This is a genomic window from Salipiger bermudensis (assembly GCF_017309175.1).
GTDB classification, from domain to species: Bacteria; Pseudomonadota; Alphaproteobacteria; order Rhodobacterales; family Rhodobacteraceae; genus Salipiger; species Salipiger bermudensis.
In genome coordinates this window covers 282,124-338,835 of record NZ_JAEKJV010000003.1, presented here as the reverse complement: position 1 = coordinate 338,835, position 56,712 = coordinate 282,124, and the positions used below count along the sequence as shown (strand labels likewise).

The 56,712-nt window shown below is 66.2% G+C and carries 49 protein-coding genes (1 of these 49 only partly in view); 13 read left to right on the top strand and 36 right to left on the bottom strand.

From position 1 onward, the window contains the following. Positions 1-13: 13 nt before the first annotated feature. Complete coding sequence (locus JF542_RS06380) at positions 14-2,863, bottom strand: S8 family serine peptidase (protein WP_207075165.1); 2,850 nt, start codon at positions 2,861-2,863, stop codon at positions 14-16. Positions 2,864-3,553: 690 nt separating this feature from the next. Between JF542_RS06380 and JF542_RS06375 the strand changes: the two genes are divergently transcribed. Next, positions 3,554-3,820, top strand: coding sequence for a hypothetical protein (locus JF542_RS06375; protein ID WP_007802585.1), 267 nt, complete (start codon positions 3,554-3,556; stop codon positions 3,818-3,820). A 120-nt stretch (positions 3,821-3,940) separates the two neighbouring features. Here the strand turns inward: JF542_RS06375 and JF542_RS06370 are convergent, their stop codons facing one another. The 7 genes from JF542_RS06370 to glgX all read right to left on the bottom strand — a co-directional run bounded on the left by JF542_RS06370 (position 3,941) and on the right by glgX (position 15,594). Next, entirely contained in the window at positions 3,941-4,624 is a 684-nt protein-coding gene (locus JF542_RS06370) for a sugar transferase (protein WP_040545707.1), read from the bottom strand. A gap of 586 nt (positions 4,625-5,210) precedes the next feature. Continuing rightward, on the bottom strand, positions 5,211-7,085 hold the full coding sequence (locus JF542_RS06365) for an Ig domain-containing protein (RefSeq protein ID WP_242533637.1): 1,875 nt from the start codon (positions 7,083-7,085) through the stop codon (positions 5,211-5,213). 120 nt (positions 7,086-7,205) lie between these two features. Then, the gene (locus JF542_RS06360) at positions 7,206-8,420 is read right to left on the bottom strand and encodes a polysaccharide biosynthesis/export family protein (RefSeq protein ID WP_007802590.1); all 1,215 of its coding nucleotides are present in this window, start codon (positions 8,418-8,420) and stop codon (positions 7,206-7,208) included. 169 nt (positions 8,421-8,589) lie between these two features. Beyond that, positions 8,590-9,963 (bottom strand): phosphomannomutase, encoded by a 1,374-nt coding sequence (locus JF542_RS06355; protein ID WP_207075163.1) that lies wholly within the window; start codon positions 9,961-9,963, stop codon positions 8,590-8,592. Between the two features lie 41 nt (positions 9,964-10,004). Then, a complete protein-coding gene (locus JF542_RS06350; protein ID WP_207075162.1) occupies positions 10,005-11,438 on the bottom strand; it encodes a mannose-1-phosphate guanylyltransferase/mannose-6-phosphate isomerase in 1,434 nt (477 codons plus the stop codon). A 232-nt stretch (positions 11,439-11,670) separates the two neighbouring features. Next, positions 11,671-13,338, bottom strand: a complete 1,668-nt coding sequence (locus JF542_RS06345) for a BCCT family transporter (RefSeq protein ID WP_207075161.1) — start codon at positions 13,336-13,338, stop codon at positions 11,671-11,673. 171 nt (positions 13,339-13,509) lie between these two features. Then, positions 13,510-15,594: a glycogen debranching protein GlgX gene (gene glgX, locus JF542_RS06340; RefSeq protein ID WP_207075160.1), complete on the bottom strand. Its 2,085-nt coding sequence runs from the start codon at positions 15,592-15,594 to the stop codon at positions 13,510-13,512. A 375-nt stretch (positions 15,595-15,969) separates the two neighbouring features. Between glgX and JF542_RS06335 the strand changes: the two genes are divergently transcribed. After that, positions 15,970-16,662, top strand: coding sequence for a hypothetical protein (locus tag JF542_RS06335; RefSeq protein ID WP_242533609.1), 693 nt, complete (start codon positions 15,970-15,972; stop codon positions 16,660-16,662). Between the two features lie 175 nt (positions 16,663-16,837). Here the strand turns inward: JF542_RS06335 and JF542_RS06330 are convergent, their stop codons facing one another. Both JF542_RS06330 and JF542_RS06325 read right to left on the bottom strand, forming a co-directional pair. Then, positions 16,838-19,123 (bottom strand): outer membrane protein assembly factor BamB family protein, encoded by a 2,286-nt coding sequence (locus JF542_RS06330; protein ID WP_207075159.1) that lies wholly within the window; start codon positions 19,121-19,123, stop codon positions 16,838-16,840. Next, the gene (locus tag JF542_RS06325; protein WP_224886079.1) at positions 19,120-19,461 is read right to left on the bottom strand and encodes a hypothetical protein; all 342 of its coding nucleotides are present in this window, start codon (positions 19,459-19,461) and stop codon (positions 19,120-19,122) included. The genes JF542_RS06330 and JF542_RS06325 overlap by 4 nt, the downstream gene beginning before the upstream one ends. A gap of 199 nt (positions 19,462-19,660) precedes the next feature. Here JF542_RS06325 and JF542_RS06320 point away from each other — a divergent pair, with 199 nt between their 5' ends. After that, positions 19,661-20,602 carry a YihY/virulence factor BrkB family protein gene (locus JF542_RS06320; protein WP_207075158.1) on the top strand — a complete coding sequence of 314 codons (942 nt, stop codon included), beginning with the start codon at positions 19,661-19,663 and terminating at the stop codon, positions 20,600-20,602. Between the two features lie 4 nt (positions 20,603-20,606). Here the strand turns inward: JF542_RS06320 and JF542_RS06315 are convergent, their stop codons facing one another. The 7 genes from JF542_RS06315 to JF542_RS06285 form a co-directional block, all read right to left on the bottom strand. Next, a complete protein-coding gene (locus JF542_RS06315; protein WP_207075157.1) occupies positions 20,607-21,719 on the bottom strand; it encodes an NAD(P)/FAD-dependent oxidoreductase in 1,113 nt (370 codons plus the stop codon). Positions 21,720-21,864: 145 nt separating this feature from the next. After that, the gene (locus tag JF542_RS06310) at positions 21,865-23,070 is read right to left on the bottom strand and encodes a glycosyltransferase 87 family protein (RefSeq protein ID WP_207075156.1); all 1,206 of its coding nucleotides are present in this window, start codon (positions 23,068-23,070) and stop codon (positions 21,865-21,867) included. Positions 23,071-23,242: 172 nt separating this feature from the next. Continuing rightward, positions 23,243-25,447, bottom strand: a complete 2,205-nt coding sequence (locus JF542_RS06305) for an NADP-dependent isocitrate dehydrogenase (RefSeq protein WP_207075155.1) — start codon at positions 25,445-25,447, stop codon at positions 23,243-23,245. Positions 25,448-25,725: 278 nt separating this feature from the next. Then, the gene (locus JF542_RS06300) at positions 25,726-26,520 is read right to left on the bottom strand and encodes an ABC transporter permease (RefSeq protein WP_207075154.1); all 795 of its coding nucleotides are present in this window, start codon (positions 26,518-26,520) and stop codon (positions 25,726-25,728) included. Continuing rightward, positions 26,517-27,239 carry an ABC transporter ATP-binding protein gene (locus JF542_RS06295; protein ID WP_207075153.1) on the bottom strand — a complete coding sequence of 241 codons (723 nt, stop codon included), beginning with the start codon at positions 27,237-27,239 and terminating at the stop codon, positions 26,517-26,519. The genes JF542_RS06300 and JF542_RS06295 overlap by 4 nt, the downstream gene beginning before the upstream one ends. Before the next feature lie 46 nt (positions 27,240-27,285). After that, a complete protein-coding gene (locus JF542_RS06290) occupies positions 27,286-28,089 on the bottom strand; it encodes an ABC transporter permease (protein WP_007802615.1) in 804 nt (267 codons plus the stop codon). A 249-nt stretch (positions 28,090-28,338) separates the two neighbouring features. Next, positions 28,339-28,542 carry a hypothetical protein gene (locus JF542_RS06285; RefSeq protein WP_007802616.1) on the bottom strand — a complete coding sequence of 68 codons (204 nt, stop codon included), beginning with the start codon at positions 28,540-28,542 and terminating at the stop codon, positions 28,339-28,341. A gap of 177 nt (positions 28,543-28,719) precedes the next feature. Between JF542_RS06285 and JF542_RS06280 the strand changes: the two genes are divergently transcribed. From JF542_RS06280 to JF542_RS06270, 3 genes are all read left to right on the top strand, one after another. Next, the gene (locus JF542_RS06280) at positions 28,720-30,306 is read left to right on the top strand and encodes a sensor histidine kinase (RefSeq protein ID WP_207075152.1); all 1,587 of its coding nucleotides are present in this window, start codon (positions 28,720-28,722) and stop codon (positions 30,304-30,306) included. Positions 30,307-30,315: 9 nt separating this feature from the next. After that, positions 30,316-30,996 (top strand): response regulator transcription factor, encoded by a 681-nt coding sequence (locus JF542_RS06275; protein ID WP_207075151.1) that lies wholly within the window; start codon positions 30,316-30,318, stop codon positions 30,994-30,996. A gap of 75 nt (positions 30,997-31,071) precedes the next feature. Then, complete coding sequence (locus tag JF542_RS06270; protein WP_007802621.1) at positions 31,072-31,545, top strand: acyl-CoA thioesterase; 474 nt, start codon at positions 31,072-31,074, stop codon at positions 31,543-31,545. A gap of 78 nt (positions 31,546-31,623) precedes the next feature. Here the strand turns inward: JF542_RS06270 and JF542_RS06265 are convergent, their stop codons facing one another. Then, positions 31,624-32,628, bottom strand: coding sequence for a quinoprotein relay system zinc metallohydrolase 2 (locus tag JF542_RS06265; protein ID WP_207075150.1), 1,005 nt, complete (start codon positions 32,626-32,628; stop codon positions 31,624-31,626). 124 nt (positions 32,629-32,752) lie between these two features. Between JF542_RS06265 and JF542_RS06260 the strand changes: the two genes are divergently transcribed. Next, entirely contained in the window at positions 32,753-33,565 is an 813-nt protein-coding gene (locus tag JF542_RS06260) for a quinoprotein dehydrogenase-associated SoxYZ-like carrier (RefSeq protein WP_207075149.1), read from the top strand. A 129-nt stretch (positions 33,566-33,694) separates the two neighbouring features. On the opposite strand, the gene JF542_RS06255 is transcribed toward JF542_RS06260, so the two are convergent. The 17 genes from JF542_RS06255 to JF542_RS06175 all read right to left on the bottom strand — a co-directional run bounded on the left by JF542_RS06255 (position 33,695) and on the right by JF542_RS06175 (position 51,032). Then, positions 33,695-34,048, bottom strand: coding sequence for a hypothetical protein (locus JF542_RS06255; RefSeq protein WP_207075148.1), 354 nt, complete (start codon positions 34,046-34,048; stop codon positions 33,695-33,697). Beyond that, positions 34,045-34,713 carry a hypothetical protein gene (locus tag JF542_RS06250; RefSeq protein ID WP_207075147.1) on the bottom strand — a complete coding sequence of 223 codons (669 nt, stop codon included), beginning with the start codon at positions 34,711-34,713 and terminating at the stop codon, positions 34,045-34,047. Before JF542_RS06250 ends, JF542_RS06255 begins: the two co-directional genes overlap by 4 nt. 177 nt (positions 34,714-34,890) lie before the next feature. Next, positions 34,891-37,140 (bottom strand): hybrid sensor histidine kinase/response regulator, encoded by a 2,250-nt coding sequence (locus JF542_RS06245; RefSeq protein WP_207075146.1) that lies wholly within the window; start codon positions 37,138-37,140, stop codon positions 34,891-34,893. Then, positions 37,137-38,294, bottom strand: a complete 1,158-nt coding sequence (locus tag JF542_RS06240) for an FIST N-terminal domain-containing protein (RefSeq protein ID WP_207075145.1) — start codon at positions 38,292-38,294, stop codon at positions 37,137-37,139. The genes JF542_RS06245 and JF542_RS06240 overlap by 4 nt, the downstream gene beginning before the upstream one ends. 3 nt (positions 38,295-38,297) lie before the next feature. Next, on the bottom strand, positions 38,298-39,023 hold the full coding sequence (locus tag JF542_RS06235) for a LuxR C-terminal-related transcriptional regulator (protein ID WP_207075144.1): 726 nt from the start codon (positions 39,021-39,023) through the stop codon (positions 38,298-38,300). 115 nt (positions 39,024-39,138) lie between these two features. Then, the gene (gene gfa / locus JF542_RS06230) at positions 39,139-39,765 is read right to left on the bottom strand and encodes an S-(hydroxymethyl)glutathione synthase (protein WP_207075143.1); all 627 of its coding nucleotides are present in this window, start codon (positions 39,763-39,765) and stop codon (positions 39,139-39,141) included. Between the two features lie 248 nt (positions 39,766-40,013). Continuing rightward, the gene (locus tag JF542_RS24380; protein WP_007802640.1) at positions 40,014-40,679 is read right to left on the bottom strand and encodes a DUF58 domain-containing protein; all 666 of its coding nucleotides are present in this window, start codon (positions 40,677-40,679) and stop codon (positions 40,014-40,016) included. Positions 40,680-41,224: 545 nt separating this feature from the next. Beyond that, entirely contained in the window at positions 41,225-42,376 is a 1,152-nt protein-coding gene (gene repC, locus JF542_RS06220) for a plasmid replication protein RepC (RefSeq protein WP_207075142.1), read from the bottom strand. 181 nt (positions 42,377-42,557) lie between these two features. Beyond that, on the bottom strand, positions 42,558-43,538 hold the full coding sequence (gene repB, locus JF542_RS06215) for a plasmid partitioning protein RepB (RefSeq protein WP_207075141.1): 981 nt from the start codon (positions 43,536-43,538) through the stop codon (positions 42,558-42,560). Continuing rightward, entirely contained in the window at positions 43,538-44,713 is a 1,176-nt protein-coding gene (gene repA, locus JF542_RS06210; RefSeq protein ID WP_007802647.1) for a plasmid partitioning protein RepA, read from the bottom strand. The genes repB and repA overlap by 1 nt, the downstream gene beginning before the upstream one ends. A 389-nt stretch (positions 44,714-45,102) precedes the next feature. Next, complete coding sequence (gene pqqE / locus JF542_RS06205) at positions 45,103-46,212, bottom strand: pyrroloquinoline quinone biosynthesis protein PqqE (protein ID WP_207075140.1); 1,110 nt, start codon at positions 46,210-46,212, stop codon at positions 45,103-45,105. A 94-nt stretch (positions 46,213-46,306) separates the two neighbouring features. Next, positions 46,307-46,582 carry a pyrroloquinoline quinone biosynthesis peptide chaperone PqqD gene (gene pqqD / locus JF542_RS06200; RefSeq protein WP_007802651.1) on the bottom strand — a complete coding sequence of 92 codons (276 nt, stop codon included), beginning with the start codon at positions 46,580-46,582 and terminating at the stop codon, positions 46,307-46,309. Further along, positions 46,579-47,328, bottom strand: coding sequence for a pyrroloquinoline-quinone synthase PqqC (gene pqqC / locus JF542_RS06195; RefSeq protein ID WP_207075139.1), 750 nt, complete (start codon positions 47,326-47,328; stop codon positions 46,579-46,581). Before pqqC ends, pqqD begins: the two co-directional genes overlap by 4 nt. Continuing rightward, complete coding sequence (gene pqqB, locus JF542_RS06190; RefSeq protein WP_207075138.1) at positions 47,325-48,221, bottom strand: pyrroloquinoline quinone biosynthesis protein PqqB; 897 nt, start codon at positions 48,219-48,221, stop codon at positions 47,325-47,327. The genes pqqC and pqqB overlap by 4 nt, the downstream gene beginning before the upstream one ends. Before the next feature lie 23 nt (positions 48,222-48,244). Next, complete coding sequence (pqqA, locus tag JF542_RS06185) at positions 48,245-48,337, bottom strand: pyrroloquinoline quinone precursor peptide PqqA (RefSeq protein WP_007802657.1); 93 nt, start codon at positions 48,335-48,337, stop codon at positions 48,245-48,247. A gap of 386 nt (positions 48,338-48,723) precedes the next feature. Further along, entirely contained in the window at positions 48,724-50,034 is a 1,311-nt protein-coding gene (locus JF542_RS06180; protein ID WP_207075137.1) for an aspartate aminotransferase family protein, read from the bottom strand. Next, positions 50,031-51,032 carry a phosphotransferase enzyme family protein gene (locus JF542_RS06175; RefSeq protein WP_207075136.1) on the bottom strand — a complete coding sequence of 334 codons (1,002 nt, stop codon included), beginning with the start codon at positions 51,030-51,032 and terminating at the stop codon, positions 50,031-50,033. Before JF542_RS06175 ends, JF542_RS06180 begins: the two co-directional genes overlap by 4 nt. A 186-nt stretch (positions 51,033-51,218) precedes the next feature. Here JF542_RS06175 and fabG point away from each other — a divergent pair, with 186 nt between their 5' ends. Next, entirely contained in the window at positions 51,219-51,998 is a 780-nt protein-coding gene (gene fabG / locus JF542_RS06170; RefSeq protein ID WP_007802663.1) for a 3-oxoacyl-ACP reductase FabG, read from the top strand. Further along, positions 51,998-52,666, top strand: a complete 669-nt coding sequence (locus JF542_RS06165; RefSeq protein WP_007802667.1) for a cysteine hydrolase family protein — start codon at positions 51,998-52,000, stop codon at positions 52,664-52,666. Before fabG ends, JF542_RS06165 begins: the two co-directional genes overlap by 1 nt. Before the next feature lie 21 nt (positions 52,667-52,687). Here the strand turns inward: JF542_RS06165 and JF542_RS06160 are convergent, their stop codons facing one another. Then, on the bottom strand, positions 52,688-53,302 hold the full coding sequence (locus JF542_RS06160; RefSeq protein ID WP_207075135.1) for a hypothetical protein: 615 nt from the start codon (positions 53,300-53,302) through the stop codon (positions 52,688-52,690). A gap of 157 nt (positions 53,303-53,459) precedes the next feature. Between JF542_RS06160 and JF542_RS06155 the strand changes: the two genes are divergently transcribed. From JF542_RS06155 to JF542_RS06140, 4 genes are all read left to right on the top strand, one after another. After that, entirely contained in the window at positions 53,460-54,587 is a 1,128-nt protein-coding gene (locus JF542_RS06155; protein WP_007802671.1) for an S-(hydroxymethyl)glutathione dehydrogenase/class III alcohol dehydrogenase, read from the top strand. After that, a complete protein-coding gene (fghA, locus tag JF542_RS06150) occupies positions 54,587-55,411 on the top strand; it encodes an S-formylglutathione hydrolase (protein ID WP_007802673.1) in 825 nt (274 codons plus the stop codon). Before JF542_RS06155 ends, fghA begins: the two co-directional genes overlap by 1 nt. A 28-nt stretch (positions 55,412-55,439) precedes the next feature. Then, positions 55,440-55,823 (top strand): c-type cytochrome, encoded by a 384-nt coding sequence (locus tag JF542_RS06145; RefSeq protein WP_207075134.1) that lies wholly within the window; start codon positions 55,440-55,442, stop codon positions 55,821-55,823. A gap of 149 nt (positions 55,824-55,972) precedes the next feature. Beyond that, positions 55,973-56,712, top strand: partial view of a methanol/ethanol family PQQ-dependent dehydrogenase gene (locus JF542_RS06140; protein ID WP_007802677.1) — the start only. It continues 1,063 nt past the right edge of the window; the window shows 740 of its 1,803 coding nt (coding positions 1-740); its start codon is at positions 55,973-55,975; its stop codon lies beyond the right edge, outside the window.

Sequence of the window (56,712 nt, the reverse complement as noted above, 5' to 3'; positions counted from 1 at the left end):
ATAGGGCCTTGGATCAGGAGAGAAGGAAGCCCGAGCCGCTGCCGAAATCCTGCTCTTCGATGGTCAGACCGGTGACATCGTCACCAAGGATCTTCGCGATCCGGTAGACCTGGTCACCGGTTTCGGCCTGAAGGAAGAAGGTGCCTTTCTTCTCGAACAGCGACAGCTCGACGCTGCCCGCGCCCTGCAGCCCCTCCACCACGATCCTGTCGCCTTCCTCGGCATTGAAATCGCGGATCACGTCCATCGAGGCATTGTCGGCCAGATCGAACACGAACGTATCCGCCCCGTCGCCGCCAAGCATCACGTCGCGCCCTGCTCCGCCGACCAGCAGATCGTTGCCATCGTCGCCACGCAGAACGTCGTTGCCCTCGCCTCCGTAGAGGGAGTCGTCCCCGACGCTGCCGATGAGCCGGTCACGATCGGCACCGCCGAAGATCCGGTCGTTTCCGTCGCCGCCGTTGATGATGTCTTCGCCACCACCACCGTAGACGATATCGTCGCCGCCACCGGCAACCAGCTTGTCGTCGCCGGCTCCACCGTGAATCCGGTCAGCACCGCCGCGGCCAAAGATCGTGTCGTTGCCGCCCAGACCCGACATGTCGTCACTTCCGTAATGTCCGCGCATCTGGTCGTCTCCGACTGTCCCGGTCTCAGTGCGGTCATATTCAGTACCGGTCTCCGGCGTGTCGTCCACCGGGGCCTCGGGCGTGTCCTCGACGGGCTCTTCCGGCGTTTCCTCGACCGCTTCCTCGGTCGGCACCTCGGGTTCGGGCGCGGTGACGGGATCCGGCTCGGGCACCGCCTCTACCGGCGCCTCGACCACGACCTCGTCTGGTGTCTCGACGACCACCGGCACGTCGCTCTCGCCATAGATGACGATCAACTGGGACACCGAGTAGGTGACGTCTTGGAAGGCGAAGAACTCGACATTCTTGACATGGCTCAGCGCGTTCTCATCGCCCTGCCGCATCAAGAAGGTGTAAGGATCGGCGAAGGCGCCCTCGATCTCGGTCGACAAGGCCGCGATCCGCAGCGTGTCGACGCCAGCGCCACCGTCGATCGTGTCGTTACCCGAGGAGTAATGCAGCGAGTCGTCGCCGCGGCCGCCGGACAGGAGATTGTCCCCATCGGTGCCGACAAGCGTATCGTCGCCATCCCCGCCGAAGGCGTTCTCGATTGAGTCTGGCACGCCGATCTTGAGCTTCACGCCAGCAATCTCGCTCGCGCTGGCCCCGCTCAGATCGATCAGGCTGTCACTGGTGACCGCCGCAGCGTTGATCGCATCGATGCCGCCATCCTTGTCCCAGAGCACCTGCCGATCCGACAGATCGGCGCCTTCATAGAGCGTCCCGAACTCATCGTTATAGACGTAGACATCGTCGGCCAGGCCATCGGTCTCGCCATGCAACGTCAACGTGACGTTGTTCAGGCTCCCGGTCATGGCGCTGCCATCGATATCGACGGAGTCGGGATCGCGGTTGTAGATATCGACGGTCCAGGTGCCCTTGCCCATCTCGCCCATGCTGGCGACCGACGAGAACTCGAAGTTCCGCAGCGTGCCGATGAAGTCGCGATCCTCGATCGAATAGACCAGTTGCACGGTCGTGCCGTCGGGGCTGGTCAGATAAACATCGAGATCACCGGTAAAGCGCCAGGTCAGCCCCATCGCGAGCTCGACATGCTCGACCTCGATGTCTTCGGTCACCTCGATATCGTAGGAAATATGATCGTTGCTCCCGGCCTTCAGCACGGCATCGCTCTTGCCCTTCACCTCGACGGTATCGAGGCCCTCGAGCGTCTTCTGCGTGGTCCACGTCTCGGCAAGGCGCACGGCATCATGCACGTTGAGAAAACCGAAGCCCGTGGAGTCGCTGAAGTGCTGGCCACCGCCGTTGAAATCATCGGCGCCGTTGGTGATCCAGCCGTTGCCGACCGACAGCTCGTCGGTCAAGCCGTCGCGCCGCGCCGAAAGCGACAGGATCTTCTGGATGTCGCGATAGCCGAGGTCCGGGTTCGCCTCGAGCATCAGCGCGATGGTGGCTGACACCGCCGGAGCGGCAAACGAGGTGCCCGACACGTAGGAATAGCCGTTCGGCGCCGTGCTGAGGACATTCTCGGCCGGAGCCGAGATCAGCACGTTCGCGCCAAGGCTGGTCTTGTCCCAGGCATCGCCCTCTGCAGTCACACCGCCCACCGCGATGGTGTAGGGCGAGTTCTGGAAGTTGTGATAGTTCGACGATCCGTAGGTTCCACCGTTGCCGGCCGAGAACACGATGCTCGTGCCCAGCCCGTCGCGTCCGGTTTCGACCACATGCCTGAGCGTCGCTTCCATCTCGGCACCCTCTTCACCGAGCCAGAACCGGTCGGAGAAATTGCTCGCGAAGCTCCAGCTGTTGTTGACGACGTCGAGCGCGACCGATGCGCGAAGCGCCTGCAGCACGTTCTCGACGGCGTTGCTGCTGCCGTAATCGATGCCGAACCCGACCAGCGTCACACCAGGCGCAATCCCCACGGAGCCGGTGCCATTGCCGCCCTCGGCCGCGATGACACCCGCCACCGTTGTCCCGTGCCGGTCGGTGATATCCCGCGACCGCAGGGACAGGTCGCCGCTTTCAAGCGCGAAATTGTAGTCCAGGCTGGTGTCGTAGGCTCCCAGATCCTCGTGCGTGTAATCGATCTGCGAGTCGATCACGCCGACCTTCACACCCTCACCAGTATAGTCTTCCCAGACAGACGCGACGTCCACTTTGACGTCGGATTTGCCCGATCCTTCAAGATACCAGGTCTCTCCAACCCGTTCGTCAGAGAGAAACTCATCCGCAATTCCCGCCCCCAGAATCTTGGCCTGCAGTGTCTGCATGTTCAACTTTCCTTTGGTCGTAGCTTGTGCCGCGAGTGCCGCGGGTTTTCGTTCCCAGGGGCCAAAATCATGGGGAATGCGGACGAATTTCGGGCACGGTCGGGCGTTTTGCGGGACATTTCTGAGTGGCATTGAGACAAAGTTTAGTCTCGCCGGACGTGAGTTTGCCTGAAACTAGATCGCCGCCATTCACCCAAGGGTTGATCACCTGTCACCTCAAAGGAGACCAGCGTGAACAAGGGCTTAGCGCGATGGCTGATCTGCGACGTTGCGCCGCGATGCGGCTGCAGAGTGGCGTGCTGCATGGCGGCATGAGGGCGATATTGCGGCGGCGCTCTTTGCAGCGTCCAGATCCGGCGCCGCGCACGAAAAGATCGCGCCGGAGCCAATCGTGGCCGCCGAACGGCGCGGGTTCGCATCGCAGGCGCGGTGCGAATCTCATGATCATGCTGAAAGCAGCGCGACAGGCTGGCGAGAGTTGCAGCCGCTCACGATCCCGTGAGGGTTGATCCGTGCAGCGGGGAATCTCTAAAGCAATAGAAATCTTAAGAAATGGTAATCACGTTTCACCTTCAGAAACTTTTATGCGACAAAAACGCCTATTTCCCGCGATTTCGGCAAATATTGTTCTCCGATCAGAAACGCTTGCGGTATTGTTCTCGGACCGCCCATTGGAATTGGGAGAGCAGAATGGACGCGGACAATCAATACAATGCGCCGGCAGGCGAATATGAGAGCTGTCGCAGCATGCGCGCTTCGGAGCTTCCGGTTCGCAGCGGCGAGGCGATCTTGGCGGCGATGTGCGCCATACCGGTCGCCTTCCTAGTGGCCGCCCTCACCAGTCTTCACTTCAAGCTCGAGCTTGCCCCCGCGCTGGCGCTCTACACCCTGGTCGGCAGTGTGGTCATGTTCGGTCTTCTCGCCTACAGGCTGTGGCGCGCAGGCCCCCGGCGCTGATGCGAGCGTCGCAGCGCTCCGACGCGCGGGCCACCCGTCCGAATACGAAAAACGCCGAGGCAAGCCTCGGCGTTTTCATCAGATCCAATCAGTACGGACCGTTACGGTCCGTACTGCGCTTTACATTCCGGTCTTGCCGAGCACTGCACCGACCGTGAGGAACAGGATGCGTACATCGCCCATGAGCGAAACACCGTTGTGATAGGCCACATCGAGTTGAACGCGCTCCTCATAGGAGACGTCGTTCCGGCCGGAGACCTGCCACAGGCCGGTGATGCCCGGACGCATGGCAAGGTAGGCCCATGCGGCACCGCCATAGCGCTGGAGTTCGGGTTCGGTCACCGGGCGCGGGCCGATCAGGCTCATCTCGCCGCGCAGCACGTTCCAGATCTGCGGCAGCTCATCCAGCGAACTGCGGCGCAGGAACGCACCAAGCCGCGTGACGCGGGGATCGTTGCGCAGCTTGCGGTCGCGCTCCCACTCGGCGCGGGCGGCGGGATCGTTGCGGAGCAGCTCCTCGAGACGCTCCTGTGCGTCCGGCACCATGGTGCGGATCTTCCAGCAACGGAACTGGGTCCCATTGCGGCCGACGCGCTTGTGACCGAAGAAGCCTGGACCACCCTCGGCCCGGACGGCAATGTAAAGAACCGCGATGACCGGCAGCAGAATGGGCAGCATCAGAATGGAGAGGACGATGTCGAAAGCGCGCTTGGTAAAGCTTCCGTTGCGGGCCGACCGAAGATCGTTCGACCTGTCCGACCCTGCGGTGACGATGTCGTTCACATTGGTAGAAGTGTTAGACATTGAGACATCCTTAAAAGAAGAGCGCGGCGCCTAGAAAGCAGAGGGGCACCGATCGAAAACTATGGCCTGACGACGTCGAGCGCCGACCTTAAACATGATTTAGAACTACGCCATTCTGCAGCTGCAAACAAATCTGCATCCTTGCAGACGTCAGCAGCGCGAACGTGCGCCATTCGAAAAAAATCCTTCATATTCAACCCGTTACAAACGCGTCAGCAAACTCTTGTGCGATCAGAAGAAGAAAAAACTTTCTGCACCGCAGTAAAACGCGCCCCAAAAACGTCTCATCTGCACAATCATTAGTCAAGCAGGCTCACGCCATTATGTCCAAATTATGTCTACAGCGGCCCCATTTCGGGCCGCTGTTTCCGAACTGTCATGTCACCGCTCAAGCGGGCAGAGAATTCGATTCGATCCGACTCAGCCTGAGGTAGATAGATCCGCGTTTTTCCCCGACTCACCCGTCGGACCGCGCCCCGTCGAGGCGCCGTGCAGCCCTCGGTCGTTTCGCGCCAACGCGGTGGCTCCCCGTCATACGCGAAGCGCCGCCAGATGGCGGCGCCCGTAGCGTCGAAAAGACGGTCGCTCAGAGCAACGACAGAAGGGCCGCGCCCGCGTCACGGCCGTTCTGTTGCATGCCGTGTGCGGTGTAGTGCGGGTCATCCGCGCCGCTGAGCTCGCTTCCGGTCTCCGGCACCACCACTCGAAAGCGGTCGATCGCCCACGCCGCGTCGCCGCTATCCTGATCGAGACGCAGCTGCGCCGCCCGCATCGCCGCCCCGCGTCCGTCATAGGGGGCAGGCTCGTAGTGCTGACCGACGCTCCACATCACCATCGGCACATCGGCGATATCGGACCGCAGATCGCTGACGAACTGGCGCATCTGGTCCATCCACTGACCCGAGACGCTGTAATCGCCTCCAAACAGGTCGTTCGCCCCCTGGCTCCACACCATGCCGACAATCTCATGCGCCGGCCCCAATGCATCGAGCGCGGCCTTCATGGCGAGGAGCTCGGACCACATCCGGCTGCCGGTGGTGGCCACGGCCGAGGATTTGCGCCAGTCCTCGGTGTTCATGAAACCCGACCCCGGGTCGCCGAGCGCCATCACGAGAAGCGGCCGCCCGCGCGCCGCCGACCAGCCGACCAGCGCACCGGCCACCGCATGGACGGGCGACATCCGCCGCGCCTCGACCGCCGCCACCGGCTCGATGCAGGGTTGCGGCACGTGGCGAACGCTGTCGGTGGTCGGATAATTGCCGGTCGCGCGCAGGCAGGGCATGTACCAGATGCGCGGATCGAAGGGGGTCTCGCGCGCCGAGGTCGGGATCTCGTCGCCGAAGCGCTCGGACGTAGCATTGGCGCTGTTGCTGTCTCCGCCGACGATGATCACGTCGCAGGCCACGAGATTGGGATCGACGGTGGACAGGTCGTAGGCGGCGATCGCCCCAACCGAGCCGTCGTAATCGGTGCTGGGTTGCAGATCGAGGCGCGTTGCCGCACTCGTCATGTCCGCGGCCGGGATGACCTCGTGATCCATGTAGGATGCGGTCAGCTGGCGACTCGGCGTCAGGCCCGGTGCAGCGAACCGCGCCCTCAGGCTGCCGGCGGAGACCTCGTGGTCGAAACGGATGAAATGCGCGTGCCCCGGTGTCAGCGCCGCCGCCAGGGACAATCGCGCGGCCTGTCCCGCCGTACCGCCCGCCACCGGGCTGCGCAGGCGCCCGTTCGCGATCTCCCAGTTGCCCTGCAAATCGATATGCGCCGCGTCGACGAGGCTCGACTGAGCCGTGGTGAAAAGGTTCGGCGGTGCCACCAGCCCCACCGGCCCTGCCCCTGCCGACACCGAGATCGCAAACGCCGCGAGGCTCACGCTCGCGCCCGCCGCATCGGTGACCCCGACGACCAGACCCGAGCGGGTCTCGACCTCGGTCGGCGTGCCAGCGATCGCGCCGCTCGATGGGTCAAACAGCAGGCCCGCCGGCAATTGCCCGGAGACCAGCGCGAAACTGTAGGGCGCGGTGCCGCCGCTCACGGCGGGAGAGAAGCTGTAGGCAACACCGACCGTTGCCGCGCTCGCAGGTGTCCCGGTCAGTGCCAGCGGATCCGAAGGATCCTGCGGATCTTGCGGGTCCGCTGGCTCCGGAGCCATCAGCGGCTGCACGCTGCGCCGGGCCACCATCTCGCCATGCATCAGCACCGAGATATTGTCGGCCACACCAGCCCAGACATTGTAGACATAGCTGCGCCCTTCCTCGAGCACCTCGAGCGTCTCGGGGTCGAGGTCGACATCACCTTCGGCAGTCCGCTGGATCAGCGGGGCCTGCACGTAGTCCTCTGCCACGGTGACCGTGACGAACTGCCCCGGTGCGAGGCCGCTGACCCGGACCCGAAGCGTTTCTCCACAAAAATAGGCCAGCCGCCTGCTCAGCCCGCGCTGCGCCGCCTGTGCATCGATCATCTGTATCACGCAAAACCTCCACGGTGGATTCCGCATGAGGCTAGGGCACACAGGATTAACCAGGCCCGACGGCTCCGAACGTTGCCACGGCCATGCTCATGGCGCGGCGCGGGGCATGTCTCAGTTCGCGACCTCGTCCTCGAGGGGGCGGATCGCGACCAACAGCGTGTCACCGGGCAGGATCGGCGTGGACATGGAGATTTCTCCCTCGGTGCCGGTGTCGCTGCGGCGGCTCTGGATCTCGAAATCCAGCCCGACGATCTGCGACGCCACCACGGCGGCGGCACTGCCGCTGCTGAGGATACTCACCTGTTCCACGGCCTCGCTGTAGGAGATCGTCTGCAATGCAATCTGCTCGCGGGCGTCATTCACCCCGTCGAGCGCATCCTGCCGCTGCGTGGCGAGATACTGCACCCGTTCGCGCTGCGCAGAAGCGATGGCACGGGTCGCGTTGATCTTCGCGGCCTCGAGTTCGAGAACCTTGCTGCGCGCATCGGCCTCGCGCTGCTCCGCCGCCGAGAGGTTCGACGCGGTCTGCAGGCCGCGTTCGGAAAGCTGGCGCGCCGCCGCGAGCGCATCCGCGGTGCTGGCGACGATCTCGTCCTGAACGGAGATCCGCGCGTCGAAGTTCTCGCGCTGGTTCTCGATCGTGGCGATCTCGCTCTCCCAGAATTCCAGAAGCGTGCGCGTGCGCTCGCGCAGCGCGTCGAGCTGAGCCTGACGCTCCGAGACCATACCCTCGAAGTTCACAAGCCCCGGCGCCGGAACCCCCTGCATCAGGGCGGAGTCGACCGACACCGGCGCATCGCCTTCGGCCAGACGGGCCTGATGATAGGCCAGATCCGCAACCGCTCGGGCGAGATTGAGGTTCGCGACTTTCATGTCGTTCTCGACCATCGAACGCAGACGCAGAATCTCGGTTCGGGTCAGCCCCTGCACCTGACTGCCGCCGGCCATGGCGAGGGCGGAAGAGACGGTCATCCCGGGAAAGAACTCGACCATGCCGGGGTTGAGCACGTCACCAGCGACGATCACCGGGGCGTAGGAGACGAGCATCAGGCTCACGTCGGGATCGACGAAAAACCCCTGAGCGACAAGCTCCGCCTCGACCATGGACTCGGCCTCATCGAGGGTCAGGTCGGCGACGGTGATCCCGCCGACATCTACGAGCCGGATCTGACCGTTGGCATCGACGACCGCGCTGACTTCCTCTTCCTCGCCGGACCGGCGCACCTCGACCACGTCGCCCGGCGCCAGCCGGTATTCCTGTGCCCCCGCGACAGAGGCAAACGCCACGATACCGAGAAAGCTGAGCAGTCGGAGCCCGATACACATGGTTTCAATTCCTTCCGTTACAATCGGCCGAAGTGTTGCCGCACATGGCGTCAGAAACAACTCAATTATTGCCTCGCTGCCGCGGAAGTCGCGCCTTTGTGGCGCACCGGCCCGACCGGTGACGTGCCCACCGCGGCCATACGTGGCGACGGCAAGTCTGCCGAACAGATCAGCCGAGAACCGCCCGGTGCAACGCGGCCAGCCCCTCGGTCATCAGCGCCTCCGCTCCGGCCTTGTCCGATGCCTCGACATACAACCGCAGCTCCGGTGCGTTTCCCGAGGGGCGCACATGCACGATGCGGCTATCGGTCAGTGTCATCCGGACACCGTCGGTCAGGTCCGTGCCCGCCTCATCACCTCCAAGCTCGGCCAGGAACGATGCGCGCGCCTCGGCGCTGTCTGCGAGCCGCGCCACGAAGGGTTGCGAGCGCTCCTGTGGCACCTCCTGCAGCCGGTCGGCCATGGTCACCACCGGCGGCTCCTGCGCCACCCGCGCCGAGACCGTGCCGTCTCCGGCTGCGATCAGCGTCATGATCAGCGGCAACATGCAGTCGCGCGTGACGAGCGGCGCCAGCGGACCCGCCGGGCCCTGCGCCTCGAAGCCGAGCAGGAAGCCCCCGTTGGCCTCGTAGCCCACCACCTTGCCGCCGGCCTCTTCCATGCCGGCGATCACGAAGGGCGAGCCGATCCGGGTCAGCCGCACCGCGCCGAAGCTCTTCTTCTGCACGCCAGAGTTGGACGAGATCGGCGTCACCACCGTCTCGGCCCCCAGCATCTCGGCGGTAATCTGCCCCATCACGTCGCCCGGCACGATGGTGCCGGTTTCGTCCGACAAGAGCGGCCGGTCGCTGTCGCCATCGGTCGAGACCAGCGCGTCGAGCCCGTCGGCCTTGACCCACGCCGCGATCTGCGCACGCGTGTCTGGATCGACCGCCTCGGTATCGACGGGAATGAAGGTCTCCGAGCGACCATACTCGACCACCTCGGCACCAAGCCCGTGCAGGATGGCGGCAAGATCGTCGCGTCCCACGGCGGAATGGGCGTAGAGCCCGATCTTGCGCCCCTTGAGCGCGCGCGCGCCACAGGCCTCGATATAACGTTCGACGAAGCGCGCGGCGGCGCCCTCGTCCTGCGCCATTTCGCTCTCGGCTTTGCCTGCCGCGCGCCCGAGCGCGCCGTTGATCGCCGCCTCGTCGGTCTTGGTGATCTCGCCGGTCCGCGAGTAGAACTTGAGACCGTTGCGATCCGCCGGGATGTGGCTGCCGGTCACCATGATCGCCCCGGCGCCGACCTCCTGTGCCGCCAGCGCCAGCGCCGGCGTCGGAAGCGCCCTGCAATCGATGACGCGGATGCCCTCGGCCCGCGCCGCCGCCGCGATATCCGCCGCGATGCGCGGGGAGGACGGGCGCAGATCGCGCCCGAGGCACAACCCGTTGCCGATGTCACAGGCCGCGATGAAGGCCCGCACGTGGTCTGCGACCAGCTCGGGCGTCAGCTCTGTCACCAGGCCGCGCAGGCCGCTGGTGCCGAATTTCGGTGCCATTGTCTCTGGTCCCTCAGTCAGTTGCGCAAGGCGGACGGCGCTCAGCCCTTCGCCCCCTGCCCCCGCGAATAGACATCCTCGTAGCGCACGATGTCGTCCTCGCCCACATAGGAACCAGTCTGCACCTCGATCAGCACCATCGGCACCTTGCCGGGGTTCTCCATCCGGTGTTTCGCGCCGAGCGGAATGTAGATCGACTCGTTCTCGGTCACCAGTTTGACGGTGTCGTCGCAGGCCACCCTGGCCGTCCCCTCGACCACGATCCAGTGCTCGGAACGGTGGAAATGGCTCTGCAGCGACAGCGAGGCGCCGGGATGCACGACGATGCGCTTCACCTGGAAGCGCGAGCCGACCACGAGGCTTTCGAACCAGCCCCAGGGACGGCGATCCTTGGGGAACTCCACCGCCTGCTTGGCGCCCTTCTTCTTCAGCGCGTTGACCGCAAGCTTGACGTCCTGCGCCCGATCCTTGGGGGCGACGAGCACCGCGTCGTTCATCGCCACCGCGACGATGTCCTTCAGCCCGATCCCGACCACCTCGACCGTCTCACTTTCCGAACGCAGCAGCGAGTCTTCGCAGTCGATGGCGGTAGCGGTGCCGTGGGTCACATTGCCGCTCTCGTCCGGCCCGGCCTCGCGCCAGATCGCGTCCCAGCCGCCCAGATCCGACCAGCCGGCATCGAAGGGCACAACCTCGAGGCCTGCGGCCTTTTCCATCACCGCGTAGTCGATCGAGATGTCCTCGGCCCGCGACCACGGCTCCGCCGCGAGCCTCAGGAAGCCAAGATCGACCTGCGCCTCGTTGACCGCCGCGGTCACTGGCGCAACAAGCTGGCTGGCATGGGTATCGAACGCCGCGAGGATGTCCTTGACCCGGAACAGGAAGATGCCGGCATTCCAGAGGAACTCACCGCTGGCAAGCATCTCGGCCGCCGTCGCGGCATCCGGTTTCTCGACAAAGCGCTTGAGCGGCACGGTGTCACCGCCGCACCCGTCCAGTTCGAGATAGCCATAGCCGGTCTCGGGCCGGTCGGGGCGGATGCCGAACAGCACCAGCTTGCCCGCCTCGAGCGCTTTCAGCCCGGTCTCGACCGCGGCGCGGAAGGCGGCGGTATCAGCGACCTCGTGATCTGCCGGCGCCACCAGCATTGCGGCGTCGGGATCCTTGGCATGCAGATACAGCGCCGTCGCAAGCACAGCCGGCGCGGTGTTGCGCCCCTCGGGCTCGATCAGGATCGCACCCGGATCGATGCCGACGGCGGCGAGTTGTTCGGTCACGATGAAGCGGAAATCCGAGTTGGTCACGGCGATGGGTTTGTCGAAGCAGGCCGCCCCGCTCAGCCGCATCGCGGTCTTCTGAAACAGGCTCTCTTCCTCGAGAAGGCTGGCAAACTGCTTTGGAAAGCTCTTCCGCGACACCGGCCAGAGGCGTGTGCCGGAACCACCACAGAGAATGACGGGGGTGATCTTTGTCATAGAGAACCAACTTCTCCTTCAAGTGCCGCGAACCGCTTCGCTTTTGCCCGGACGGTAACCCAGAGGTCCTCGAGTTGCCAGAAGCAGTCATTGGGCGTTGCAATTTTGCCGGTCGGCTGTGCCTCTACGCTCGCCTCGGCCTGCCCGGACCAAAAACGCCCCCACGGCGTTCCGCGGGGGCGTCAGTCTCGGGCGGGTCAGCCGTCCTCAGCCAAGAGACCGGTAATCCGGTCTACTCCGCCGGGTTGACCTGACCTCCCGGAACGCCGTCCTCGCGCCCCCGGTCGCGCTCGACATAGGCATCGTGGATGTCGCCGGGCATGTTGTGCTCGGCCTCGCGGTCGCTGCGATAGCGCTGGCGATGGCGGTGCATCATCAGGTTGTCCCAGCGCAGCGCCCGTACCAGCGCCCAGGCGATCAGGAACAGCACCACGGCGAAGGGGAAGCCCGCCACCACCGCGGCCGCCTGCAACGCCTCGAGCCCGCCTGCCAGCAGCAGCACGGAGGCCACGGCGCCTTCGGCCACGGCCCAGAAAATGCGCTGGATCTTCGGCGGATTGGGGTCGCCGCCGGCTGTCAGCATGTCGATCACGAAGCTGCCCGAATCCGACGAGGTCACGAACCACATCACGATCAGCACGGTGGTGAACAGCGCCGTCAGGCTCGAGAGCGGGAAATACTCCAGCAGCACGAACATGGTGTTGGCATAGTTCTCCTGTGTCGCCTCGACCAGCGCCTGATCACCGCCAAGAGAGATCGAGATCGCGGTGCCACCGAAAGCGGTGAACCAGAAGAACATAATCGTGCAGGGCAGCAGCATCACGCCGAGCATGAACTCGCGCACCGTGCCGCCGCGGCTGATGCGGGCGATGAACACGCCAACGAACGGCGCCCAGCTCACCCACCAGGCCCAGTAGAAGATCGTCCAGCTGTCCTGCCAGGTGCTGCCCTCGTTGCCGCCGACCCAGCCTTCGTTCCAGGTTCCGAGCTGGATGAGACGGCTCAGGTAGTAGCCGTAATTGTCGACGAACGTGTCGAAGATGAACAGCGTCGGGCCGACGATCAGCATGAAGGCCAGCAGGATGATGGTCAGAACGATGTTGATGTTCGACAGCCGCTTGATGCCGCCGTCGAGGCCGGCCACCACCGAGATCGTCGCCATCAGCGTGATCGCGGCGATGATCATGATCTGCACGCCGGCATTGTTGGGCACGCCGAAGACCTGCTCGAGCCCGGCATTCACCTGCGTCGCACCAAGGCCCAGCGAGGTGACGATGCCGAACATGGTGCCGAACACGGCAACGATGTCGACCACGTCACCCCAGAAGCCATAGACCTTGTCGCCGATCAGCGGGTAGAGCGTCGAGCGGATCGACAGCGGCAGGCCCTTGCGGAAATGGTAGTAGGCCAGCGCGAGGCCTACTACGGCGTAGATCGCCCAGGCGTGGAAGCCCCAGTGCATGAAGCTGAGCGCCATTGCCTCCTGCGCGGCGGCGACGCTCTGCGCCTCTTCCACCGGCGGAGCGAGAAAGTGGTACATTGGCTCGGCCACACCCCAGTAGATCAGCCCGATGCCGATCCCGGCGCTGAACAGCATCGCGGTCCAGGAAAAGATCGAATACTCCGGGTCTTCGTCCATGCTGCCGAGGCGCACGTCCCCGAACGGCCCGATGGCCATGATGACGACGAAGAGCAGGAGAGCGTTCACCAGCAGGATCATCGCCCAGCCGAGATAGCGGGCCAGAATGCTCTGAAGTCCAGTGAAGATGGTGTTGGCGAGGTCGTTGAACAGGACGCCAAAGAGAATGAAGCCGACGATTAGGCCGGCGGAAACGATGAAGACGGGCCGGTGAACCTTTGGAAAGATCCAGAAGGATTCTTGCGGTCTCATTTGCTTCATGCGGGGCTCCCTATCGGTGTTCTCGTTACCGACGGAACGCCCCGCACTGCGAAAGGTTCACAACGCAGTGAGCTTATTCTCCGAGATGGAACCGGCGGGCCCCTGCCGAGAGGGGTGATCCGCTGCGCCCGGTTCCCGCCGAAGCCGGCAGGCGCAGCGGTCAAAGGCAGGTCAGGCGCCGCCGGAGAGATCCTTCAGGACCGCCACCGCCTGTGTCTCGACGGTGAACTGCGCCTCCATCGTCTCGGCGCAGGCCACCGGCTCGCGCGACGTGTCGAGGATGAGCTGCCAGTCGCCATCCTCGGGCAGCGTGAAGGTGCAGGCATCGCCGCCATTGATCAGCACGAGAAGGTCCGAACAGTCTTCCTGATGGTGGCGCATGCCGACCGCGAAGAGCCCGCCATCCTGCCAGTCGTCGCCCGACATGTCGCGGCCCTCGGGATGGATCCAGATCGTCTCGGTGGCCTCTGGGCGCGGCCAGAACCCGTAGGGCGCGAGATGCGCGCGCCAGTCCCGGCGCAGCGCGGTCAAAGCGGCGACCGCCTCGATCAGGCCGGGGCGCGCGCCCTCCCAGTCGATCCAGGTGGTCTCGTTGTCCTGGCAATAGGCGTTGTTGTTGCCGTCTTGGGTCTGGCCAAGTTCGTCGCCGGCAAGGATCATCGGCACGCCATGCGACAGCAATGTGGTTGCCAGCAGGCCCTTCACCCGCGCCTCGCGGGCGGCGTTGATGCCCGCGTCCTCGGTTTCCCCCTCGTGGCCCATATTGTCCGAGAGGTTGTGGCCGTGACCGTCACGGTTGCCCTCGCCATTGGCCTCGTTGTGCTTGTCGTTGTACGACACCGTGTCCCAAAGGGTGAAACCGTCATGGGCGGCGACGAAGTTCACCGACGAGGTTGCGGGCCGCAGCGAATGGTCGAACTGCACCGGGCTGCCCATCAGCCGCTCCGACAGACCCGGGAGGAGCCCCGGATCGCGGCGCCAGAAGGCGCGCACGTCGTCGCGGAACTTGTCGTTCCACTCGCGGAAGGGCCACGGGAACCCGCCGACCTGATAGCCGCCATCGCCCACGTCCCACGGCTCGGCGATGAGCTTGACCTGGCTCAGCACCGGATCCTGCCGGATGGCGTTGAAGAAGGCGCCCTCGCGCTCGAACCCGTCGGGCTCGCGCGCCAGAGTCGACGCCAGGTCGAAGCGGAAGCCGTCCACGTGGAAAGCCTCGACCCAGTAGCGCAAGCTGTCCATCACCAACCGCAGCACCATCGGGTGTGAGACGTTGAGCGTGTTGCCGGTGCCGGTGGTATCAAAGCCGTGGCGGCGATCCACGGGCGAGAGCAGGTAATAGCTGGCGTTGTCGATGCCCTTGAAGGACAGCATCGGACCAAGCTCGTTGCCCTCGGCGGTGTGGTTGTAGACCACGTCGAGGATCACCTCGATGCCGGCGGCGTGGAAGCGCTTGACCGCCGCGCGCACCTCGCGCACGTCCTCGGAGGCGAGGTAATTGCGGTTCGGCGCGAAGAAGCCCAGCGTATTGTAGCCCCAGTAGTTGCGCAGCCCCTGCTCGACGAGGTGGCGGTCCTGCACCATGGCGTGGATCGGCAGAAGCTCGATCGTGGTCACGCCGATCTTCTGCAGGTGCTCGATCACCGGCTCCGAGGCGAGGCCGCGAAAGGTACCGCGATCGGCCTGCACCACGCCCGGATGGCGCATGGTGAGGCCCTTCACATGCGCCTCGTAGATCACCGTATCCTGCCAGCGCACGCGCGGCTGCTGGTCCGCCTCCCAGTCGAAGACCGGGTCTGCGACCACCGCCTTGGGCATGAAGGGGGCACTGTCACGGGTGTCGAGTTCGAGATCCGAGCCGCCCACCGGGTAGCCGTAGAGCGCATCGTCCCACTCGAGCGTGCCGCGCATCGCCATGGCATAGGGATCGAGCAGCAGCTTGTGCGGGTTGAAGCGATGGCCGTCCTTGGGCTTATGCGGTCCGTGCACGCGGTAGCCATAGGCCTGCCCCGGCGTCACGCCCGGGCAATAGCCAAAGAAGATCCCGCCCTCGGCGCGCGGCAGCTCAAGCCGCGCGAGCTCTTCGTTCCCCTCGGTGTCGAAGAGGCAGAGCTCGACCGCGTCGGCGTGCTGCGAGAACAGCGCAAAGTTGGTGCCCTCGCCGTCAAAACGGGCGCCGAGCTGATCGGGGCGGGAGCGGGCGGGATCGACGCTGGCTTCGCGCGGATCGATCGTCTCGTTGTGCGAGTGAAGCATGGCAGGTTCCGGGATCATGGGGAGGGGAGAGGCGGAGAGATAAGCGAGCGGGCGGCAGGCACGACGTGCGAAAGGCGATGTGGCATTCGCGTGGGCATCCTCTCGGGGTCGCTCGGGTGTCTTTGGGGTCTGCGCGGTCGTGTTGTCCGGCGGCAACTGAAAGGGGGAGACTCGCAGGCCGGACATCCGCTGACCACCAGCCTAACCTCTTCGAGCCGTTCTGGTTCCCAACTTTCTTCGGACGCGTGTCGAATTCCGGGCGGCCGATATGTTTGGCACCGCGCCAGAGCCCGCATCGGTCGAAATCCGCCAGCGCCCGTCGCGTCTTCGAACGGCCCGCTTGCACCCGCTTTCGCCTGCGCCTAATTCCCGGCCATGACTTCGAAAATCTTCGTCATGGACATGCGCGACGACGGCACCTGCCGTCTCTCCCTGAGCTTCCGGGGAGACCGCGGCACCGGCATCAGCCGCCTCTCCTGCGACCTGTCGCGGGACGACCTCTTGCAGCTCGCGGTCTTTGCCGAGGCCAGCGGATTGCGCGACGCGCTCGGCGAGTCCGAGCCCTCCGAGCTCGAACTCGAGGGGCTTACCGTGGCCGACGATCCCAAGCGCGGCGAACTGACGATGATCCGCCAGCAGGGCTACTCCGAGCAATCCGCCAAGGTCGGCCGGGCGGTGTTTCAGGCCGAGATGGCGGGCGTGGTGGAGGTCTGCCTGACCCGCGCCGAAGAGTCCAAGCACGGCGAGACGCTGCGCGCGCTGCTGTCCGAGCTCACCCCACCCGAGCCGCTGCTCGCCGGGCTGAGCCCGGATGTGGCGGAGATGACGCTCTACCGGCTGCGCGAGATCACCCTGATGCTGCTGGCAGCCAGGGCGGCAGAGCGCGGCTCGTCTCTGGGCCGGCTCCTGCGGGCCAAGAAGAGCCGCGAGCGCGCCGAGACCGAGATCACCGCCTACCTCTCGGCGCTGACAGGCAACCTGCTGCCCCGCCAGGTGCGCCGCGCCCGCGAGGCGCGGCTGGGCCTGCGGGTGATCGACAATCCGGGGAAAATGTCGGAGCGGAGCTAGACCCTCGGCGTTGTTCTCCGGCGCGCTTCTGTACGTGCCGGATGAATAGTGCCTCGCGTCGTCACGCGGCGGCCTGCGGCCTCGTTCCGCGCAGGCAACGCGCTCGACGGTCGAACCGCATTGCCAGCGATAGAGGCGCACCTTTCGGCGCGCCTCTCGCGTCTCGTCAGTGTGATCACTCCACAGGCAGGCGGTAGACCGAGACCATGTCGCCCACCAAGGGCTTGAGGATGGAGTTCCCGCCCGACACGAAGGCGACGTATTGCGCGCCGTCATGTTCGTAGATCGCCGGGTTAGACACCGAGGGCGCCTCGGTGAGGTCTTCCCAGAGTTCCTCGCCGGTCTGCAGATCGTAGGCGCGGACCTTGGCATCCATGGTGGCGCCGATGAAGATCAGCCCCGAGGCGGTCACTGCGGGTCCGCCGATGGTGGGCGAACCCCACATCTCCGGCATGTAGAAGCCATAGCGCTGCGACGAGCCGAACGGTTTGCGCCAGACGATCTCGCCGGTGCTCATGTCGATGGCCGCCAGCTCGCCAAAGGGCGGCTTCCAGCAGGGCATGCCCCAGCGGTTCAGCGCGGTCTTGAGCGACATGCCGTAGGGCGCGCCGGTCTGCGGGTGGAAGCCGCTTTCGCCCGGGCCGGCCTCGCCGTTGATGCGGTCGTATTCCTCGCGCTCGTAGAGCTGGATGTACTGCACCACGTGGCTGAGATTGACCACCGCGAGCTGGCGCTCCGGGTCGAAGCCCACGCCGCCCCACTGCACCACGCCGGCCGAGTTCGGATAGGCCCCTGCCCCGGCGCCCTCGGTGGTGGGCGGCTGGTACATGCCGGCATATTGCATCTCGTCCCAGAGCGCCGAGCACTCGCCGAAGGAGGCGATATCGGCGAGGGGCCAGACGTCGGGCAGCGTCGACTGGTCGATCAGCGGCGCTGGCACGGTCGGGAAGGGCTGGGTCGGGGGATAGCGCTCGCCCTCGATGTCGCCGGCGGGGACCGCGCGTTCCTCGATCGGCCAGATATCCTCGCCGGTCTCGCGGTTGACCACGAAGAGGAAGCCCATCTTGGTGGCCTGCATCAGGGCCGGGATCTCCTCGCCGTCGACGGTGATGTCCATCAGCGTGGGCGCCGAGTTGATGTCATAGTCCCAGATGTCGTGATGCACCCATTGCCGCGACCAGATCACCTCGCCGGTCTCGATGTCGAGCGCCGTGGTCGAGGTGGCATAGGGGATATCCTCGGTGCGGTTGCCGCCCCAGTAGTTGGGCGACGGCGAGGCCACCGGCAGGTAGACGATGCCGCGCTCCTCGTCGGCGCTCATCGCGGTCCAGACATTGGCGGTGCCGGTGCGTTCGCGGATCTCTTCGGGGATGGTGTCGAAGGTCCATTCCAGCTCGCCCGTCTGCGCGTTGACCGAGAACACCGAGCCCGGAGGCGCCTCGGCCCAGTCCCAGTCATTGCCGGCCCAGCCGATGATGACGTGATCGTCGACGATGGTGGGTGGCTGCAGCAGGGACAGCGGCCAGCGGTCGTTGACGGTGTTCCACTGGTTCACATCGAGCACGCCGCCATCGGCAAAGTCCTCGCAAAGCGCGCCGTCATCGGCGTCGAGCGCGAAGAGCTGCGCGTCCATGGTGCCGAGATAGACGATGCGCTGGCAGGCCTCGCCCTCGACCGGCTCGGCGGCCTCCCAGTAGGCCACACCGCGGTTCTTCAGCGCCGGCTGGGTCAGGGCCTCGAGGGTCGACTGGCTGTCGAAGCTCCAGACCTCTTCGCCGGTGGCAGGATCAACCGCGAGCACGCGGTAGAACGGCGTCCCGATATAGAGCAGGTCGTTGGCGTAGATCGGCGTCGCCGACCAGACCGTCGCCGGCAGATCGCCGGAGCCGTCCGAGACGTCGCCGGTCTCGAGCCGCCAGGCGAGCTCCAGCTCGCCGACATTCTCGGGCGTGATCTGCTCGAGCGGCGAGTACTTGGCGCCCGAAACCTGACCGTGGAAGCTCGGCCAGCCGGGCCCGGAGGCCGGCACCTTCGCATCCGAAGAGGGCCGGGCCTGCGCGGTCTCGCTCTCGGGCTCGGCAGGGGTATCCTCCGACGCAGCCTCCGCGCTGTCGGCTGGGGGCTCTTCCGACGCTGACGCATCGTCTTCAGCCGTGCCCGGCTCGGCGGCGGGCGCATCGGCCGCAGGTGTCGCACCGTTGGTCTCGGCGGTGTCAGGCTCGGCCGCGTCGCGGGCTGGCGCGGCGTCACCCTCAGCACCCGCCTCCGCGGGTTCGGCGGGCGCATCGTCCGCGTCGGCGGTGGCCTCTGGCTCCGGCGCGGCCTCTTCGGGCGCGGGCACACCGGTCTCCGGCGCCGCGGCCTCGGGTTCAGCGGTCGGACCAGGGGTATCTTCCTGCTGAGCGAAAACGGGTACGGCAAGCAGGGTCAGGATGGCGGTGGATCGCAACAGACGGTTCATGCGACATCTCCTTCCGGTCCGGAAACGGCGGCCAGCCAGCCCACGGCGCAAAGCCCAAGCGCGGCCAGCATGATCCACTGGTGCAGCAACCATGCGGCGAAGGCGGTGAGAACGATGCCAAGCGCCAGAAGCAGCATCAGCACGAACCGGGCGCCGCGGCTGCGGGCACGCACCATCAGCGCGCCACCGAGAAGAATGCAAAGCGCTCCGAAGGCGGCCGCGAGCGGCCCCCAGACTCCGGTAACGCCGGTGAGCGGGGCGAAATAGCCGTAGAGACCGCAGCCGATGGCAACGATCGCAAAGACCATTATGACCGTGAGGCCATGGCGATATGACATGAGTGGCTCCTGTTCATGTGTCAGGGGCGATGCGCCGGGGAGCAGCACGCCGCCACACGCATGAGGAGTAGGGCGACACACGGCGCTGACAAATAATTGAGAGCCTTTCGTGAGAATTGCCCGTGACGGCAGATCGGCGGGAACTCGCTGGCGTGACGGCGGGTTCATCTCCAATAGCCTTTGCCGACCGGAGCCAGTCATGCCCGCAGAGACCTCTTTCGCCTCCCGCCCCGCCGAACTCGGCCGGGCCAGCTGGAAGGCCGCCGCCCTGCGCGTGAAGGACGGGATCGGCGAGGACCGGCTCAGCCTGATCGCCGCCGGGGTCGCCTTCTTCGGGCTTCTGGCCATCTTCCCGGCGATCACGGCGCTGATGGCCGTGGCCGGGCTGTTCCTGACCCCGGCCGACGTGACCGACCAGATCCAGCAGATCTCGGCCATGCTGCCGGACCGCGCCGCCGAGATCGTCATCGATCAGGCCAAGAGCGTTGCCGGGTCGGACCAGGGTGGGCTCGGTCTCGCGGCTCTGCTGGGCCTCGGGCTGGCGCTCTACTCGGCCTCCGCCGGGGTGGGCAACCTCGTGGCCGGGCTCAACGTCGCCTACGGCGAGCGCGAGAGCCGGGGCTTCGTCAAGCTGAAGCTCACAACCATGGCGCTGACCTTCCTCTTGATCGTCGGCCTTGTGCTGGCCTTTGCCGGGGTGCTGATTCTGCCCGGCGTCCTCGCGGTGATCCCCCTGGGTGGCACGGCGGAATTGCTCGTCTCGGGCCTGCGCTGGGTTCTGCTGCTGGGCTTCACGGTGCTCGCCGTGGCGCTGATCTATCACTTCGGCCCCGACCGCCGCCCGGCGCGCTGGCGCTGGGTCACGCCTGGGGCCGCCATCGCCTGCCTGCTGTGGATCGTCACCTCGGTGGGCTTCTCGATCTACGCGGAGAATTTCGGCAGCTATCAGGAAACCTTCGGATCGCTCGCCGGGGTGGTCATCCTGCTGTTCTGGCTCTGGATTTCGGCCTTCGTGGTGCTGCTTGGCGGCAAGATCAACGCCGAGCTCGAGCATCAGACCCGCGCCGATACAACGCGCGGTCCGCGCCTTCCGATGGGCGAGCGCGGCGCCGTCGTCGCCGACACCACGCCCGAGGGCTGAGGCCTCAGCGCGCCAGCTGCCCCGCCACCCGCTCGGCAATCGCCAGCGACGCGGTCAGCCCCGGGCTTTCGATACCGAAGAGATTCACGAGCCCCGCCACTCCGTGCACCTCCGACCCGTCGATGCGGAAATCTGCCGCCGGCTCACCAGGGCCCGAGAGCTTGGGTCGGATGCCGCAATAGGTCGGCGCGAGCGCGCCTGCCGGCAGCGCCGGCCAGTACCTGCGGATCTCGGTCTCGAAATGCCCCGCGCGCGCGCCATTGACCCGATAGTCGACGCCGTCGATCCACTCCACATCCGGCCCGAACCGCATGCCGCCGCCCAGATCGAGCGTCAGGTGCACGCCGAGACCGCCGGGCTCGGGCACCGGGTAGATCAGCCGCGAAAACGCCGCCCGCCCGGGGAGCGCGAAATAATTGCCGCGTGCGTAGAGGGTCGTGGGGACGTGAGCCGCGCCAAGACCTTCGATGCGCGCCGCAAGCTCGGAGGCATGAAGCCCGGCGGCATTCACGAAATGCGCGCAGCCCATGGTGAAGCACTCGCCGCTGGCGACATCCTCGCTGGTCACCTCGAACCCGTCAGCCGTCGCCCGCACCCCGGCAACCCGCGTCCCGAGGCTCAGGAGGGCGCCGGCCTGTTCCGCCTGCCCCAGCAGCGACAACATCAGCGCGTGGCTGTCCACGATCCCCGTGGAGGGCGAGAGAAGCGCCGCCTTGCAGGCAAGCTCGGGCTCCATGGACAGCGCCTCGTCCGCCGGGATCAACCGCAGATCATGCACCCCCGCCGCCTTGGCCTTGGCGCGGATGCCCTCCAGTGCTGCCACCTGCGCGTCGCTGGTCGCCACGATCAACTTGCCGCAGCGCCTGTGTGGCACGTCGAAGGCGCGCGCATAGTCGTAGAGCCGCGCCTTGCCCTCGACGCAGAGCTGCGCCTTCAGGCTGCCGGTGGGATAGTAGATGCCGGCGTGGATCACCTCGGAGTTCCGCGACGAGGTGCCGGTGCCAAAGGCGTCCTCTGGTTCCAGGATCAGAACCTCGACGCCTCGCTGCGCGAGCGCCCGTGCGATGGCGAGCCCGACGACGCCCGCGCCGGCAATGATGCAATCGACCTTGTCCATGCAGCGCTCATGCCATCGCGGCCCGGTCCGGGCAAGATCAGAGCGTGACACGCGCTCAGATCCACGCCCCATGGCGCGCCCGCGCTTCGGATGCTTTCCCCGATCTTACCCGCCGTCCAAGGCGTTGCGCGAAGACAACCGCCGACTAGGCGGGCTCGGCGCGCCGCTGGTCCATGAGCCGACCAAACAGCATCAACAGCAGAAGAACCGGCGCCGGTTGCAGGTTCCAGGCAAAGGCCGCGAGATAGCAGAGGTAGGGCAAGAACCACGCCACGTACCAAGCGATCTGCGCCACCGCTTCCGAACGCGTCGGGAACAGCCCCTTCGGATCCCCGACCCAGAGCACCAGCATGACCTGCACGATCACGAGGTCATAGTAGAAGCTGTAGGGCAGCAACAGGAACGTGCCGAGGCTGAACCACGTGATCCAGTCCCGCAACGTGCCCCCCTGCCCCGGCCAGCTGCGCCAGAGCAGCAGCAGCGTCAGCATCGCAACGCCGCCGTGCAGCAGGTAGGCCGCACCGGTCTCAAGCCCTGCAAGGCGCCCGGCGATAAAGGCGGTCGGCATCAGCTTGAGCAAGAGCCCGCGCCACTCTTCCACCACCACCCGCTGCTGCGCGGTGGTCTCGGTGAGGAACAGGCGCCAAGGCTCGGCCCCGTAGAGCGCCAGTGTCAGCGCGACGATCACCGACAGGCAGACCGCCCCCGCCGCCACGATGCGCCATTGCCGGCGCAGCAGCACCATCGGCAGCGCCAGCAGCCCAAGATGCGGCTTGACCGTGAGCAGCGCCCAGCACAGCCCTGCCCCCAGCCAGCGCCGCCGTTCGGCCAGCGTCAGCGCCAGCAGCAGCAGCCCGGCGGTATAGGTGCCGTTCTGCCCGGCCAGAAGGTTGACCGTCACCGCCGGGGACAGCACGATCGGCAGAAGCCACGCCAGCGGCACCCCGGCAAGCCGTGCCCCGACGCAGGTCAGCGCCACACCGAGCAGCGTCCAGAGCCCCAGCGCCACGAAATACGGCAGGCTCGCGGCGAGCTGCGCCACCGGGAACATGTGCGGCGGGTAGGACCAGTTGTGGATCGTGTAGTCGCGCCCGAGATGCGCCCGCATCGCCTCGGCATAGGCCTGCTGGTCGAACAGCGTGGTCATCTCGCCCTGCCCCAGCAGGGTGCCGGCGAAATGCAGGTTGAGGAAATCCCGGCCCAGCAGCAGACCGGCGGCGTCGAAGCCGCCCGCCTGCAGGCCGGAAAGATACAGCAGGTAAAGCGCCCCGGTGGCGACAAGCGTCAGCAGCAGCGTCGCGAAATATGCAAGCGACCGCGGATGTCCCGACGACACATTTCCTGATGACACGACGGCTCTCCGAGTTCGATCTTTCGGACGAAACCTGTCGAAGGGCCGGGCGCATCGCAAGCGCTGCCTCAGCGCCGCGCAGTCGTGCTCGGCAAGGTGTCGCGTTTTTGCCCGCGACCGGGCGTGAGCCCCCCGCCCTCGCATACGAGGACGGGGGAAGATCAGAAGCGGATCAGCCGATGATGCCGTTCAGCGTGCCCGACGGGCGCATCACGGATGCGGTCTTGACCGCGTCGCCGTGGTAGTAGCCGCCGAGATCCACAGCCTTGCCCTGTGCCGCCGAAAGCTCGCCGACGATGGCGGCTTCGCTGGCGACCAGCGCCGTGGCGATGGGCTCGAAATGGGCCTTCAGCTCGGCATCGGTCGACTGCTCGGACAGCGCCTGCGCCCAGTAGCGGGCGAACCAGTAGTGGCTGTCGCGGTTGTCGGGCTCACCGACCTTGCGCGAGGGCGAGCGGTTCTCGTCGAGGATGCCTTGCGTGGCGATGTCGACCGCCTCGCCCAGCACCCGCGCCTTCTCGTTGCCGGTCTGGTCGGCGTAGAACTTGAAGCTTTCGCCAAGCGCGCAGAATTCGCCAAGCGAGTCCCAGCGCAGGTGGTTCTGCTCCATGAGCTGCTGCACGTGCTTGGGTGCCGAGCCGCCGGCGCCCGTCTCGAACAGGCCGCCGCCGTTCATCAGCTTGACGATCGACAGCATCTTGGCCGAGGTCGCGAGTTCGAGGATCGGGAACAGATCGGTGAGGTAGTCGCGCAGCACGTTGCCGGTGATCGCGATGGTGTTCTCGCCCTTGGTGATGGTCTCGAGCGAGGCGATGGTGGCTTCGCGCGGCGCCATGATCTCGAACTTGTCGGCCACGCCCTTGGCCTCGAGGATCGGCTTCACGTAGGCGATCAGCTCGGCATCGTGGGCGCGGTTGGCGTCAAGCCAGAAGATGGCGCGGTAGCCGGTGGCCTTCTGACGCTCGATGGCAAGGTTCACCCAGTCCTCGATCGGCGCCTTGCGGGCCGAGGCCGAACGCCAGATGTCGCCCGCTTCGACCGCGTGGCTGTGCAGCACGGTGCCGTCGTCGAGGATCATCTTCACGGTGCCTGCCGAGGGGATCTCGAAGGTGGTCGGGTGCGAGCCGTACTCTTCCGCCTTCTGCGCCATCAGGCCGAGGTTCTGCACGGTGCCGGCGGTGGCCGGGTCGAGCTTGCCGTTGGCCTTGAAGAACTCGATCGCGGCGTCATAGACCGGCGCGTAAGAGTTGTCGGGGATCACGCAGTTGGTGTCGTGCTGCGCGTTGTCCGGGCCCCAGCCCTTGCCGCCATCGCGGATCAGTGCCGGCATCGAGGCGTCGATGATCACGTCGGAGGGCACGTGCAGGTTGGTGATGCCCTTGTCCGAATTGACCATGTACATCGGCGGGCGGGTGTCGCGCACCTCCTCGATGGCCTTGAGGATCTCGGGCTCGTCCTTGACCCGCTCGAGCAGCGCACCGAGGCCGCCGTTGGGGTTCACGCCGAGCTCTTCCAGCTTGGCGCCGTACTTTTCGAACACCGGCTTGAGCCATTCCTTGACCGCGTGGCCGAAGATGATCGGGTCGGAGACCTTCATCATGGTGGCCTTCATGTGCAGCGAGAACAGCGTGCCCTCGGCCTTGGTCTTCTCGATCTCTTCCGCGAGGAAGGCGTCGAGCGCCTTAGCCGACATGTAGGTCGCATCGACCACGGTGCCCTCGGGGTAGGAGACGCCCTCTTTCAGGACGGTCTCGCCTTCGGCGGTCTCGAGCACGATCTTGGCGGTCGCGGCCTTGGGCAGGGTCGCCGACACTTCGTTCGAGAAGAAGTCGCCACCCGACATCGAGGCCACGCGGGTCTTGCTGTCGGAGGTCCACTCGCCCATGCGGTGCGGGTTGGACTGGGCGTAGTTCTTCACGGCAGCCGCGGCGCGGCGGTCGGAGTTGCCCTCGCGCAGGACCGGGTTCACCGCCGAGCCCTTGATGGTGTCATACTTGGCGCGCACGGCCTTTTCCTCGTCGGTGGACGGGGAATAGGGGTAGTCCGGCAGTGCGTAGCCCTGCTCCTGCAGTTCCTTGACCGCGGCGACGAGCTGCGGCTCGGACGCCGAGATGTTGGGCAGCTTGATGACGTTCGCTTCGGGCTTCTTCACCCACTCGCCGAGCCATGCGAGGTCGTCCGACTGCTTCTGTTCGTCGGTCAGCACCTCGGGGAAGGTCGAGATGATGCGGCCGGCGAGCGAAATGTCCTTGGTCCCGACGCTGATTCCCGCCGCGGACGCAAAGCTCTGGATGATCGGCAAAAGCGAGGCCGAGGCCAGCTCGGGCGCTTCGTCTACCTTTGTATACACAATGTCGGGAGTGTTCTGGTCGGCCATGGTACTTTCGCTCCTCCGATGGATCTGGGGGGATGCCGATAAGCGGCAGGGGTGGTTGAGCAAGGGCTTAACATCACCTTAGCGGGGCAGAAAGCCCCTATTGGCGGTGTTAGCGCGCAGGGCGGAGGGGAGACGCGCATCGCCTGCCCGAGCGATGGCGATGCGCCTGCCGAACGCCCCGGTTTCTCCCGTCCACCTTTGAAAGACCTCGACAGGCGGCGCCAGCGTCACCAGATCGCCAGTCCCGGCGGCGTCACCTTGGCTTTGCGCGCAGAGGCTCAGCCCTTGCGGCGCCGGGTCATCCCGTAGGCCGGGTCATAGCCCACCAGCGCCAGCCCGAAGAACACCGCGAAACTCAGACAGACCCAGAGCAGCGCCCAGCCGTTGAGCTCGAGATAGAGCGCAAAACGGATCAGCTCGACCGCGTGGGTGAACGGGTTCCAGGCGCAGATGTCGCGCAGTAGGGTCGAGCTCTCGGCCATCTTCCAGAGCGGGTAAAGCGCCGTCGACAGGAAGAACATCGGGAAGATCACGAAGTTCATCACCCCCGCGAAATTCTCGAGTTGGCGGATGGTCGAGGAGATCAGCAGCCCCAGCGCCCCCAGCATCAGCCCCGAGACCAGCAGCGCTGGCAGCACCAGCGCATAGCCGGCCAGCGGCAGCACGATGCCGAACCCGGCCGCGATGGCAAGAAAGACATAGACCTGCAGGATCGACACCGCCACGCCCGCAAGCAGCTTGGAGAAGAGCAGCCACCAGCGCGGCAGCGGCGAGGTCAGCAGCAGCCGCATCGAGCCCATTTCCTGATCGTAGACCAGCGACAGCGAGGACTGCATCCCGTTGAACAGCTGGATCATGCCGCAGAGGCCGGGCACGATATAGACCTCGTAGGTGATATAGGTCTGATAGGGCGGGATGATCGACAGCCCCAGCGCCGCGCGGAATCCGGCGGCGAAGACCACCAGCCAAACCAGCGGCCGGACGAGTGCGGCGAGAAAGCGCGAGCGCTGATGGATGAAGCGCAGCGCCTCGCGGCGAATGATCGCGAGCATGGCGGTGAGATAAAGGCTCATCGTGTCTCCTCCCCGCCGGTCATCTCGATGAAGACCTCGGCCAGCGGCCGGCCCTCGCGCAGCTTGGCGGCGGCGCGGTGCGCCAGCACCCGGCCCCGGTGCAGCACCACCACGTCGTCGTAGTCGCGGATTTCGTCCACCAGGTGCGTGGCCCAGAACACCGTGAGCCCGCGCTCGGCCAGCCCGTGCACGTGGTCGACGATGGCCTGACGGCTCTTGAAATCGAGCCCCACCGTCGGCTCGTCGAGCAGCAGCACCTCGGGCTCGTGGATCAGCGCGCGGGCGATCTCCATGCGGCGGCGGTGGCCGCCGTTGAGGTCGCGCACCTTCTCGCCCGCCCGCTCGACCATGCCAAGCTGCGCCAGCGCGCGCTCGGAGCGCGCATTCGCCTCGCGCCCAGAGATGCCGTGCAGCGCCGCGAAATACCGCATGTTGCGCATCACCGACATGTCGAGATCCAGCGTCGGCTGTTGGAACACCACGCCGATCTTCGACAGCGCCGCGCGCGGCTCGCGCGCCAGATCGTGCCCGGCAACCGAGATCCGCCCCTCGCGGCTGACGAAAAGCCGGGTGAGCAGCGAAAACAGCGTCGACTTGCCGGCACCGTTGGGGCCAAGCAGCGCGGTGAACTTGCCCGGCCGCAGGGCAAAGCTTACCCCGTCGAGTGCGCGCTTGGCACCAAAGCTGTAGCCGAGGTCATTGATTTCCAGAGCGGTCATGCGGGCCTTTTGCGTATCATTGTTGTCGTGGGCGTTTCGCCGGGCATCACCCGCGCCATCGGCGCACCCGACGCTCCCAGGGTTGCAGCACCAGCCACTCCACCGCCAGCATCACCGCGATGAAGGAGAAGGCGTAGACCAGCACCATGGCCACGTCGAAGAGCTGGAAATACAGGTGGATCTGGAAACCGACGCCGTTCGAGCGGCCAAGGAACTCGACCACCAGCACGATCTTCCAGATCACCGCGACGCCCGAGCGCGCGGCGGCGGTGACAAAGGGCGCGAGCTGCGGCAGCACCACGTGGCGCATCCGCGTGGCCCAGGGCATCCGGTAGACCCCGGCCATATCGTCGAGCCCCGGATCGAGCGCCCGGGCGCCCTCGCGGATCACCGTGGCGACGTTGGGGATCTTGTTGAGTGTGACGGCTGCGATGGCGGCGGTCTCGGTGAGACCGATCCAGAGATAGCACAGCACGATCAGCACCAGTGCCGGCAGGTTGAGGAAGATCACCAGCCACGGATCGAGCCAGCGATCCAACGCCGGAAGCCGCCCCATCGCCAGTCCCAGCGCGATGCCGAGGCTCATCGCCAGCACGAAGGCCCAGGCCACCCGACCCAGCGTGCGGCCCAGGTGAAAGAGCAGCTCACCCGAGCTCAGCGCCTGCACGAAGGGCTCGATCAGGTCCCATGGCTGCGGCAGCACCTGCGCGTCATCGGTCAGCGTGGCGGCCAGGACCCACAGCAGCACCAGCCCGCAGAGCGAGATCGCGGTCACCGCGACGCCCCCGGGCGCCCGGCCCGTGGCGCTCCCCGTGCGCTGCCAGCGCTCGGCCGTATCTTGTCCCTGCACGGGTCTCCTCCCCCTGCCTCCGGCGGGAAGCGTGGCCCCTTGTCCGGGCGGCGTCAATTGCTCCTAAGGGAGGAGGCGCATTTTCGTCGGGATCACCGCAGGATGGGCGAAATTGCCCAGGCTGCGATGCGCCTTCGCAACCACGGGTAAGACAGGCGCTACGCTCGCAAAGTCACAAACTCCGGGGACCGGAAAGGATCAAAGAAGGAGTCACGCGGCCGGCCCTCCCGACAGGGCCGCGTGACGGGATCAGACCTCTTTCTCGTTCGGGTTGACCATCTGGCATTTCCAGCCGGTCACCCGAAAGGCCGGATGCGTCTCGGTCCATTTCGCAAGCTCGGGCTGCGCGCCCATCATGCAGGTCATGGGAGAAATGTCGGTGAACAGCAGGCTGCGTTCCTGGCACTGATCTGGCGCTGTGGACAGGCAGGCCACAAAGAGAAGCTCAATCATGTTTGCCTCGTGGGTTGGGACGTGATGCAGTGTCAGAGTCACGCAGGCAGGATGAAAATGGGTTCAAAGCATTTGTGTCACCCATGCTGCATTGCAGCATTAGACGGATTTTTCGGCAGTGAATGCCCCAGAATGCCACATTTTGGGCGTTAAATAAAGGTAAACAAAGCTGACCAAATGTTAACGCGCCGCTTGCCGCCCCTGTCGCTCAAGGCCCGCCTCGGGCTTGCCGCGGGCCTTCTGACCCTGACCACCCTGCTCACCGCGGCCATGGTGGTGCTCGGCATGGCGCAGGTCTCCGACCGGCTCGACAGCGCGCTCGCTGCCGAACGCCGGCTCGAGGAATACGCCGCGCTCTCCACCCAGGTCTCCACCTTTATCGTGGTCGCCGCCGAGGTCATCCAGCGTGGCCAGCCGCCCGAGGTGCGCGCCGAGCGCACCGACACCATCGCCGCCAACATGCGCCGGACCTTCACCCGGCTGCGTGCCGGGCTCGATGCCGAGGTCACCAGCGCCGAGAGCCTCGGGCTCGACGCCCAGACCCGCCGCGCCACGCTGTCTCTGTCGATCGCCCGTATGGAGGCACGCTTTGCTCAGGCCCATGACGGTCTGATCTCGGCGACAGATGACCGCGACCGCCTGCGTGCCTATCTCGACACCTTCGCCTCCGGCTTCGAGCCGCTTCTCGCCGAGGCGGTCAACGAGGAGAAACGCCTGAGGCGCGAGATCCTGACCGGCATCGACAGCCTGCGCCAGCGGCTGACCAGCGTTGCGCTCGCGATGGGACTGGCGGCGCTGCTGCTCTGCGCCGCAGTCTATCTCGGCCTCGTGCGGCCGCAGTTCCGGCGGCTCGACGCGCTGCGCGCCGCTGCGCAGCGCATCCGTGGCGAGGATTTCGCCATTCGCCTGCCCGACGACCGTCAAGACGAGATCGGCCAGCTCTACGCCGAGACCAACCGCATGGCCGAGGCGCTCGCCACCCGCGCCGAGACCGTGGCAAAGGATCGCGCGCGCCTGAACCAGATCATCGACGAGCGCACCGAGGCGCTGCGCGCCGCCAACATGCGGCTCGAGCGCACTGACGAGGACCGCCGCCGCTTCTTCGCCGACATCTCGCACGAACTGCGCACACCGCTGACCGTCATCCTGATGGAGGCACAGCTCGGCCGGCAGGGCGCGCCCGACCCGCAGGCGGCCTTCGCCACCATCGAAACCCGCGCCACCCGCCTCAATCGCCGCATCGACGACCTGTTGCGCATCGCGCGGTCCGAGACCGGCCAGCTCGGGCTCGACACAGCGCCGGTGGATCTCGGCGCTCTGGTGCAGGACGCCATCGCCGAGACCGCCGCCGAACTGTCGAACGCCGGCATGACCCTCGCCGCCCCCGGCGCTCTCCCCGAGGTCACCGTCGAGGGAGACCGCAACTGGCTGCGGCAGGTGATCGTGGGACTCATCCGCAACGCCATCCGCCACGCCCGCAGCGGCGGTGCGCTGCGCCTCGAGGTCACGCCCGATGGCACGGTCGCAGTCAGCGACAACGGCCCCGGCATCGCGCCCGGGGATCAGGCGCGGATCTTCGACCGCTTCGCGCAAGGATCGGGCGGCACCGCGCAGGGCTTCGGTCTCGGCCTCGCGCTGGCGCGCTGGGTGGTTGAGCAACAGGGCGGCACGATCGCGGTGACGAGCCCCCTGCCCCGCGAAATCGCCCTCGGCGACGCACCCGGGACAAAAATCTCGGTTCGTCTTCCTGCGGCCAGCGCCTAAGCTCTCGCCATGAAGGATGCCGCCCCCCTCCTTGTGGTCGATGACGACCCCGAGATCTGCTCGGCGCTGGCGCGCGGGCTGGGGTTGCACGGCTACGCGGTCGAGACCCGCAACCGCGCCGACACCGCCCTGCCCGAGCTGACCAGCCAACGCTATGTCGCTGCGGTGGTCGATGTCATGCTCGGCGCCGACAGCGGCATCGAGCTGGTGCGCGCCGCGCGCGCCGGGGGCGCGCAGCTGCCCATCGTCATGCTCTCGGCGCTCTCGGAGGTCGAACACCGCGCCGCCGGACTCGAGGCGGGGGCGGATGATTACGTGGTCAAACCGTTCTCCTTCGACGAGTTGGTGGCGCGGCTCAAGGTGCAGGAGCGCCGCGTCGCCGCTCTGCGCCCCTCACCGGCCCAGCTGCGGGCGCAGGACCAGAGCCTCGTCACCGAGACCCGCTCGGAGCACCTGACGGAACGCGAATTCGCGCTGCTGGCGCTGCTGGCAGACCATGCCGGCTCCCCCCTGCCCCGCGGCACCATTTTCGATGCGCTCTGGGCCGGCGAGTCGCGTTCGGAAAACGTGGTCGACGTGTACATTGGCTACCTGCGCAAGAAGCTGCATCCTGCCTCGGATTTCGGCTTCGAGATCACCACGATGCGCAATCGCGGCTTCTGTCTGGATGGTGTTGCCCCCACCCGCTGACCCGGCGGCAGTTTGGCCTTGCGCGCTCGCGCGTGTTTGGCGCAAACACCGGGGATGCTAGGACAGGAGCGACCAATGGACCCGAGGCAGCTTGAAATGACCGTTCTGATGACGCCGGACATGGCGAATTTCAGCGGCAAGGTGCATGGTGGCGCGCTTCTGAACCTGCTCGACCGTGTGGCGTTTTCCTGCGCCTCGCGGTTTTCCGGGCGCTACGCGGTGACGCTCTCGGTGGACCAGGTGACCTTCAAGCAGCCGATCAACGTCGGCGAGCTGGTGACCTTCCGCGCCGCGGTGAACCATGTCGGGCGCACCTCGATGGAGATCGGCATCCGGGTCGAGGCCGAGGACATCCGCAAGGGCACGCGGCGGCACACCAACTCGTGCTATTTCACCATGGTGGCGATGGGCGATGACGGCAAGCCGGCGCAGGTGCCGGAGCTGAAGATCCTCACCGAGACCGAGGAAAAGCGCAACCGCGCCGCCGATGTCCGCCGCCGCCTGCGCCGGCAGTTCTCCGAGGAGCTGCAAAAGGCGTCCGAGGGCTGAGGGGCCACCGAGCATTGCGGCGCCATGCGGGCTTGGGTCCGCGCTGGGGAACTGATCGCGCCCCGGCGTGACAGGCCCCTACTCCCACTCGAGCTCGGTATAGGCGACCGTCGCGTTCCGCGCGTTGAACGCCTCGAAGAGCGCCCACGCCCCCGCCTCGCTGATCCCGATCTCCTGCACTGCGTCCCCCAGCCGCATCCCTGCGTCGATCGCCGCCCGCGCATCCCGCGCCAGCACATCGAGATAGCCCAGCACCGGCGCCCCGCCCTCGGGCCATTCGAGCACCGGACCGCCATGCCCCGGCACCAGCCGCGCCACGTCGAGCCCCTGCATCTCGGTCAGCACCGCCTGCCAGCCCCGCAGGCTGCCGTCGAGCGCAGGCACGTGCCCGTCGAAGATCAGATCGCCGGCAAAGAGCGTCCCCGTGGTCCGGTCCAGCACCGTCAGATCGGTGCTGCTATGCGCCGTCTGCCAGGCGCGCAGCTCCAGCACCCGGCCCCCTAGGTCGATCAGCGTGCCGCTCTCGACGCCGCGCGTCACCTCGGGCGCCTCGGTGCCGAGAAACAGCGGCAGGCCGATCTCGCGCTCGAAACTCTCGAGATAGTTGCCCTGCCGTTCTGCCAGCGCCCGCGCCAGACCCGCGTGGCCCACGACCTCGGCGCCGGGGAAGACGCTGGCGCCCAGCACGTGATCGGGATGCACATGGGTGAGGATCACGTGCCGCACCGGCAGCGCCGTCTGTGCCCGGATCGCCCGCCACAGCGCCTCGCCGACCCACGCCGCCGAGCCGGTGTCGATCACCGCCACCGCCGCGTCGCCGATGACGAAACCGAGGTTCGACACATCGCCGCCGTTGCCGACATCCGGCTCCTCGATCCGGCCGACATGCACGAAGACCCCGGGCGCCACCTCCTCGACCGCAAGCGCCCCACCTGCGGCCTGGCAGACCGCGCCCTCCACCGCGCGCGCCGCAAGCGCCGCCTCGCAGGCCTCCAGGCTCTCCGCCTCGTAGCCCGGCACCAGCGCCGCGCGGCAGGGCTCCCCCGCCAGCGCCGCACAGATCATCACGACCGCCTCGATCATCGCGCGCCTCCTCGCCGCAGCCTCGCGCCACACACAGGCGTGATCCACACCGACAAAGCGCTCGGTACCGTGAGTCGCAGATCTGTGGCATGATCCGACAATATCCCATGCGAGGAGGAGAAGCATGGACAGCCTCACCATTCCCGCCGCCCTTCTGGCGGCCGCCCTGGCGGTCCCGGCGCTCGCCGCCGACACCCAGAACCCTCTGACCGAGAGCCCGACATGGCAGAGCCTGCGCGCCGACGTGGTCGGCGACGCCGAGATCACCCCGGCCGACGGGCTCTTCACCATCGAGGCGCCCTACCGCGCCGAGGACGCCGCAACCGTGCCGATCCACATCGTGCAAACCGATCTCTCGGCCCGGATCGACCGCGCCACCGTGGTGATCGACGAGAACCCGGCGCCTGTCGCCGGCGCGTTCACCTTCGCGCCCGCCATGGCCCCGCTCGATTTCGAGATGCGGGTGCGGGTCAACCAATATTCCAACGTCCGCGTCATCGCCGAGACGCCCGAGGGGCTGCGCATGGGCGGGCGCTTCGTGAAGGCCTCCGGCGGCTGCTCCGCCCCCGCCACCCGTGACCCCGAGGTGGCGCTCGCCAACATGGGCCAGATGAAGCTGCGGCTCTTCGGCGAGGCCGAGGCCCCGGCCATCTCGATGCCCCGGCGCGAGGCGCAGATCCAGATCCGGCACCCGAACTATTCCGGCCTGCAGCGCGACCAGATCACCCAGCTCTTCATCCCGGCACATTTCATCGACCATCTCGAGGTCTGGCAGGGCGAGGAAAGGCTGTTCGCGATGGATGGCGGCATCTCGATCAGCGAAAATCCGGTGTTCCGCTTCAGCTATCTCGACAACGGCGCGCCAGCGCTGACGGTCAGGGCCAGTGACACCGACGGCAACACCTTCGAGACCGAACTGCCAAAGGTGGAAAGCTAGGGCGGAGGCGGCGGCTCTGAGACGCGCGCGTCACCGCAAGCAGCCGGTCAGCAATCGTCACCATCGCAGGGGCTCGAGACTGAGGCCCGAGGCGACGGGACCGGTGGCACCGACCAAGGGGGCAACGCCTCAGAAGAAACACACCACCTCGGCCTCGGCCTGCGCCCGGCGCAGATCGACCACCAGGTTGTTGGCGGCGACGGCGCTGCTGAACACCGCCATGCGCTCGCCCCCGGTAAGCCGCATCGACAGCACCGTCTCGGCCTCGACATATTTTTCGTAAGGAAGGATCGACGCGATCTCGTCGATCGAGCAGGCGCATTGCCGCAGCACCTGCCGGCTCTGCCCGTTCGACGCCATGCAGCCAAAGACGTAATCCGCCCGCGCCTCGGTCGGGTAGTCGTTGAGCCGTTCGGCGACGCTCTGTGCCGCGGCCCAGCCCGGCGCGAGCATCGCCAGCCCCAGCACGACCGCGCGGATCATTGCTCCGTCACCTGCTCGAAGCGCAGCGCCGAGACGTAGCCCTCCTCGGTCCCCTGCGCTCCGGGCGCCTCGGCCACCAGGCTGAGATACCACCCCGGGACCGCATCCGACATGGTCACCCGCAGCTCGAGATCGCCAAACCCCATCATCCGGTCGCGGTTCGGATCGTCGAGGAACGGCCGCAGCGTGACCGTCCGGGTCGCCACGGTCTCGCCCCCGAACTCTGCCTCCCCGGTTTCGATCTCGGCGGGCTGCACCAGCGCCTCCTTGACCCGGTTTCGGATGTAAAAGGGCGATCCGCCGGCGGTCTCGGCCATGTCGCGGATCACGCTCTCGTAGAACACCATGATCATCGGATTGCCGACGCTGGCCGGAAAGCTGCCGAGATTGCGGTGCTTGCCATCCTGACGGAATTCCAACGTCGCCACCACCGCCTCGCCCTCCTCGAAGGACAGCGCGATGGCGCCGGTGTCGCGCTCCGCCGCCTCGGGCTTGGCGGCGTTGTGCACCTCGCGGGTGTAGGTCAGCTCCGCGTCGCGGCTCACCGCGTCGAGCGTGCCGCCCTTGAAGAGCAGATCATAGGTCTGCTCCGCGTCCGTCGTCGCCGCCCCGCCAGAGACCGCGAAACAGCTCAGTGCCGCCACAAGGGCCAGTGTCTTGCGCATGATGTGAATCCTCCCGAGCCCCATGCTATTCCCCCTGCCCCCCCTGTCATTGCCGACTTTTGTCGGTGCCGCGCTCCCGCGCCACCCCGCGCCACGCCCTGCCCTTCTTCTGGCCGGAAATATCCCGGGGGGTCCGGGGGGCTGGCCCCCCGGCGGCACGGCGTCGACACCAGCGCCTCACTGCTCCCCATCCACAGGCCCATCCTCCGGCGCCTGCCAGCGCACCTTCCACTCGATGAGCGGGCGCAGGCGCGACAGCTGCACCGGCTTGGTGAGCACCGAGAACCCCTCGCGCGCGCCGCGCTTCAAAAGATCGTTGCTGCGGTCGGCGGTGATCATGATCGCCGGCACCTGCACGCCGCACTCGGCCCGCACCGCGGCGATGGCCCGATCCCCGGTTTCGCCATCGTCGAGCTGGTAGTCGGCGAGCAGGATGTCCGGCGCCATGCCCATGTCGCGCACATGGGTCAGCGCCTCCACCGCCGAGCACGCCGCGAACACGCTCGCCCCCCATTGCTCCAGCTTTCGGGTGAAGGCATACAGCACATCCGGGTCGTTCTCGATCACCAGGATGATGTAGTCCATCTCGGCCTCGACCACCGCCGGCGTCTGCTCGCAGCCCTGCTGCGGCGCCGCATGCCGGCCCGCCGCCGCCTCCATCTCGACCGAGAAGACCGAGCCGATGCCCGGCTTCGAGCGCACCCGCACCTTGTGGCCGAGATGGCGGCAGGTGCGGTCGACGATGGACAGGCCCAGCCCCACGCCCGAGCCGAGCGGCACGTTGTCTGCGCGGGCGAACTCCTCGAAGATCCGCTTCTGGTCCTTGCGGCTGATGCCGATGCCGGTGTCCCAGACCTGCAACTCCACCGCCCCGCCCTTGCGGCGGCAGCCCACCAGCACGCGCCCGCCCTCGGGGGTGTATTGCAGCGCGTTGACCACGAGGTTCTGGATCGAGCGCAGCAGGTAGACCGGATCCGAGCGCACGAAAACCATGCTCGGCACCACGTCGAGTTGCACCCCCTTGCGCTGCGCCACCGGGGTCTGATCCTCCCAGACGCTGCGCATCAGCGTGCCGAGGCAGACATCCGAGGGTGTCAGCGAGCGGTCTGCCGATTCCAGCCGCGAGATGTCGAGCAGCGAATGCAGCAGCTGTTCGATCGAGGAGAACGAGCCGTCGAGCCGGTCGACCATCGGCGCGAAACGGGTCTCGGCGGCGCTGTCCTTCAGAGTCGCGATCAGCAGCTTGGCGGCGTTGATCGGCTGCAGCAGGTCGTGGCTCGCGGCGGCGAGGAAGCGGGTCTTGGACGAGACCGCCGCCTCGGCGCGTTCCTTGGCCACGCGCAGCTCCTCCTCGACCCGGGCCATCTCGGCAAATTGCTGGCGCAGCTGTGCGTTGGCATGGGTCAGCTCGGTGGTGCGCTCGGCCACACGGTTCTCGAGCATCACCGTGGCGCGTGTCTCGAGCGTCACGTCCTTGAGCTCGAGCAGCACACCGCCGTCGGGCAGCCGGTGCGCGTGCAGGTCGAGCATCCGGCCCGTGGCATGGCGCACCCGGCGTCGCAGCCGCCCCTGCCGCTCGAGCCGGTCGAGCCAGTAGCCGATATCGAAATCCTCGGCCTCGGTGATCAGCGCATGCTGGGCCACGAAGTCGAGCATCCGGTGCAGGTCGGAGCCCTGCTGCAGCATGGTGTAGGGCAGCCCCAGAAGCTGGCGGAACTGCTGGTTGTACATCATCACCTCGCCCTCGGGCGAGAAGGTGCAGACCCCCGAGGTCATGTTCTCGAACACCGCCTGGAGATAGTCGGCCTGTCGGTCGATCAGGCTCTCCTTCTCCGAGCGGTTGCGGCGCACGATGGTGGTGATCTCGGTGAGCAGCAGCACCATGTTCTCGGCGCTCGTGCGCTGGAGGTTGATCTGGTACCAGCGGTCGCCCACCAGCTCGATCACCAGTGATACCACCGAGGCCCCCACCCTGCCCCGCCGCGCCTGAGCCAGAGCGGTGTCGAAATTGCCCTCCACGGTCACCAGGTAGAGGCTGTCGGACATGGCGGCGAAGCAGGCGTCGATCTCCAGCCCCGGCTGCAGCCGCTCCGAGATGTCGGGCAACAGCGCTTGGAAGATGTCGTTGCAGACCTCGAGCCGCCCGGCGGTGAACAGCGCCACGCCCCCATCCATCGCGGCCATCGCGTCGGCGAGGTTCTTGCGCATGCGCTGGGTGTCGTCGCGGGCATGGCGCAGCTCGTCGGTGGTGCGCTCGAGATCGCGGGTCTTGGCCCAGATCTGCCCCTGCAGCGCAATGGCCGACTGGAAGGCGCCATAGGCCGAGCTGCCGACCTCGTGCTGCCGGTTGGCACGCCGCATCAGCGCATCGATGATCTTGGCCTGCCGGGCGAGCTGGATGTCGAGCGGTTCGTCCGGATCGATCATGCGAAGGCGTGCCTCCCCGGCTCGAAGAAGGCCACCCCCACGAAGGTCTGGTTCACGTGGACCCCGCAATGCTGTTCGCCATAGGTGTTGAAGCCCAGCACCCGGCGACGACGGAAGATCTCGCTGACCTGCGAGGTGAGCTGCTTCTGCTCAATCTCGAGCTTGCGCAGCACGCAATCGAAGCCCAGGACGAAATCCGGCGCCGCCTCGCGCGGGCCCTTCACGTCGAGCTCGGCCTCCAGCGTCTCGAGGATCTCCTTGCCGCGGCCCAGCGTCAGGATCAGCCCGTCATCGATGGCGCCAAGGAACGACAGCGCATGCGCGCCCGGCGCGTCATGCACGGCGCGCACGTGGTAGTTCATGTTCTGGCGCACCAGCATCGGGTTCTCGGCAAACACCTCGGGCGAGAGCTGCTCCACCGGGCAGCCGACGATGCGCGCATATTCGAGCGCTGCCGGCGCGCCGTTGATCTCGAGCACCAGCCGCTCGTCGGGCAGCGCCTCGGTCACCACCATCTGCTCCTCGGTGGGCAGGAAATGATCGAAGCCCAGCCCCTGAAACGCGAGGTCGGTCTCGAGCAACAGCAGGAGCGCGGCATTGGTGTGAAAACGCCCCTCATGCAGCACGAAGGTCTCCCGGAAGGCCAGGTTGTCGCCCGCCGATCCGCCGAACACCGGCACCTCTCCGAGCGCCGCCTCGAGCGTTGCGACCAGCAGGTCCTCCTGCTTCGACAGCCCGTCGGCAAAGATCAGCGCCAGCCGGTTCCAACCCGCGGTGCGGCGGAAGCGGGCCGCATGGGTGCGCAGCTCGCTGGCGATGGATTTCATCGACATCGGCTTGAGCGGCGCGATCAGCATCGAGGCACAGCGGAAATGCGCTCGCGGGAAGGCGAGCAGCAGCAGCGCCTCGGTTTCGTAGCCTTCGGTGGTGATCGTGCCAGCCGTCGTGCAGCCAAAAACCGGCACCCCCCCTGCCCCGGCCTCGAGCGCGTTCGCCACCGCCTCGAGCGACAGCCCGTCAGGGACGAAGGCGAGCAGGAAGCAGGTCTCGGGCAGGTCGATCCCGGCCAGCGCCTCGCGGACCGCCGCCTGCGCGTTGGTGTCGCGCGACACGGCGACCTGTACGAAGCGCGGCGGCGTCTGCTCGTCGCGCATGGCTCAGCGGCTCAGAAAGGCCTGCGCGTCGGCCTCGCCGGCGCCGATGGCGGTGGCCGGGGCCGAGTTCTCGACCAGCACCGCCGCCTGGGTGCGGTTCTGCACCCCGAGCCGGCGCAGCAGCGCGGTGATATGCGCCTTCACCGTGGCCTCGGCCAGCGACAGCTCGTAGGCGATCTGCTTGTTGGGCTTGCCGGCGCAGATCAGCTTCATGATGCGCTGCTGCTGTGGCGTGAGCTCGGCGAGCTTCGGGTGCAGCGCCTCGAAGGGCACGTCCCCCGTGCTGGACGCGGCACTGCTCTGGTAGCCCGGGTGCACGTAGGTCGCGCCGCCGGCGATATCGCGCAGGGCCTGCCGGAGCATCGGCGCCGGGGCGTCCTTGGGCAGGAAGCCCGCCGCGCCCTCCGCCATCAGCGCCTGCACAACCTGCGCCGAGGTCAGCGACGAGATCACCAGCACGGGCACATCCGGCAGCGCCTCGCGCAGGCGCTGAAACCCCGAGATCCCGCAGACATCCGGCAGCTTGAGGTCGAACATCACCAGATCGGGCGAGACGCCATTCTCGATCATGGTCAGCGCCGCGCCCAGCGTCTGGGCCTTCTCCATTCGGCAATCGGGAAAGACCAGCTGGATCGCAGCCGCCAGCGCATCGCTGTAGAGCGGGTGATCGTCCACGATCACGACCGATCGCACGGCACCCGGCGAGCGGGCCTCGGTAACGTCTTTCATTGAAATGTCCTCCCGGGTCGGAGGTTAGCGCAGGATTTTTCGTTCGCGCAATGGTGTTGTGGGCGCCCGGCCCTCGCGGCGAGTTTCCGCGGAGCCGGGGGCGATTGTCAGCCGTCTACTTCAGAGCGCCGCTCTGCTTGGCGACATGGGTTGCGATGGCATCCATCAGCGGCGGCGACAGGCAATCGTAGGGCTCGAGCCCGAGCTCGCGCAGCCGGCCGCGGATCTCATCCATGCGGTCCGGGTCGACCCCGGATTCGATGATCGAAGACACGAAGGCCGCGAACTCCGCCGGCGACCAGCCCGATTGCGGCGACAGCTCGGTATGGACGAAATCGAGCCCGTGGAACGGATGCCCGGTGTTCTCGATCCGGCCATACATGTGCACGCCGCACCCCTTGCAGGCATGGCGCTGGATCGCGGCCGAGGCATCGACGATCTCAAGCTTTTCCTCGTGCTCGGTGACCTTGAGCTTGTCGCGCCCGACCACCGCCACCTGGCTGAAGATCGCGCCCTTGGGCTTCCAGCACTTGGTGCAGCCGCAAACGTGGTTGTGCGCGGTTTGCGCCTCCACCATCACCACCACCTGATCGCTGGGGCACTTGCACTTCAGCGTGCCACCCGAAAAGCCGGGGGTCGCTGGCTTCACCTCGTCGTCGACTGCGGGGTGTATCTTCACATGCGTGTATTTCGGCGGCACGCTGTCGGTGTCGCCGCCAAAGATCTTGTCGAGAATTCCCATCTGTTGATTTCTCCTCCCTGTGAGGCGCCGCCTCCATACGGCGCCCGGTCGCGAGGGTGCGCCCGGTCCGAGATTCGGGCAATGCAACCATTCGTATCGGCCCGAAGTCGGAAACGCCGACTTTCCGGGCCCTCACTGCGCATTTATCGAAGATAAATGCCAGTTCAGCGGGTCAATGGGGCGAGATTCTCGGATAAACGCGGGAGAATCGCAAAGTTCGGCATTGTAAGCCCGCAACTTTCGCCCTCTTAGCCTTGCTGCGACCAGTCCGAGCGCAAAACCCGCGCCATCGCGTCGGGTGGCAGGCAGGCATCGAGCGAAATCGCGCTGGCCCCGGCCAGATCAGGGGCCGGGTGATCGTCCTGCATCTCTCCCGTGAAGGAGAGGTCGGTGATCCGGATCAGCCGCAGCACATGGGTGTGACCGAGCATCCCGAGCCGCCGGGACAGCGCCGCTCCGGGTGTCTCGAAGCCGGAGGCGATGACAAGCTCGCCATCGGTTGTCAGCCGGTCCAGCGAGACGAGGCTCCGATCAAGCGGCGGATCGTCGAGGCATCCGGCCATGGCATTCGCCGCCGCCAGATCATGCGCCCGCACCAACTCCGAGATCACCTCCGGCATTGCCCCTGCCCCGGCAGCCGGCGCGACAAGCACGGGCGCGCCCGACCCGATCGCCAGCAGTCCCACTTGCCCGCCAGCCTCGGCCACCCGCCAGCCGACCAGCACTAGCGCTTCGGCGGCGGCTACGGAACGAAACGCCCGGATCAGCCCGCGCAGCATCGACGGCCGGAAATCCGCCACCAGCATGGTTTGGCACGGCTCCCAGCTCTGTCGCCCGCTCAGCGCGACCTCACGCAAAGCAAGCAGATCGCGGCAGTGAAGCGTCGCGCCGGGGACATCGAGCGCCGCCGTCATGCGGCGGGTCCGTCAATCTGGGCAAGAGGCGTCGAAGTCGGGCTCATCATCGCTCTCAAGGTCGCTGCGGGCCGAGCCCGGGGAGCTTCAGTCTAGCCAAGCGGTCGATCTGCCGGAACACAGCCAAGGGTCGCAACGCATTGTCAGCCGTTTTGCTGGATTTGCCTGACTGGCAAAACACTAACCGATTGAAAAGACGCATTTTTCAGGATTGTCAGCTGACAATTACCGGATTTCTGCTGGTTTTCAGGTGATTTTGGAGGATTTGGGCCAGACCGGCCGGCATTCGGGCCCGATTTTCCGCCTTGACGAAAGAGGCCAACCACTCGACGCTTCTTTGCGAAGAGGCCGTGCCTATCCTATGCCGGACCGGGCGCCCTGTCGCAAGCCCCTCCTCGACATGCCAGACCAATTCGCAGAGGGGCTTGGCGCTTTGATCCTGACCTGCGCATCCCTGAGGCATCACGCGCGTTCGCTTCAGCCCGGCGCCGGCCCCTGAGACGCACAGCCGTACGGATTGCTGCTGAAGTTCCAGCAACCCACGACTAGGCAAAGGCCGGCGTTGGCGCGCGTCGGCTGGCAGCTGCAAGCATCGCACTGACCGAGAAGCTGCCCTTCCGCGCCACCTGTGTCAGCCGTCGCAGATACGCACCTGGCTTGCGGATTTCGCTGGCCCGTTCGAGCAGGCAAAGCACCGTCGCGGCAGCCCGCTCATGTCCCATGATCCGTTGCGCCTCCTGTAGCACCGGCGGGTCGATCCCCAGCATGGGCGCAAGCCTCTGCGAGATCGAGACGACATCGTGCCAGCCTCGCGGCTGATCTGGGAAGAAGGCCCGATATTCCCGACAGGCGTCTGTGATCATCGGAACGGTGATCGCATTCGGCGTCTCTGCAGATGCCGAGCTTTCCGTTGGCGCAGCGTCAGACGTAGGCGCGGACTCAGAGTCAGAAATAGATTTATCTGTTTCTTGTATGTGCCGCTCATTCCGGGCGGCGCTGGCGCTCATTTTGGTTGTTTCGGTGATGGGCTTAAGGGTCGCCTCGACGAGTTCCGGGGTAGGGAGTGCAGCTTCGAGCCGGCTCACAAGCTCGGCCAGATCCTGTTCGGAGGCCCGGCGGCGCAGCATCAGGCGCGCCGCGTCGATCAGAACGTCCGGAGCATCTTCCTCGGTCAGACGATGGCGCAGCATCCCGAGACGGGCGCGCAGGACGGCGATCCGCTCGCGCTGCGCGGTGACGGATGCCGCCGCAGAGGCCAGGGTCTCGGCATGACGGGCGAGGGGGGAGAGATCGAACCCGAAAGCGATCCCGATCACTCCGGACTGGCCGCGGGCATAGCGCTTGCGGTTTGGGCTGTCGTGACGGCTGACAACGCCGGTCTCGACCAGCTTCGCCAGGTGCCGGCGCAACGTGCTCTCGGGCATCCCGGAAAGCCGCTCCGACAGGACGCGGTTCGACGGGAACACGATGGCTTCGTCGGGATCGGCGGGCAACTCTCGTTCCGGCCAAAAGGTCAGCAGCGCCTTCAGCACCGAAAGCGTGCGGTGGCCCAGGCCGAACGCCTCGGCGCCGGTGGTCAGGTCGCGCAACAGGGCCCATTTGTCGGACATAGGGGTAGCGTGCCGTTGCGAGGCTTCCGATGACGGCAGACAAGCCGCCACCGGTCGCCCGAACGGGGGTCGGGACGTGTTTTCCATGTGACATTTCACGAAAGACAACAATTCTCCGCCCCTGCACCGCGATGCATGGTTGACAGAGTCCGGGTCTGGCGGCTAACTCAAATTGCTACGTTCGAGAAGGGCCTTCCGGGATCAATCCTGGGGGGCTTTTCTTTTGTCGCCTGTCCTCTCGTGCCTCCTTGTTATTCTTCCACTGCTCTCAGTCCTCCGACCGGGTGCTTTGCCAGCGGTCGTGAAGCTCTTTCATGATTTCGTCCGCCTGCCCGTCGAGCCAGCGGTCGAAGCCGTTCGCGGTTTTCGACGGCACGGTCAGGGTCAGGCCCCGTCCGGTGCTGCGGATTTCGGCCAGCGGCGCGCCATCCACCGTGCGCAGGGTGCGCGGACGCGGGGCAGGGGCCTTGGCCGGGGTCGTGGTCTTGCGCTGCGCGGCGCCGAACACTTCCTCGAAGCGGGCGTCTGAATCGAGCGCCTCGAAGCCGGGCGCGTCCATTGCCGTCTCGACGCGGGCCTGCGCGGCGTCCTCTTCCAGAAGCTTGGCGAGGCTCATCCAACGATCGCGCCCAATTCCGGGGGCCGAGCCGATGCGGCGCAGGAAGGGCAGCGAAAAGGCCGTGCCCACCTTGAGCATCCGGCTGACCATCGGCAGGTCGATCGACAGCGCCGCGGCGATTGTCTGCCGGTCATAGCCGCCGTCCTGCAGCTGCGCCGCGAAGCTCGCCTTTTCGACGAAGCTCAGGTCCTGCCGCGAGGTGTTTTCCTGGCCCTGCGCCATGACCAGCGCGTGGTCGTCGAGCTGGCGCACCATCGCCTTGACCTTGAGGCCAAGGTCGCGCAGCGCCCGCAGGCGTCGGCGGCCATAGACGATCTCGAAGCGTCCGGCGTTCTTGGGGTGGGGGCGCAAAAGCACGGGAACCTGCTGACCATAGGTCTGCAGGCTCTCTTTCAGCTGGTTTTGCGCCTCGTCGTTGATCCCGAGCCGGTCTTCGTAGCCGGCATCGTCGATCAGCGCCGGCTCCACCTCCTGCACGGCGTTTTCCTGCAGTTTGGTGAGCGAGGATTGCAAAGCGCCGACCGCCCCGCGGGGCATCATCCGCGCCTCGGCGGCGGATTTGCGATCGGTTGGCGCCGGTCCGCCGCCCAGCGGCGTGATGCGTGGTTCAAGAATTCCCTTGCGTGCCATCAGCGTCCCCATGCTTTCTGAATGAGAGACTCAATCTCGTCATTGACCTGATTCAGTGAATCCACCGCACGGTCATAGGTGTTGCGGTGAAACTGGCTGCGGTCGACCTCGTAGACGGTCTGCTGCGTGAGACCCGCATCCGAGATCGCCGTGGACTTGAGCATGGCGTTGACCATGACCTCCTCGCCGAAGAGCTGGCGCAGGAAAGCCACGACCTGCTGCTGCGGGCCGTCATTGGGCTCGTATCGGTTGATCATGAAACGCAGGAAGTCGAACTCCATGCTGGCGCCGGCATTCGACACCACGTCGAGCAGGTCGGCGCTCATCTGCAGGAATTGCGACATCGAGGCGATGTCGAGCATGTTCGGAACGATGGTGATCAGCACCCCGGTCGAGGCGCAGAGCGCCGACATGGTGAGATAGCCGAGCTGCGGCGGACAATCGAAGATGATCACGTCATAATTCGCCTCGACCTCCTGCAGCGCCGCGGCCATGCGGGCAAAGAAGGCGGGCTGGACGTTGGTCATCAGCGCCTGCGGGGTTTCATGCTCGAATTCCTGCAGGATCAGTCCGCCGGGGGCCAGGTCGATGCCGGTGAAGAAGGTCGGCTGGATGATCTGGCTCAGCGGCATCGGATCATCATAGCGGATCGCGTCGTAGATCGTGCCCGACTCGAGGAAATCATACTCGGGGCGGTAGCCGAACAGCGTGGTCAGCGAGGCCTGCGGGTCGATATCGACGCAGAGCACCCGGTAGCCCTTGAGCGCGAGGCGCTGCGCGGTGTGGATCGACGAGGTGGTCTTGCCCGAGCCGCCCTTGAAGTTGAGGAAGGACAGCACCTGCACCTTGTCGCCCTCGCGGCGGCCGCGCAGGTAGGTGCCCTTGGTCTTGGCCGTGCTGTCGAGCACCTTGCGAATCTCGAGCACATCGGCGGCGGAATAGTGTCGTCTTCCGCCCGGCGTGGTATGGACCTCGGGGATGCGGTTGTCGAAATGCAGCTTGCGCAGGAAGCTGGCGGAGATGCCGAGCAGCTCGGCCGCTTCTCCGGCGGAGAAGCGTCTGAGTTCCTTGCGCGCGTCGGGGGCGAAGACCTTCAGCATGTGGTCTTCCAGCGCCGAAGTCAGTGCCTCGGCGTTCTCCCGTACACGGGCGTTGATATGAATGGTATCCGCCACGTCTGCCCTCATTTTCGGTAACGCTGTTTTTCGTCAGCGCTTTTATTACCGTTTCTTTACGCAAGAGAAGGGCAGGTTGTCCACAGTTTCCTTCGGTTGCGTGGCAGGGCAGGGGGCCCGCCCCTCCTGAGGCAGTTCAGGTGCCAAGTGCAATACTGTGGGTAAATCTCTGAAAAATATCAAATTTTTTTGAACTTCGTGCTGCAAGTCACGGAAAAGGCGGTCTTTTTCGAAGTTGCCCCCAAACAACGCACGTCCGGACGAATTTGTCAGCACACCGAGTCGTTTGGGCATTTTTCGAATAGGGCAGGGCGCTCCGATTCTGAGCCGAAACAGAGCCTCATGGGGTCTTTGCGGCCCCGCATGGCGATGTTTGCCGGAACAGGCTGCTATTCGGCGGGCTCGGGGGCCTTGCCGGGCGCGGAGCGATAGATCAGAGCGGCGTCTTCCGCGGCCGCGTGCGCGTCGGCGCGCGCCTGCAGGTCGACATGGTGGGGCGACTTTATGCAGACCGGGTCGGTGGCGGCCGGATCGCCCGCCAGCGCCATCGCCTGACAGCGACAGCCGCCGAAATCAACGGTCTTGCGTTCGCAGGAGGAACAGGGCTCGGGCATCCAGTCGGTGCCGCGATAGGCGTTGAAGGCGGCGCCCTCGTACCAGATCTCGGCCAGCGGCCTGTCGCGCACGTTGTCGAAGCGCAGATGCGGGATGGTCTGGGCCGCGTGGCAGGGCAGCACCTGTCCGTCGGGCGCGACGTTGAGCCCGGTTGAGCCCCAGCCGCCCATGCAGCGCTTGGGATAATCGGAATGGTAATCGGCCGGCACGTAATCGATCACCAGCGTGCCCTTCAGGCGCAGCCGCGCCTCCTGCACGATCCGGGTGGCCTCGGCAGCCTGTTCGCGCGTCGGCATCAGCGCGTCGCGATTCTTCAGGGCCCAACCGTGGAACTGCACGGTGGCAACCTCGATGCGCCGCGCCCCCATCTCGACCGCCATCTCGAGCGCGCGCGGCAACTGGTGCAGGTTGCGCCGGTGCAGCACCGCGTTGAGCGTCAGCGGGAAGCCGATCGCGGCGATCCACTCGGCCACCTGCATCTTGCGCTTGAAGCCGCCCTTGTAGCCGCCGATCTCGTCGGCCATCTCCGGGGTCGTCCCCTGCAGGGAAAGCTGCACATGGTCGAGCCCGGCCGCGTCGAGCACCTTGAGGCGGCGTTCGGTCAGGCCGATGCCGGAGGTGATGAGGTTGGTATAGAGCCCCGCCTCGCGCGCCGCCTGCACCAGCGCCTCGAGATCGCGGCGCGTGGCCGGCTCACCGCCGGAAAGGTGCAGCTGCAGTACGCCGAGATCGGCGGCCTGGGCGAAGACGCTTTTCCACTCCTCGGTGGAGAGCTCGGCATCCTGCCGCGCCATCTCGACCGGGTTCGAGCAATAGGGGCAGGAGAGCGGGCAACGATGGGTGAGTTCCGCCAGCATGGCGATGGGGGGGCGGGCTTTGGTCATGGCTGGGCCTCCGGGCGCCGGGGAGTGGCGCGATGGTATTTCGATGCTGTGACGCGGTGTCGAGCGCCTTTGTCGGAACCAGGCACAGAAGGTCTCACGCCACCTCGAGGAACCGCCGCTCCCTCAGCGCGCCGAGAAAGCCGGCGCTGTCCTTGGCGATCTGCTCCTGCGGGGCGTTGTATTTCGCTGCAAGCCCGGCGGTGATCTCACCGAAGCTGCGGCTCCCGTCGACCTCCGACAGGATGGCGTGGCCGACCTGGTCGAGGGTGATGGCGCGTTCGGGCGCCAAGAGCACCCAGGTCTCGCGCACCCTGTCCCAGTGCAGGCGCACGCCGCGGGGCAGGGTGGGGATCTCGGCGGGCTGCATCATGCCGCCTGCGCGTTGGCGAGCCCCTCGCCGGGCTGCCACGCGCCGGGCGGGATGCGGGCCGGGTCGACATAGGCGCCCCACAGCGCATCGAGCTGCGACCAGAGCACATCGGTTTTGAAGATCAACGCCTTGGCGGCCGCGTCCTGCTTTTCCTGCGTGTCGGCATGGTCGAGCACCCATTGCAGCCCGAAGGCCACGTCCTTGGGGGCTTCCTTCAGCCGGTTACGGAAATAGGAGAGCGAGGAATCGTCGGCGAACTCATAGTTCTTCAGAAGCCCCTCGATGCGGTTGGCGTGGATCTTGGGCGCAAACAGCTCGGTCAGAGAGGCCGCCACCGCCTCGAGCAGGGTCTTGTCGCGCACGAAGCGCACATAGGCGTCGACCGCGAATTTCGTCGCGGGCAGCACACCGTCGCAGGAGGCGACATAGTCGGGATCGAGCCCCACCGCCTCGGCCAGCCGCAGCCAGCGGCGGATGCCGCCCTCGTTGGTCTCGGTGCCGTCGTGATCCTCGATGCGGCTCCGCCAGGCGCGGCGCAGGTCTGGATCCTCGACGCGGGACATGAAGGCCGCGTCCTTCATCGGGATCGAGTGCTGGTAGTAGTAGCGGTTGATGACCCAGGCGCGCACCTGATCGGGGGTGCAATCGCCGCCATGCAGCTTGTGATGGAACGGGTGCAGATCGTGGTAGCGCTCGGCGCCGATCTGGCGCAGCCGGGCCTCGAATTCCGCGTGTGTCTGGGTCATGCCGTCACCTCCATACCGTCCTGACCGATGATCCATCCCGCATTCTCCGCCGCCCGGCGCTCCTCCGAGCCGGGCCGCAACACGGGGTTGGTGTTGTTCATGTGGACAAAGACCTTGCGGCCGATCTCGAGCCCGGCGAAGGCCGCGATGGAGCCGTCCTCGCCGCTCATCGATATGTGGCCCATGCGCTTGCCGGTCTTCTGCCCGAGCCCTGCGCGCACCATCTCGTCATCGCGCCAGAGCGTGCCGTCGAAGAAGATCAGCGAGGCGCCGCGCAGGCGCTGGCGCAGGGCGTCGTTCAGAAGCGCGCAGCCGGGAATGTAGAACACCGTCTCGGTGTCTGTCTTCAACTCGACGCCGACGGTCTGTTCGCCCACGAGATCGGTCTCGACCGTCTCGCCCTCCATGTAGAGCGGCACCTTGCCCGGCACGGCAAAAAGCGTGGCGGTGAGCCCGGGAACGATCTCGGCAGGGGCCTCGAGCGCCACGTTGGCGCGGGTCACGACCGAAGGATTCAGGGCGGAAAAGATCGGGTTCTCTGCCAGCACCTCGTGGATGCCGGAGGTGGCGAAGAGCGTGAAGGGCTGCATCTCGCGCAAGGTCAGAAGGCCAGCCACGTGGTCGATATCGCCATTGGTCAGAAGCACCGAGCGCAGCGGCATGTCACGCAGGCCGGTCGGGTGCAATTCGTGAGTGGCGGCCAGTTGCGCCCGGATGTCGGGCGAGGCGTTCAGGATCGCCCAGTTTTCACCGTCCGCCGAGACGGCGAGGGAGCTCTGGGTCTGCGAGGGAATCTCGCCGGCCCGTGCGAGCCGGCAGTTCTCGCATCCGCAGTTCCATTGGGGCAGTCCGCCCCCGGCTGCGGCTCCGAGAATGCGCGCGCGGAATTGCATCACGTCCTCCCGCGCGCGGCTGATCAGAACAGGACGCCGTCGTCGTGTTCCGGGCCGTACATGTTGATTTCCATGCCGCACTCGATTTCGCGGATGACAGGCTTGTTCCAGGCCATGAATCTCTCCTCCTCTTGGATTCCGGTGACTCGGTTGAACAGGGTCAGCTTGGCAAAGAGGAGGGGCGGCTGGCTATTCTTATCTTCTAAGAAGCGGTGAGACTTTGGTCGGTAACAGGGGCAGGAATTGCGACGAATTGGTTGGTTTTGCCGGGGTGGCGCCGCTCCTGAGGGGGAAGCCGCGCGGTGGCCGGCCCGCGGGGTGGCGCTCAAAGCTTGGAGTCCCTTGATTTATCCGGGCACGTCCGAAGGACCTCGAAGCGAATTGATGATTTCACCATATCGCCAGCCCGGGGGGCGGGCCGGCGATCGCGCGGCCTTGATTCCGCGCGGGGAGCTTCGCGCTCCGGCGGTACTGGGCGGACGCGGCCAATGCCGGAGGCAAATCAGCCCTTCACCGCCCCCGCGAAGGCCTCGATAAAGCGATCCGCCTCGGCCATGTTGAGGCAGAGCGGCGGGCGCACCTTCAAGGTGGCGCCAAAGCGCCCGGCGGCCCCGATCAGCACGCCCGCGGCGCGCATCCGGTCGATGACCTGCACGGTGTAGCCCGCATCCGGCGCACCCGAGCCGTCTTCCGCTCCGAGATCGACGCCGAGGAACAGCCCCGCGCCGCGCACCTCCGTCACCCGGTCCGAGCCCGCGGCGACCTCCGAGAGCCCCGCCTTGAGATGCGCGCCGACGCGCAGCGCGTTCTCCTGCAGGCCCTCCTCGGCGATCACGCGCAGGACGGCCAGTCCGGCGGCGGCGGCCACCGGGTTGCCGCCGAAAGTGTTGAAATAGCCCACATCCTCGCAGAAGGCCGCGAGATGCTCGGGACGTGCCGCCATGCCGGCCATCGGGAAACCGTTGCCCATCGGCTTGCCCATGGTGACGATGTCGGGGGCAATGCCGTGACGCTCATAGCCCCAGAACGCATCGCCGCTGCGGCCAAAGCCCGGCTGCACCTCGTCGGCGATATAGAGCCCGCCGGCCTCCTGCACCGCCTGCACCGCCGGCAGCAGGAAGCCCGCCGGGTCCGCGAAGATGCCATCGGAGGAAAAGATCGAATCCGCGAGGAACGCTGCCGTGCCGTGGCCGCGCGTCTCCAGCGTCTCCATCGCCGCAACCACCGCCGCGCGGAAGCCGTTCGCGATGTCGTCTCCGTAAGCCGCGGCCCCCGGAGCGGGTACGGTGACCACGTGGTCGGGCAGCGGGCTGCGCTTGAGCGCCGAGGGCGAAACCTCGGTCACCAGCGCGGTGTTGCCGTGATAGGCGGTTTCGGTGACGATGACGCCGGTCTTGCCGCTGACCGCGCGGGCGACGCGGATGGCGAGGTCGTTGGCCTCGCTGCCCGAGCAGGTCATCACCACGTTGGACAGCTGGCCATGCAGCTTGGTCTTCAGCGCCTCGAGGTAATCGTCCACGATCTCGACGAGATAGCGGGTGTTGGTGTTGAGCTTGGCCACTTGCGCGCTTACCGCTGCGACCACCTCGGGATGGGAGTGCCCGACCGACGGCACGTTGTTGTAGAAATCGAGATACCGCGTGCCGTCGCGCGCCTCCATCCACGCGCCTTTCGCGGCCACCATCTCGATCGGCACGCGGTAGAACAGCACCGAGGCGGCGCCGAGATTGTCGAGCCTGCGCTTCACCGCGCCTTCTCCGCCCGTCGAGGCATCGAAGGCGTTCATGTCGAGGATCTGGCGGATCTGGCTCATGCTCCGTGCTCCGCGAGGTAGGCCTCGGCCAGCGCCACGGTGCCAAGCGTGTACGCGGCGTGGCCGGCCTCTGCGGCGGTTTCGGTCTCGGCGTGGCTTGCGATCCAGGCGGTGAGCAGCAGACGGCGGAACATGATGAAGGTCGGGATCATCGCCACGTGTTCGTCATCCAGCTCCGCGACCGAGCGGTAGCCTTTGATCCACGCCTCCTGAAGTGCCGGGATGTAGGGCTCTGTCTCGAGGAACGAGATCGCGGCGGCGAAGTCGTAGACATACCACGACAGCCCGCAATCGTCGAAGTCGATCACACCGAGCCTGTCGCCATCCTCGAGCAGGTTGGCGAGCCGCAGGTCGGCATGGACAAGGCCGAAGCGGTCGGGCGTCTCGCCATAGGCGGCGAGCTTGCGCTCGAGCACCTCGCAGAGCCGCTCGAGCACCGCCTTCTGGTCCTGCGTGAGACCGAGCGCCGCGCGCCAGTCGCCCCAGAGCGGTTCGGGGCCGAAGGCGCTCTGGAAGTTCCAGGTCTTGCGGGTGAAACCCTCGGGCCGGGTCCAGCGACGGGCGTGCGCGTGCAGCCGGGCCGAGATCGCGCCGAGGATCTCGAAGCCCGAGGCGAGGCTCTCGCCGGCGGCGGGCTCCTTGCCGGACATGAAGGAGAAGGCGACGACATGGCGGATTTCGTCGCCATCCTGAAACGAGGCGATGTGGCTGCCGTTCGCCGCCAGAAGCGGTTCCGGCGTGTCGACCGCGCCGCTGTCGCGCAGGGCGTTGATCCACGCCAGCTCGGATTCGATCTCGGCCTTGCTGTGATAGGCCGGACGGTGCACCCGCAGGATGATCGGCGCGGCGCGGACGGGATCGGTGGCGATGAAGGTGGCGTTCTCCGACAGGGTCAGAAGCCGGATGTCGCAATCCGCGCTCAGCTGCCACTCTTGCCGCAGCGACAGCGCGCCCTGCCGCAGGCGCTCGACAAATCCATCCTCGTAAAGTCCTGCCATCGCCTTGCCCTTTTCTTTTGCAGTCGCTTCTTCGCTAGGTTTGAAATCTGCGTCTTGCAACATTTTTGCTTGTGTAGGCGCAGAAAGCGGCGGTTCACTCGGGACAGATGCACAAAAAGCGGCACCATGGACGGGCGCCCGGAGCGGCCTGCGCGAGCGTGGTGACCATAGCAGGGAGACACAGGAATGCTCACATCCATTGCCGGGAAATCGGTGATCGTCACCGGCGGATCGAAGGGGATCGGCAAAGGCATCGCCAAGGTGTTCGCCGCACAGGGCGCCAAGGTGATGATCGCGGCGCGCGGCGAGGAGGCGGCGAAGCTGGCGGTTGCCGAGATCGAGGCCGCCGGCGGAACCGCCACCTATCACCTGACCGACGTGGCCGACTGGGAGTCGGTGCAGCAGATGGTCGCCGCCACCGTTGGCGCTTTCGGCGGGGTCGACATCCTCTGTGCCAATGCCGGCATCTTCCCGCAGGTGAAGATGGTCGACATGTCGCCCGACGACTGGGACACCGTCATGCAGGTGAACCTCAAGTCGAGCTTTCTCTGCGTGAAGGCCTGCATCCCGATCTTCGAGACCGCCGGCAAGGGCCGCGTCGTGCTGACCTCGTCGATCACCGGGCCGGTCACGGGGTTCCCGGGCTGGTCGCATTACGGCGCGTCGAAATCGGGCCAGCTCGGCTTCCTCAAGACCGCCGCGATGGAGCTGTCGCGCTACAACACCACGATCAACGCGGTGATGCCGGGCAACATCTTCACCGAAGGGCTTCAGGATCTGGGCGAGGACTATCTCAAGACCATGGCCGCCTCGATCCCGCTCAAGCGGCTCGGCGCGGTCGAGGATATCGGCAACGCGGCACTGTTCTTCGCCTCGGACGAGGCCGGCTACATCACCGGCCAGCAGATCGTGGTGGACGGCGGGCAGATCCTGCCGGAAAGTCTCGAGGCAATCGAGGAGATCTGATGAGCTGGAAGACCGCGTGGCGTTCGTTCTACTACGAGACCGCCGATGAGCCCGAGGATATCGTGCTGGAGGCGCCGAAGACGGCGCTTCTGGTGATCGACATCCAGAACACCTATCTCGAACTGCCCGACGATCCGGTCGAGGCGCGTCGCTGGGCGCCGTTCTTCGAGCGCATGCACGAGACGGTGATCCCCAACACCGCAGCGCTTCAGGGCTGGGCGCGCGACAATGGCATCGAGGTGATCCATGCCCGCATCGCCTGCCTCAAGGAAGACGGGCGCGACCGCTCGCTGAGCCAGAAGAAGCCGGGCTTCAACTACCTGCTTCTGCCCAAGGACCGCGCGGATTCGCAGATCGTCGGCGCGGTCGGCCCGGTGGGCGACGAGATCGTGGTGACCAAGACCACCGACTCGGCGCTGACGGGAACCAACCTGCGCATGGTGCTGCACAACATGGGCATCACCGACGTGATCGTGGCGGGGATCTTCACCGACCAGTGCATCTCGTCCTCGGTGCGCTCGCTTGCCGACGAGAGCTTCGGCGTCGTGGTGGTCGAGGATTGCTGCGCCGCCGCCACGCGCGAGCTGCACGAGGCGGAACTGCGGATCATCAACATGATCTACTGCCACGTGGTGAGCAGCGACGAGGTGAAGGGCTTTCTGACCTGAGCCAAGACGGGGGCAGGGGGCTCAGCCGCTCTGCCCGGCCTCCTGCAGCATCTGCGAGATCGCGTAGAGGCGCTTTTCGAGCAGCGTCGGCGTCTCGCAGAGATAGGTGATGGTCTTCTGCCGGTCGGTGAAGATGCGCTGGTCCCAGTCGACCTGTTCCTCGAGCGCATCGACCCGGTCGAAATCGGGCTCGGACTGTGCCATCTGGCTGTCCATCTCGGCGCGGGCGCCGTCGATCTTTTCCGACAGTGCGATCTGGCCGAGCGAGAATTCCCCGATGCCGTTGATGATGCGGGTGCGGCGGTTCGAGAGCCGGTCGAAGACGCGCTCGAACACCGCGCCCATCAGCGCCATGTCATGGCCCTGCACCTCGGCGAAGGTGGCGACCGCGCCGCGGGCCTCCTCGAGATCGACCCGGCGCAGCGCCAGCGTCTCGGCGAGCTCGTCGACGGCGGTCTTCGTGGCAGGATCGAGCACCTCCTCCGAGAGCGGCGCGGGCCACATCAGACCGACCGAGAGCCGCTCGACCTTGCGCTGGATGCAGGGCCAGGTCGGGTCGGAAAAATCCGCCGCATTCCCAGCCGTTGCACAGGATATGACCAGTGCAAAAACCGCATAGCATTTATGAGTGTACATCAGCTTTCCTCCCGCAACCGACTATGAAACAGGGTGGCGGCGAGGTCCATTCCGGGGAATACCCACCATTGGGTGTATTGTTCGGTATGCGATAGCGCACCCATACTCTGGGCAATCGCCGCAGAGCGTATTGATTTGAAGTCAGGAGGGAGTCTGCATGCGCACCCGTGCAGCCGTGGCCTTGGAGGCCGGCAAACCGTTGGAAATCATGGAAGTGAACCTCGATGGCCCGAAGGCCGGCGAAGTTCTCGTCGAGATCAAGGCCACTGGCCTCTGCCACACAGATGAATTCACCCGCTCGGGCGCCGACCCCGAGGGGCTGTTCCCGTCGATCCTCGGTCACGAGGGTGCGGGCATCGTGCTCGAAGTGGGCGAGGGCGTGACCACGCTGAAGCCCGGCGATCACGTGATCCCGCTTTACACGCCCGAGTGCCGCGAGTGCCCGTCCTGCCTGTCGGGCAAGACCAACCTCTGCACCGCGATCCGCAACACGCAAGGCCAGGGCCTGATGCCCGACGGCACCACGCGCTTCTCGATGCTCGATGGCACGCCGATCTACCACTACATGGGCTGCTCGACCTTCGCCAACCACACGGTGATGCCCGAGATCGCGCTTGCCAAGGTTCGCGATGACGCACCGTTCGACAAGATCTGCTACATCGGCTGCGGCGTCACCACCGGCATCGGCGCGGTGATCAACACCGCCGGCGTCGAGATCGGCTCGACCGCGGCCGTGTTCGGCCTCGGCGGCATCGGCCTCAACGTGATCCAGGGCCTGCGCATGGCGGGTGCCGACATGATCATCGGTGTCGACCTGAACGACGACAAGGCCGAGATGGCCAAGAAGTTCGGCATGACCCACTTCGTCAACCCGTCGAAGGTCGACAGCACCGTGCAGGCCATCGTCGACCTGACCAAGCGTGGCGCCGACCAGATCGGCGGCGTGGACTACAGCTTCGACGCCACCGGCAACGTCAAGGTGATGCGCGACGCGCTCGAGTGCTCGCACCGCGGCTGGGGCGTCTCGGTCATCATCGGCGTGGCGCCGGCTGGGGCCGAGATCTCGACCCGTCCGTTCCAGCTGGTTACCGGCCGGGTCTGGAAGGGCACCGCGTTCGGCGGCGCCAAGGGCCGCACCGACGTTCCCAAGTTCGTCGAGTGGTACATGGACGGCAAGATCGAGATCGACCCGATGATCACCCACAAGATCACGCTCGACGAGATCAACCACGGCTTCGACCTGATGCATGAAGGCAAGTCGATCCGCGCGGTGGTCGAATACTGATGGAAACTGTTGCGGAAAACCGAAGCTTCGGCGGAACGCAGACCGTGTACAAGCACGCCTCTGAGTCCTGCGGCTGTGACATGACCTTCGCGGTCTACATGCCGCCGCAGGCCAAGGACGGGCCGGTGCCGGTTCTGTGGTATCTCTCGGGTCTCACCTGCACCCACGAGAACGCCATGACGAAGGGCGGCTTTCAGGAACACGCGGCGAAACACGGCCTTGCGGTCGTGTTTCCCGACACCTCGCCGCGGGGCGAGGGCGTGGCCGATGACGACGCCTACGATCTCGGCCAGGGCGCCGGGTTCTACGTCAATGCCAAGCGCGACCCGTGGAAGCCGCATTTCCAGATGTACGACTACATCACCAAGGATCTGCGCGGCATCGTCGAGGGGCTGGACGGCATCGGCGGCAAACACGGCATCACCGGCCACTCGATGGGCGGACACGGGGCGCTGACCATCGCGATGCGCAACCCGTCGATGTTCGACAGCCTGTCGGCCTTCGCGCCGATCGCGCACCCGACCCAGTCGGACTGGGGGCGCAAGCAGCTCTCGGCCTATCTCGGCGATGACGAGGGCTGCTGGGCAGAGCACGATTCCACGCTGCTGCTGGAGGAGCACGGCTGGAAGGATGACCTGCTGGTGGACCAGGGGGCGAGCGACCAGTTCCTCGACCTGCTGAAGCCCGAGGCGCTGGCCGCGGCGATCGCCAAGCGCCGTCAGCCCGCCACCTTCCGGATGCAGGAAGGCTATGACCACTCGTATTTCTTCGTGAATACGTTCGCGGGAGATCACGTCGCCTGGCATGCCGCGCGACTGAAGTAACGAACCCTGGAAAGGGAGGAGGACAAAGATGATCCAGAAACTGCTCGCCACGGCGTGCCTGCTGAGCCTTACGGCCGGGATTGCCTCGGCCGAAGGCGACGCTGAGAAAGGCGAAAAGGTCTTTCGCAAGTGCCGCGCCTGCCATGCAGTGGGGGAGGGGGCCGAGAACAAGGTCGGCCCGCAGCTGAACGGCATCGTGGGCCGCGACATCGCGGCGCTCGAGGGCTTCGGCTATTCCGACGCGCTGACCGAGCTTGCCGCCGAGAAGGGCGCCTGGACCGAAGAAGAACTCGCGGCCTTCCTCGAGAAGCCGCGCGACTACGCCAAGGGCACGAAGATGTCGTTCGCCGGCCTCCGCAAGGAGGACGAGCGCGCCGACGTCATCGCCTACTTGGCCACGTTCACCGAGTAAGGGAGACACTCGACACCAGAGACAGGAAATTCCGGTGACGGCGGGAGGAAGAGGAGCCCGATCCGGATGAGCCCGAGGCAGCACCGACCGTCGGTCGGCTGCCCCCGGGACAACAGGCGGAAACGCCGACACACCCAAGGGAGAAGGAAATGAAGACACTGACGTTGCTGACGTCGGGCGTGGCTCTTTTTGCCGCATCGTTTGCCTCGGCCAACGAAGACCTGATGACCCAGATGGACGACGCTTCGCAATGGGCGATCCAGACGGGCGACTACGCGAACCAGCGCTACTCCGAACTCGACTCCATCAACAAGGACAACGTGGGCGACCTGCAGGTGGCCTGGACCTTCTCGACCGGCGTGCTGCGCGGCCATGAAGGCTCGCCGCTCGTGGTCGGCGACACGATGTTCGTGCACACGCCGTTCCCCAATATCGTCTACGCGCTGGACCTCAACGAGGACGGCAAGATCAAGTGGCGCTACGAGCCCAAGCAGGATCCCAACGTGATCCCGGTGATGTGCTGCGACACGGTGAACCGCGGCGTCGCCTATGCCGATGGCAAGATCTTCCTGCACCAGGCCGACACCAAGGTGGTCGCGCTCGACAGCGAAACCGGCGAAGTGCTCTGGGAAGCGGTGAACGGCGATCCGTCCAAGGGCGAGACCAACACCGCCACGGTTCTGCCGGTGAAGGACAAGGTCATCGTCGGCATCTCGGGCGGCGAGTTCGGCGTCCGCGGATCGGTCACGGCCTACAACATGGAGACCGGCGAGCAGGAGTGGCGCGCCTATTCGATGGGGCCGGACGAGGACATCCTCGTGGATCCCGAAAACACCACCCATCTCGGCGAGCCGGTTGGCGCGGACTCGGGCACCAACACATGGGAAGG

Excerpts from the sequence above, each read along its gene's own strand:
- JF542_RS06380 (WP_207075165.1), bottom strand. The coding sequence starts at position 2,863 with ATGCAGACACTGCAGGCCAAGATTCTGGGGGCGGGAATTGCGGATGAG.
- JF542_RS06375 (WP_007802585.1), top strand. The coding sequence starts at position 3,554 with ATGGACGCGGACAATCAATACAATGCGCCGGCAGGCGAATATGAGAGC.
- JF542_RS06370 (WP_040545707.1), bottom strand. The coding sequence starts at position 4,624 with ATGTCTAACACTTCTACCAATGTGAACGACATCGTCACCGCAGGGTCG.
- JF542_RS06365 (WP_242533637.1), bottom strand. The coding sequence starts at position 7,085 with ATGATCGATGCACAGGCGGCGCAGCGCGGGCTGAGCAGGCGGCTGGCC.
- JF542_RS06360 (WP_007802590.1), bottom strand. The coding sequence starts at position 8,420 with ATGTGTATCGGGCTCCGACTGCTCAGCTTTCTCGGTATCGTGGCGTTT.
- JF542_RS06355 (WP_207075163.1), bottom strand. The coding sequence starts at position 9,963 with ATGGCACCGAAATTCGGCACCAGCGGCCTGCGCGGCCTGGTGACAGAG.
- JF542_RS06350 (WP_207075162.1), bottom strand. The coding sequence starts at position 11,438 with ATGACAAAGATCACCCCCGTCATTCTCTGTGGTGGTTCCGGCACACGC.
- JF542_RS06345 (WP_207075161.1), bottom strand. The coding sequence starts at position 13,338 with ATGAAGCAAATGAGACCGCAAGAATCCTTCTGGATCTTTCCAAAGGTT.
- glgX (WP_207075160.1), bottom strand. The coding sequence starts at position 15,594 with ATGCTTCACTCGCACAACGAGACGATCGATCCGCGCGAAGCCAGCGTC.
- JF542_RS06335 (WP_242533609.1), top strand. The coding sequence starts at position 15,970 with ATGACTTCGAAAATCTTCGTCATGGACATGCGCGACGACGGCACCTGC.
- JF542_RS06330 (WP_207075159.1), bottom strand. The coding sequence starts at position 19,123 with ATGAACCGTCTGTTGCGATCCACCGCCATCCTGACCCTGCTTGCCGTA.
- JF542_RS06325 (WP_224886079.1), bottom strand. The coding sequence starts at position 19,461 with ATGTCATATCGCCATGGCCTCACGGTCATAATGGTCTTTGCGATCGTT.
- JF542_RS06320 (WP_207075158.1), top strand. The coding sequence starts at position 19,661 with ATGCCCGCAGAGACCTCTTTCGCCTCCCGCCCCGCCGAACTCGGCCGG.
- JF542_RS06315 (WP_207075157.1), bottom strand. The coding sequence starts at position 21,719 with ATGGACAAGGTCGATTGCATCATTGCCGGCGCGGGCGTCGTCGGGCTC.
- JF542_RS06305 (WP_207075155.1), bottom strand. The coding sequence starts at position 25,447 with ATGGCCGACCAGAACACTCCCGACATTGTGTATACAAAGGTAGACGAA.
- JF542_RS06300 (WP_207075154.1), bottom strand. The coding sequence starts at position 26,520 with ATGAGCCTTTATCTCACCGCCATGCTCGCGATCATTCGCCGCGAGGCG.
- JF542_RS06295 (WP_207075153.1), bottom strand. The coding sequence starts at position 27,239 with ATGACCGCTCTGGAAATCAATGACCTCGGCTACAGCTTTGGTGCCAAG.
- JF542_RS06285 (WP_007802616.1), bottom strand. The coding sequence starts at position 28,542 with ATGATTGAGCTTCTCTTTGTGGCCTGCCTGTCCACAGCGCCAGATCAG.
- JF542_RS06280 (WP_207075152.1), top strand. The coding sequence starts at position 28,720 with ATGTTAACGCGCCGCTTGCCGCCCCTGTCGCTCAAGGCCCGCCTCGGG.
- JF542_RS06275 (WP_207075151.1), top strand. The coding sequence starts at position 30,316 with ATGAAGGATGCCGCCCCCCTCCTTGTGGTCGATGACGACCCCGAGATC.
- JF542_RS06270 (WP_007802621.1), top strand. The coding sequence starts at position 31,072 with ATGGACCCGAGGCAGCTTGAAATGACCGTTCTGATGACGCCGGACATG.
- JF542_RS06265 (WP_207075150.1), bottom strand. The coding sequence starts at position 32,628 with ATGATCGAGGCGGTCGTGATGATCTGTGCGGCGCTGGCGGGGGAGCCC.
- JF542_RS06260 (WP_207075149.1), top strand. The coding sequence starts at position 32,753 with ATGGACAGCCTCACCATTCCCGCCGCCCTTCTGGCGGCCGCCCTGGCG.
- JF542_RS06255 (WP_207075148.1), bottom strand. The coding sequence starts at position 34,048 with ATGATCCGCGCGGTCGTGCTGGGGCTGGCGATGCTCGCGCCGGGCTGG.
- JF542_RS06250 (WP_207075147.1), bottom strand. The coding sequence starts at position 34,713 with ATGCGCAAGACACTGGCCCTTGTGGCGGCACTGAGCTGTTTCGCGGTC.
- JF542_RS06245 (WP_207075146.1), bottom strand. The coding sequence starts at position 37,140 with ATGATCGATCCGGACGAACCGCTCGACATCCAGCTCGCCCGGCAGGCC.
- JF542_RS06240 (WP_207075145.1), bottom strand. The coding sequence starts at position 38,294 with ATGCGCGACGAGCAGACGCCGCCGCGCTTCGTACAGGTCGCCGTGTCG.
- JF542_RS06235 (WP_207075144.1), bottom strand. The coding sequence starts at position 39,023 with ATGAAAGACGTTACCGAGGCCCGCTCGCCGGGTGCCGTGCGATCGGTC.
- gfa (WP_207075143.1), bottom strand. The coding sequence starts at position 39,765 with ATGGGAATTCTCGACAAGATCTTTGGCGGCGACACCGACAGCGTGCCG.
- JF542_RS24380 (WP_007802640.1), bottom strand. The coding sequence starts at position 40,679 with ATGACGGCGGCGCTCGATGTCCCCGGCGCGACGCTTCACTGCCGCGAT.
- repC (WP_207075142.1), bottom strand. The coding sequence starts at position 42,376 with ATGGAAAACACGTCCCGACCCCCGTTCGGGCGACCGGTGGCGGCTTGT.
- repB (WP_207075141.1), bottom strand. The coding sequence starts at position 43,538 with ATGGCACGCAAGGGAATTCTTGAACCACGCATCACGCCGCTGGGCGGC.
- pqqE (WP_207075140.1), bottom strand. The coding sequence starts at position 46,212 with ATGACCAAAGCCCGCCCCCCCATCGCCATGCTGGCGGAACTCACCCAT.
- pqqD (WP_007802651.1), bottom strand. The coding sequence starts at position 46,582 with ATGATGCAGCCCGCCGAGATCCCCACCCTGCCCCGCGGCGTGCGCCTG.
- pqqC (WP_207075139.1), bottom strand. The coding sequence starts at position 47,328 with ATGACCCAGACACACGCGGAATTCGAGGCCCGGCTGCGCCAGATCGGC.
- pqqB (WP_207075138.1), bottom strand. The coding sequence starts at position 48,221 with ATGCAATTCCGCGCGCGCATTCTCGGAGCCGCAGCCGGGGGCGGACTG.
- pqqA (WP_007802657.1), bottom strand. The coding sequence starts at position 48,337 with ATGGCCTGGAACAAGCCTGTCATCCGCGAAATCGAGTGCGGCATGGAA.
- JF542_RS06180 (WP_207075137.1), bottom strand. The coding sequence starts at position 50,034 with ATGAGCCAGATCCGCCAGATCCTCGACATGAACGCCTTCGATGCCTCG.
- JF542_RS06175 (WP_207075136.1), bottom strand. The coding sequence starts at position 51,032 with ATGGCAGGACTTTACGAGGATGGATTTGTCGAGCGCCTGCGGCAGGGC.
- fabG (WP_007802663.1), top strand. The coding sequence starts at position 51,219 with ATGCTCACATCCATTGCCGGGAAATCGGTGATCGTCACCGGCGGATCG.
- JF542_RS06165 (WP_007802667.1), top strand. The coding sequence starts at position 51,998 with ATGAGCTGGAAGACCGCGTGGCGTTCGTTCTACTACGAGACCGCCGAT.
- JF542_RS06160 (WP_207075135.1), bottom strand. The coding sequence starts at position 53,302 with ATGTACACTCATAAATGCTATGCGGTTTTTGCACTGGTCATATCCTGT.
- JF542_RS06155 (WP_007802671.1), top strand. The coding sequence starts at position 53,460 with ATGCGCACCCGTGCAGCCGTGGCCTTGGAGGCCGGCAAACCGTTGGAA.
- fghA (WP_007802673.1), top strand. The coding sequence starts at position 54,587 with ATGGAAACTGTTGCGGAAAACCGAAGCTTCGGCGGAACGCAGACCGTG.
- JF542_RS06145 (WP_207075134.1), top strand. The coding sequence starts at position 55,440 with ATGATCCAGAAACTGCTCGCCACGGCGTGCCTGCTGAGCCTTACGGCC.